Annotated in this window: 50 protein-coding genes and 1 pseudogene (2 of these 51 running past the window's edge); 22 read left to right on the top strand and 29 right to left on the bottom strand. The window is 60.9% G+C overall.

Features of this window, described 5'->3' with window-relative positions; all coding sequences use genetic code 11:
- The 3 genes from IE127_RS16055 to IE127_RS16045 all read left to right on the top strand — a co-directional run.
- Window positions 1-173, top strand: the 3' portion of a protein-coding gene (locus IE127_RS16055; protein ID WP_189426705.1) for a GlcG/HbpS family heme-binding protein. The gene continues 247 nt to the left of window position 1, outside the view; the window shows 173 of its 420 coding nt (coding positions 248-420); the start codon falls outside the window, past its left edge; the stop codon is at window positions 171-173.
- Between the two features lie 330 nt (window positions 174-503).
- Window positions 504-1,643, top strand: a complete 1,140-nt coding sequence (locus IE127_RS16050) for a glutathione-independent formaldehyde dehydrogenase (RefSeq protein WP_189426704.1) — start codon at window positions 504-506, stop codon at window positions 1,641-1,643.
- A 31-nt stretch (window positions 1,644-1,674) separates the two neighbouring features.
- On the top strand, window positions 1,675-2,244 hold the full coding sequence (locus tag IE127_RS16045) for a type 1 glutamine amidotransferase domain-containing protein (protein ID WP_189426703.1): 570 nt from the start codon (window positions 1,675-1,677) through the stop codon (window positions 2,242-2,244).
- 255 nt (window positions 2,245-2,499) lie between these two features.
- Here IE127_RS16045 and IE127_RS16040 read toward each other — a convergent pair whose 3' ends face one another.
- On the bottom strand, window positions 2,500-5,160 hold the full coding sequence (locus tag IE127_RS16040; RefSeq protein ID WP_444542493.1) for an excinuclease ABC subunit UvrA: 2,661 nt from the start codon (window positions 5,158-5,160) through the stop codon (window positions 2,500-2,502).
- 276 nt (window positions 5,161-5,436) lie between these two features.
- Here IE127_RS16040 and IE127_RS16035 point away from each other — a divergent pair.
- A pseudogene (locus tag IE127_RS16035) lies at window positions 5,437-5,534 on the top strand (IS3 family transposase); the annotation flags it as partial.
- Between the two features lie 199 nt (window positions 5,535-5,733).
- On the opposite strand, the gene IE127_RS16030 reads toward IE127_RS16035, so the two are convergent.
- Window positions 5,734-7,902, bottom strand: a complete 2,169-nt coding sequence (locus tag IE127_RS16030) for a heavy metal translocating P-type ATPase (RefSeq protein WP_444542492.1) — start codon at window positions 7,900-7,902, stop codon at window positions 5,734-5,736.
- A 44-nt stretch (window positions 7,903-7,946) separates the two neighbouring features.
- On the opposite strand from IE127_RS16030, the gene IE127_RS16025 reads away from it, so the two are divergent.
- Complete coding sequence (locus IE127_RS16025; protein WP_189426702.1) at window positions 7,947-8,363, top strand: MerR family transcriptional regulator; 417 nt, start codon at window positions 7,947-7,949, stop codon at window positions 8,361-8,363.
- Between the two features lie 548 nt (window positions 8,364-8,911).
- Here IE127_RS16025 and IE127_RS16020 read toward each other — a convergent pair.
- From IE127_RS16020 to IE127_RS16000, 5 genes are all read right to left on the bottom strand, one after another.
- Window positions 8,912-9,445 (bottom strand): DUF309 domain-containing protein, encoded by a 534-nt coding sequence (locus IE127_RS16020; protein ID WP_189426701.1) that lies wholly within the window; start codon window positions 9,443-9,445, stop codon window positions 8,912-8,914.
- Window positions 9,446-9,897: 452 nt separating this feature from the next.
- The gene (locus IE127_RS16015; protein WP_189426700.1) at window positions 9,898-10,446 is read right to left on the bottom strand and encodes a DUF488 domain-containing protein; all 549 of its coding nucleotides are present in this window, start codon (window positions 10,444-10,446) and stop codon (window positions 9,898-9,900) included.
- Complete coding sequence (locus IE127_RS16010; RefSeq protein WP_189426699.1) at window positions 10,443-10,649, bottom strand: hypervirulence associated TUDOR domain-containing protein; 207 nt, start codon at window positions 10,647-10,649, stop codon at window positions 10,443-10,445. Before IE127_RS16010 ends, IE127_RS16015 begins: the two co-directional genes overlap by 4 nt.
- Before the next feature lie 103 nt (window positions 10,650-10,752).
- The gene (gene copM / locus IE127_RS19730) at window positions 10,753-12,060 is read right to left on the bottom strand and encodes a CopM family metallochaperone (protein WP_189426698.1); all 1,308 of its coding nucleotides are present in this window, start codon (window positions 12,058-12,060) and stop codon (window positions 10,753-10,755) included.
- 117 nt (window positions 12,061-12,177) lie between these two features.
- On the bottom strand, window positions 12,178-12,579 hold the full coding sequence (locus IE127_RS16000; RefSeq protein ID WP_244640242.1) for a group III truncated hemoglobin: 402 nt from the start codon (window positions 12,577-12,579) through the stop codon (window positions 12,178-12,180).
- A gap of 106 nt (window positions 12,580-12,685) precedes the next feature.
- Here IE127_RS16000 and IE127_RS15995 point away from each other — a divergent pair, with 106 nt between their 5' ends.
- Window positions 12,686-13,129, top strand: a complete 444-nt coding sequence (locus IE127_RS15995) for an Rrf2 family transcriptional regulator (protein ID WP_189426696.1) — start codon at window positions 12,686-12,688, stop codon at window positions 13,127-13,129.
- Between the two features lie 27 nt (window positions 13,130-13,156).
- Here IE127_RS15995 and IE127_RS15990 read toward each other — a convergent pair whose 3' ends face one another.
- Window positions 13,157-13,534, bottom strand: coding sequence for a DUF983 domain-containing protein (locus IE127_RS15990; RefSeq protein ID WP_189426695.1), 378 nt, complete (start codon window positions 13,532-13,534; stop codon window positions 13,157-13,159).
- Between the two features lie 206 nt (window positions 13,535-13,740).
- Here IE127_RS15990 and IE127_RS15985 point away from each other — a divergent pair, with 206 nt between their 5' ends.
- The 4 genes from IE127_RS15985 to IE127_RS15970 all read left to right on the top strand — a co-directional run bounded on the left by IE127_RS15985 (window position 13,741) and on the right by IE127_RS15970 (window position 17,956).
- On the top strand, window positions 13,741-15,171 hold the full coding sequence (locus IE127_RS15985) for an NAD(P)H-dependent flavin oxidoreductase (RefSeq protein ID WP_189426694.1): 1,431 nt from the start codon (window positions 13,741-13,743) through the stop codon (window positions 15,169-15,171).
- Between the two features lie 208 nt (window positions 15,172-15,379).
- Window positions 15,380-16,723 carry an NADP-specific glutamate dehydrogenase gene (gene gdhA / locus IE127_RS15980; protein WP_210310520.1) on the top strand — a complete coding sequence of 448 codons (1,344 nt, stop codon included), beginning with the start codon at window positions 15,380-15,382 and terminating at the stop codon, window positions 16,721-16,723.
- Between the two features lie 303 nt (window positions 16,724-17,026).
- Window positions 17,027-17,428 (top strand): nucleoside diphosphate kinase regulator, encoded by a 402-nt coding sequence (gene rnk, locus IE127_RS15975; RefSeq protein ID WP_189426692.1) that lies wholly within the window; start codon window positions 17,027-17,029, stop codon window positions 17,426-17,428.
- 108 nt (window positions 17,429-17,536) lie between these two features.
- Window positions 17,537-17,956, top strand: a complete 420-nt coding sequence (locus IE127_RS15970) for a GreA/GreB family elongation factor (protein ID WP_189426691.1) — start codon at window positions 17,537-17,539, stop codon at window positions 17,954-17,956.
- 249 nt (window positions 17,957-18,205) lie between these two features.
- Here the strand turns inward: IE127_RS15970 and IE127_RS15965 are convergent, their stop codons facing one another.
- The 4 genes from IE127_RS15965 to IE127_RS15950 form a co-directional block, all read right to left on the bottom strand.
- Window positions 18,206-18,628, bottom strand: a complete 423-nt coding sequence (locus IE127_RS15965; RefSeq protein ID WP_189426690.1) for a GreA/GreB family elongation factor — start codon at window positions 18,626-18,628, stop codon at window positions 18,206-18,208.
- A 159-nt stretch (window positions 18,629-18,787) separates the two neighbouring features.
- Window positions 18,788-18,997, bottom strand: coding sequence for a hypothetical protein (locus tag IE127_RS15960; protein WP_189426689.1), 210 nt, complete (start codon window positions 18,995-18,997; stop codon window positions 18,788-18,790).
- Between the two features lie 584 nt (window positions 18,998-19,581).
- Entirely contained in the window at window positions 19,582-20,109 is a 528-nt protein-coding gene (locus IE127_RS15955; protein ID WP_373297330.1) for an IS110 family transposase, read from the bottom strand.
- 267 nt (window positions 20,110-20,376) lie between these two features.
- Window positions 20,377-21,399, bottom strand: a complete 1,023-nt coding sequence (locus tag IE127_RS15950; RefSeq protein WP_189426688.1) for a hypothetical protein — start codon at window positions 21,397-21,399, stop codon at window positions 20,377-20,379.
- 176 nt (window positions 21,400-21,575) lie between these two features.
- Here IE127_RS15950 and IE127_RS15945 point away from each other — a divergent pair, with 176 nt between their 5' ends.
- Window positions 21,576-22,091: a GNAT family N-acetyltransferase gene (locus IE127_RS15945; protein WP_244640241.1), complete on the top strand. Its 516-nt coding sequence runs from the start codon at window positions 21,576-21,578 to the stop codon at window positions 22,089-22,091.
- A gap of 112 nt (window positions 22,092-22,203) precedes the next feature.
- On the opposite strand, the gene IE127_RS15940 is transcribed toward IE127_RS15945, so the two are convergent.
- Genes IE127_RS15940 through IE127_RS15895 form a run of 10 tightly spaced genes read right to left on the bottom strand, consistent with a single transcriptional unit; the run spans window position 22,204 to window position 31,963 of the window.
- Window positions 22,204-22,800 (bottom strand): flavin reductase family protein, encoded by a 597-nt coding sequence (locus IE127_RS15940; RefSeq protein WP_189426687.1) that lies wholly within the window; start codon window positions 22,798-22,800, stop codon window positions 22,204-22,206.
- Entirely contained in the window at window positions 22,797-23,633 is an 837-nt protein-coding gene (locus tag IE127_RS15935; protein WP_189426686.1) for a carbohydrate ABC transporter permease, read from the bottom strand. The genes IE127_RS15940 and IE127_RS15935 overlap by 4 nt, the downstream gene beginning before the upstream one ends.
- On the bottom strand, window positions 23,630-24,514 hold the full coding sequence (locus IE127_RS15930) for a carbohydrate ABC transporter permease (protein ID WP_189426685.1): 885 nt from the start codon (window positions 24,512-24,514) through the stop codon (window positions 23,630-23,632). The genes IE127_RS15935 and IE127_RS15930 overlap by 4 nt, the downstream gene beginning before the upstream one ends.
- 5 nt (window positions 24,515-24,519) lie before the next feature.
- A complete protein-coding gene (locus IE127_RS15925) occupies window positions 24,520-25,776 on the bottom strand; it encodes an ABC transporter substrate-binding protein (RefSeq protein ID WP_189426684.1) in 1,257 nt (418 codons plus the stop codon).
- 7 nt (window positions 25,777-25,783) lie between these two features.
- Window positions 25,784-26,869: an amidohydrolase family protein gene (locus tag IE127_RS15920; RefSeq protein WP_189426683.1), complete on the bottom strand. Its 1,086-nt coding sequence runs from the start codon at window positions 26,867-26,869 to the stop codon at window positions 25,784-25,786.
- On the bottom strand, window positions 26,866-27,921 hold the full coding sequence (locus IE127_RS15915; protein WP_189426682.1) for an ABC transporter ATP-binding protein: 1,056 nt from the start codon (window positions 27,919-27,921) through the stop codon (window positions 26,866-26,868). Before IE127_RS15915 ends, IE127_RS15920 begins: the two co-directional genes overlap by 4 nt.
- Window positions 27,922-27,934: 13 nt before the next feature.
- On the bottom strand, window positions 27,935-29,254 hold the full coding sequence (locus IE127_RS15910; protein ID WP_189426681.1) for an alpha-glucosidase/alpha-galactosidase: 1,320 nt from the start codon (window positions 29,252-29,254) through the stop codon (window positions 27,935-27,937).
- Window positions 29,255-29,259: 5 nt separating this feature from the next.
- Window positions 29,260-30,261 carry an SIS domain-containing protein gene (locus IE127_RS15905; protein WP_244640240.1) on the bottom strand — a complete coding sequence of 334 codons (1,002 nt, stop codon included), beginning with the start codon at window positions 30,259-30,261 and terminating at the stop codon, window positions 29,260-29,262.
- Window positions 30,258-31,193, bottom strand: coding sequence for an N-acetylglucosamine kinase (locus tag IE127_RS15900; protein WP_189426680.1), 936 nt, complete (start codon window positions 31,191-31,193; stop codon window positions 30,258-30,260). Before IE127_RS15900 ends, IE127_RS15905 begins: the two co-directional genes overlap by 4 nt.
- The gene (locus IE127_RS15895) at window positions 31,190-31,963 is read right to left on the bottom strand and encodes a DeoR/GlpR family DNA-binding transcription regulator (protein WP_189426679.1); all 774 of its coding nucleotides are present in this window, start codon (window positions 31,961-31,963) and stop codon (window positions 31,190-31,192) included. Before IE127_RS15895 ends, IE127_RS15900 begins: the two co-directional genes overlap by 4 nt.
- A gap of 100 nt (window positions 31,964-32,063) precedes the next feature.
- Between IE127_RS15895 and IE127_RS15890 the strand changes: the two genes are divergently transcribed.
- On the top strand, window positions 32,064-33,326 hold the full coding sequence (locus tag IE127_RS15890; protein ID WP_189426678.1) for a D-tagatose-bisphosphate aldolase, class II, non-catalytic subunit: 1,263 nt from the start codon (window positions 32,064-32,066) through the stop codon (window positions 33,324-33,326).
- 240 nt (window positions 33,327-33,566) lie between these two features.
- Window positions 33,567-34,637, top strand: a complete 1,071-nt coding sequence (locus IE127_RS15885) for a LacI family DNA-binding transcriptional regulator (protein ID WP_189426677.1) — start codon at window positions 33,567-33,569, stop codon at window positions 34,635-34,637.
- Here IE127_RS15885 and IE127_RS15880 read toward each other — a convergent pair.
- A complete protein-coding gene (locus IE127_RS15880; protein WP_189426676.1) occupies window positions 34,579-35,604 on the bottom strand; it encodes a LacI family DNA-binding transcriptional regulator in 1,026 nt (341 codons plus the stop codon). The two genes, IE127_RS15885 and IE127_RS15880, sit on opposite strands and share 59 nt — an antisense overlap.
- A 151-nt stretch (window positions 35,605-35,755) precedes the next feature.
- Here IE127_RS15880 and IE127_RS15875 point away from each other — a divergent pair, with 151 nt between their 5' ends.
- The 5 genes from IE127_RS15875 (at window position 35,756) to IE127_RS15855 (ending at window position 42,884) form a co-directional block, all read left to right on the top strand.
- On the top strand, window positions 35,756-38,524 hold the full coding sequence (locus IE127_RS15875; protein WP_189426675.1) for a glycoside hydrolase family 2 protein: 2,769 nt from the start codon (window positions 35,756-35,758) through the stop codon (window positions 38,522-38,524).
- Window positions 38,525-38,617: 93 nt separating this feature from the next.
- On the top strand, window positions 38,618-39,700 hold the full coding sequence (locus tag IE127_RS15870) for an ABC transporter ATP-binding protein (RefSeq protein WP_189426674.1): 1,083 nt from the start codon (window positions 38,618-38,620) through the stop codon (window positions 39,698-39,700).
- Window positions 39,701-39,786: 86 nt separating this feature from the next.
- Window positions 39,787-41,064 (top strand): extracellular solute-binding protein, encoded by a 1,278-nt coding sequence (locus tag IE127_RS15865; RefSeq protein WP_189426673.1) that lies wholly within the window; start codon window positions 39,787-39,789, stop codon window positions 41,062-41,064.
- A 57-nt stretch (window positions 41,065-41,121) separates the two neighbouring features.
- The gene (locus IE127_RS15860) at window positions 41,122-42,003 is read left to right on the top strand and encodes a carbohydrate ABC transporter permease (RefSeq protein ID WP_189426672.1); all 882 of its coding nucleotides are present in this window, start codon (window positions 41,122-41,124) and stop codon (window positions 42,001-42,003) included.
- Between the two features lie 77 nt (window positions 42,004-42,080).
- A complete protein-coding gene (locus IE127_RS15855; protein ID WP_244640276.1) occupies window positions 42,081-42,884 on the top strand; it encodes a carbohydrate ABC transporter permease in 804 nt (267 codons plus the stop codon).
- Window positions 42,885-43,140: 256 nt separating this feature from the next.
- Here the strand turns inward: IE127_RS15855 and IE127_RS15850 are convergent, their stop codons facing one another.
- The 4 genes from IE127_RS15850 to IE127_RS15835 form a co-directional block, all read right to left on the bottom strand.
- Window positions 43,141-44,541, bottom strand: coding sequence for a beta-L-arabinofuranosidase domain-containing protein (locus IE127_RS15850; protein WP_189426670.1), 1,401 nt, complete (start codon window positions 44,539-44,541; stop codon window positions 43,141-43,143).
- Window positions 44,502-45,041, bottom strand: coding sequence for a glycoside hydrolase family 127 protein (locus tag IE127_RS15845; RefSeq protein ID WP_189426669.1), 540 nt, complete (start codon window positions 45,039-45,041; stop codon window positions 44,502-44,504). Before IE127_RS15845 ends, IE127_RS15850 begins: the two co-directional genes overlap by 40 nt.
- Before the next feature lie 263 nt (window positions 45,042-45,304).
- Window positions 45,305-46,168 (bottom strand): alpha/beta fold hydrolase, encoded by an 864-nt coding sequence (locus IE127_RS15840; RefSeq protein WP_189426668.1) that lies wholly within the window; start codon window positions 46,166-46,168, stop codon window positions 45,305-45,307.
- A 128-nt stretch (window positions 46,169-46,296) separates the two neighbouring features.
- Complete coding sequence (locus IE127_RS15835; protein ID WP_189426667.1) at window positions 46,297-47,169, bottom strand: LysR family transcriptional regulator; 873 nt, start codon at window positions 47,167-47,169, stop codon at window positions 46,297-46,299.
- Between the two features lie 105 nt (window positions 47,170-47,274).
- On the opposite strand from IE127_RS15835, the gene IE127_RS15830 reads away from it, so the two are divergent.
- Together IE127_RS15830 and IE127_RS15825 are read left to right on the top strand one after the other, a co-directional pair.
- A complete protein-coding gene (locus IE127_RS15830) occupies window positions 47,275-48,855 on the top strand; it encodes a proton-conducting transporter transmembrane domain-containing protein (RefSeq protein WP_189426666.1) in 1,581 nt (526 codons plus the stop codon).
- Window positions 48,852-51,263, top strand: coding sequence for a YbcC family protein (locus IE127_RS15825; protein WP_210310519.1), 2,412 nt, complete (start codon window positions 48,852-48,854; stop codon window positions 51,261-51,263). The genes IE127_RS15830 and IE127_RS15825 overlap by 4 nt, the downstream gene beginning before the upstream one ends.
- A gap of 96 nt (window positions 51,264-51,359) precedes the next feature.
- On the opposite strand, the gene IE127_RS15820 is transcribed toward IE127_RS15825, so the two are convergent.
- Together IE127_RS15820 and IE127_RS15815 are read right to left on the bottom strand one after the other, a co-directional pair.
- Window positions 51,360-53,429: a S9 family peptidase gene (locus IE127_RS15820; protein ID WP_189426665.1), complete on the bottom strand. Its 2,070-nt coding sequence runs from the start codon at window positions 53,427-53,429 to the stop codon at window positions 51,360-51,362.
- A gap of 43 nt (window positions 53,430-53,472) precedes the next feature.
- Window positions 53,473-54,717: a metal-dependent hydrolase family protein gene (locus IE127_RS15815; protein ID WP_189426664.1), complete on the bottom strand. Its 1,245-nt coding sequence runs from the start codon at window positions 54,715-54,717 to the stop codon at window positions 53,473-53,475.
- Window positions 54,718-55,002: 285 nt separating this feature from the next.
- On the opposite strand from IE127_RS15815, the gene IE127_RS15810 reads away from it, so the two are divergent.
- Together IE127_RS15810 and IE127_RS15805 are read left to right on the top strand one after the other, a co-directional pair.
- Window positions 55,003-56,739: an ABC transporter substrate-binding protein gene (locus tag IE127_RS15810; RefSeq protein ID WP_189426663.1), complete on the top strand. Its 1,737-nt coding sequence runs from the start codon at window positions 55,003-55,005 to the stop codon at window positions 56,737-56,739.
- 84 nt (window positions 56,740-56,823) lie between these two features.
- Window positions 56,824-57,671, top strand: partial view of an ABC transporter ATP-binding protein gene (locus tag IE127_RS15805; RefSeq protein WP_189426662.1) — the 5' portion only. 1,003 nt of this gene lie beyond the right edge of the window; the window shows 848 of its 1,851 coding nt (coding positions 1-848); the start codon lies at window positions 56,824-56,826; the stop codon falls past the right edge of the window.

Here is a 57,671-nt window from a genome sequence, read left to right as displayed (position 1 = left end):
CCGACTTCTACGGCATCCATGCCTCCAACGACGGCAAGGTGATGATCTTCGCCGGGGGCGTGCCGGTCAAGGAGGGCGAGACGGTGATCGGCTCGGTGGGCGTGTCGGGCGGCACCGGCAAGCAAGACCAGGGCGTGGCCGAGGCGGCGGCGCAGGCGTTCGCGCGCGGCTGAGCCTTGGAGCACGGTGCCGGGCGCGGCGGCGCCGGCTCAGTCGACGCGGTTCAGTCGACGGCGGCGGGCTCGGGCGCCGGGCGCGCCTCCCGCGCGGCGCGGGTCGCCTCCGCTTGGCGCGTTATTCGGCCGTTCTGGCCCAGTCATTCAGAAACCGCCGTGAATCGATCCTAGGATGGCCCTACGGGAAGGAACCTTTCAGGTAGTAGAAGGTTAAGGAAACTGAGATCTTGGAAGGGTGCGATTTCCTCCGCCGTTGCGATGGACCGGATCATCACCAAGCTTTTGATTTGATGACGCGTTGAGAAGAGCTGCGAAAGGAAAAGATCCGTGAAAGCTGTCGTGTACAACGGGCCTAAAGATGTTTCTGTCAATACCATCGACGATCCCAAGATCGAGAAACCGACCGATGTGATCATTCGGGTGACCACCACCAACATTTGCGGGTCTGACCTTCACATGTACGATGGCCGTACCAGCTTCGAGAAGGGCAGGGTCTTCGGTCACGAAAACCTTGGCGAAGTCATCGAGGTCGGCGCTGCCGTAGATCGGATCAAGAAAGGCGATCGCGTCTGTATGCCGTTCAACGTGGGTTGCGGGTTCTGCGAAAATTGCGAACGCGGTCTGACGGCGTTTTGCCTCACGACCAACCCCGGAACCGCCGGCGCAGCGTATGGCTTTGCCGAGATGGGGCCGTGGCAAGGCGGTCAGGCCGAGTTGATGCGCGTTCCTTATGCGGACTTCAATTGTCTGAAGCTGCCCGAGGACGCTGAGGAGAAGGAGGATGACTATGTCATGCTCTCCGACATCTTCCCGACGGGTTGGCACGGCGTCGAAATGTCCGGTTTCCTGCCCGGCGAAAGCATCGCGATCTACGGCGCTGGTCCGGTCGGTTTGATGGCCGCGCACTCAGCCCAAATTCGCGGTGCCTCTCAGATCTTCGTGGTCGATTCTCACGATGACCGCTTGAAACTGGCCGAGGCGATGGGCGCGATTCCGATCGACATGCGCAAGGGCGATCCCGCCCAGCAGATCCTTGACGCAACCGACGGCCGCGGGACCGACCGGGGGGTCGAGGCGGTCGGGTATCAGTGTTGCGATCGCCACGGCAAGGAGCGCAGCAATTACACGATGAACTGCCTCGTCAAAAGCACGAAGGCCACCGGCGGAATCGGCGTCGTCGGCGTGTTCGTTCCGGAAGACCCGAACGCGCCCGACGATCTTCAGAAGGAAGGCAAGATTGCGTTCGACTTCGGCAACTTCTGGTTCAAGGGGCAGAAGATCGGCACCGGACAATGTAATGTAAAGCATTATAACCGGCGGCTGATGAACCTTATCGAGCATGGCCGGGCCAATCCTGCCCAAATCATCTCGCACCGGCTGCCGCTTGATCAGGCACCAGACGCCTACAAGCATTTCGACGAGCGCGATGGTGGTTGGACGAAGGTCTTGCTCAAGCCCGGCACCTGACCTTAGTCTTCGACGGAATAGGAAATAAATTATGACTTTGGAAGGCAAATCAGTTGCCATTCTGATCGCACCCCGCGGGACGGAAGAACCAGAATTCTCGAAGCCCAAGCAAGCTGTCGAGGAGGCTGGCGGCAAAGTGACCGTGGTCAGTTTTGAAACGGGCGTGGCTCGTACAGTCAATAGCGACCTTGACGAGGGCGGCAGCTATACTATCGACAAGACGTTTTCCGAGGTCAAAGCCGACGATTTCGACGGACTTGTTGTGCCCGGAGGGACTGTTGGTGCCGACAAGCTGCGCGGCAGCGTCGAGGCAATTGGTTTCATCCGGGCTTTCTTCGATCAAAAAAAACCGGTTGCGGCTATATGCCATGCACCCTGGACATTGATCGAGGCGGGCGTGCTTAAGGGTCGCACCTTGACGTCCTACCCGACGCTGAAGGTCGATATCGAGAACGCCGGCGGTGCATGGACCAATGAGGAAGTCGTGGTCGACAACGGCCTTGTTACCAGCCGCGATCCCAATGATTTGCCCGCCTTCTGTGCCAAACTCGTTGAGGAAATCGCAGAAGGTGTGGGCGTAGCGCTCGAAGCAGGGAATTAAGACGGGGCTTTTCGACGAACCATGTGAGAGCCCTCTCCTGGAGAAGGTCCGCACAAAGCAAGTGTGGCGGATGGCCAGCGATTGGCCGTCCGCCACGCCGCATATCACACGAACATGGCGCACCTGACGGGCACTCAAACCCTAAGCCGCGTCAACCACGGTGACACATCGCTGGCTCCCGCTTCCAGATTCGACCCATTCCAACGTGTGGTTGAGATGCACCTGATCGAACGTGCGTTCGGCCAGATTTACGACCTACAGCGCCGCCTTGAGATAGCGGGCGGTAAGACTGCCTTCCGCTTCCGCAACGACGCCAGGGACGCCGCTGGCAACGATACGGCCCCCATCTTCCCCGGCCCCCGGTCCCAGGTCGATGATCCAGTCCGCCTGTGTGATGGCGCGCATGTCATGTTCGACGACTACGACGGTATTGCCGGCGTCTACGAGGCCCTGCAGGTGTTGCATCAGCCGGTCGCCATCGGAGGGGTGAAGCCCCGAAGTTGGCTCGTCGAGGATGTAGAGCGTGTTGCCGCGTTGAGCGCGTTGCAGTTCAGTCGCCAGCTTGATGCGCTGCGCCTCCCCGCCAGACAGCTCGGTCGCCGGCTGACCGAGCCTCAGATAGCCAAGACCGATCTCCCGCAACACGTCGAGGGAGCGCATCACAGATGCCTCGCCAGCGAAGAAATCGCACGCATCGTCGACCGTCAGATCGAGCACCTGGGCGATATTGCGCCCGTTCCATTCGACTTCGAGCGTTTGCGGGTTGTAGCGAGAGCCATGACAGGTCGAGCACGGGGCAAAAACACTCGGCAGGAACAGCAGCTCCACCATGACGTATCCCTCGCCCTCGCACACAGGGCAGCGGCCTTGCGCTACGTTGAACGAGAACCTTCCCGGGCTGTAGTGCCGCCGGCGGGCGAGCGGCGTATCAGCGAAGATCCGTCGCACATGGTCGAACATGCCGCTGTAGGTGGATAGGTTCGAGCGCGGCGTGCGGCCGATCGGTTTCTGATCGACCCGCACCAGCCTGCGAACATGCTCCATGCCTGCGACAATGCGTCCTTCAGTGTCGTTCTGCGCAACATCGAGCAGCGGATCGATATCCTCCTCCTCGGCCACGGGGGAGCCGCCGAGGTGTTCCGTGACGAGCTCGGGCAGCGCCTGACTGACAAGACTGGATTTGCCCGATCCCGAAACGCCGGTGACAGCGGTGAAGCAGCCGATGGGAAACTCGACGTCGAGACCCTGGAGATTGTTCCGCCTGATCCCTTCCAGGCGTAGCCATGCCTTGGGATCGCGCGGTGTGCGCTCACTGCGGAGCGGCTCTGCGAACAGGTAGCGGCGGGTGATCGAAGTCTCGACGTCGGCAAGCCCCTCTATCGGCCCGCTGTAGAGGACTTCACCGCCCTTTTCCCCGGCTCCTGGCCCGACATCGACGAGCCATTCCGCGCGGCGGATTACGTCGAGATCATGTTCGACGACGAACAGGGAGTTGCCCGCCGCCTTGAGACGCTCGAGGATGGTGAGCAAGGCTTCGCCATCTGCGGGGTGCAACCCTGCCGAAGGCTCGTCAAGCACATAGACCACGCCGAAAAGCTGTGACGACAATTGCGTGGCAAGCCGCAAGCGCTGCAGCTCTCCGGAGGAGAGCGACGGCGTGCTGCGGTCGAGCGAAATGTAGCCAAGGCCAAGATCGATCAGCGGCTCGAGCCGCTCGATCAATTCGCAGGCAAGGCGTTGGGCGGCGATCCGCTTCTCGTCGGAGAGATTTGGCGTGCGGCGTACGTCGGGCGCGCTCTTGTGCGCAGAGCCGCCCGCCGCAACCCGTTGTTCGACCGCTGCATCGCGGGCCGCTTTTTCCAGAACATGGCCCTTTGAGGGGGCGGAGACCGCCCCATATTCGCCTTGCGCGACGGGCATCAGCAAGTCCTTCAGCTTGAGCACCGTCAGGTCGCCGAACTCGGCAATGTCGAGTCCGGCGAATTTGACCGACAGGGCTTCGCGCTTCAGGCGCTTGCCGTCGCAGGTCGGGCAATCGCGGCCGATGATATATTGCGAGACGCGCTTCTTCATCAGCGCGCTCTTAGTGTTGGCGAAGGTTTCCAGCACATAGCGGCGCGCGCCGGTGAAGGTGCCGCGGTAGCTCGGCTCCATGCGGCGCTTGAGGGCCGTCCGGGTCTGTTCGGGCGTCAGGCCCGCATAGACCGGCACCGTCGGCGCCTCGTCAGTGAAGAGGATCCAGTCGCGATCCTTTTTCGGCAGGTCGCGCCATGGTGTATCGACGTCATAGCCGAGCGAAACGAGGATATCGCGCAGGTTCTGGCCATGCCAGGCGGTCGGCCAGGCGGCGATCGCCCGGTCGCGAATGGTGAGGCTGTCGTCAGGCACCATCGTCTCTTCGGCCGCGTCATATACGCGGCCGATGCCGTGGCAGGTCGCGCAGGCCCCCGCGACCGTGTTGGGGGAGAAATCCTCCGCATAGAGCATGGGTTGATGGCGCGGATATTCGCCGACGCGCGAATAGAGCATCCGCACCAGGCTGGAGAGCGTCGTCACGCTGCCGACCGAGGATCGCGCGTTGGCCGAGCCGCGCTGCTGCTGCAACGCGACCGCAGGCGGCAAACCGTCGATCGCGTCGACCTCCGGCACGCCGGCCTGGTCGATCAGGCGACGGGCATAGGGCGCAACCGATTCCAGATAACGCCGCTGGGCTTCGGCATAAAGGGTGCCGAACGCGAGCGATGACTTGCCCGAGCCCGATATGCCGGTGAACACCACGAAGGCGTCGCGCGGTACATCGACGTCAATATTTTTGAGGTTATTCTGGCGCGCGCCGCGAACCTGCACGCAAGCGGGCGGCCCCGTATGCCCATGATCGGTGGCCGGCGTCGTCGCGTGAATATCCTTGCTCTTCAATTCAGTCTTCCTGCCCTATACGCCCGTGCGGCCCGTGGTTCATCACAGTTGGGTAACAGATGAATGCATTTCCGACTCAAAGGTTACGACAAGACCTTTTTTCCCGTTGGGTCGCGCGACGAGGCCACACACACTCCGCTGGTAAGCGCCTGGGCCAGGCGGCCCTGGTCCGTGCCGCTATCGGCATTTAACGACCGGACTTCGGCGCTTGTTACCGCATCGCGATGCGTTGCCCATTTGCCAGAGCGCGCTTCATCATGGCCGGGGTCGGGCCATGATGTGTTCGACTATATCGAGCGCTTCTACAACCCGAGGCGCCGACACTGGGCTATCTGAGCCCCGTGGGATACGAAGAGAAAGCTAAACTAGCCTAACTTAGTGTCTACCGAACCGGCAGCAGTTCAGGGGTCGCTGGTCGAACGTCGGCTCTTTCCCGTGCTTAGCCAGAACCGGGCAGTCAGCGTACGGCCCCGATTGAGCCGTCGCTTCGGTGACGGGGATCCCGGCGGCATGACCGGCATGGGGTGGATTCCTGTCAGTTCGCTTGATAACAATAAGTGGTGAAGCGGACGGTCAAGCCGACTGCTTCGGTCTCCATCCGAGCAGCCGCATGGCGTTGGCCGTGACCATCACGGTAGCCCCAGTGTCTGCCAATATAGCAACCCAAAGACCGGTGATCCCGATGATGGTCGTCACCAGGAACACCGCCTTGAGCCCAAGGGCGATCATGATGTTCTGCCTGATGTTGCCCATGGTTGCCTTGGAGAGGTCTATCATGGCGGGGATATCGGACACCCGGCCGTGGAGGACGGCAGCGTCGGCGGTCTCCAGTGCCACGTCGGTGCCGCCGCCCATGGCAATCCCGATGTCGGCAGCGGCCAGGGCGGGCGCGTCATTGATCCCGTCGCCGACCTTGGCCACGACCTGACCAGCTGACCGCATCTCACGGACGATCCGCTGCTTGTCCTCCGGCATCAGCTCTGCCTTAACCGCGATGCCCAGCCCGGCGCCGATGACCGTTGCCGTGCGCCGGTTGTCTCCGGTCAGCATCACCGTTGCGATGCCGGAATCGCGCAGTGCCTTCAGGCTGGCGACTGCATCAAGGCGCGCCTCGTCCCGGATGGCGAACAGGCCGGCGACCTGGTTATTTGCCAGCAGGACGGAAACCGACTTGCCTTCGTCGTTGAAGGTTTCGATGCGGCTGGCCAGGTCATCAGAAATCGCGACCGTCTCGGCCACCGCCGAGGGGGATGCCAATAGCACCTCGACGCCGCCCACATTGCCGGACACGCCCTTGCCGGCCAACGCCTTGGCGCCGAAGGCAGGTGGTACCGGCGCGTTGGCTTCCTTCGCCTTGGCGAGAATTGCCATTGCCAGCGGGTGGGAAGAACCGCTCTGCAGCGCCGCTGCCATGGACAACAACTGGGTCTCGGTCCGACCGATTGCGACGATGTCTGTGACCACAGGCTTGCCGGCCGTCAATGTGCCGGTCTTGTCGAAGGCGACAGCAGTGATGGTCCGCAGTCCCTCCAGCACGGCACCGCCCTTGAGAAGCAGGCCACGCCGGGCACCCGCCGAGAGGCCTGCAGCGATGGCCGCGGGGGTGGATATCACCAGGGCACACGGACAGCCGATCAGAAGAACGGCCAGTCCCTTGTATATCCATTCGTTCCAGTCGCCGCCGAACAGCAGTGGAGGTGCCAAGGCCACCAGTGCACCAACAACCAGGACGCCGGGCGTGTACACTTTGGAGACGCGATCGATAAATCTCTCTGTCGGCGCCTTGCTCTCCTGCGCCTCCTCGACGAGCTTGACGACGCGGGCAATGGTGTTGTCCGCTGCAGCGGCAGTGACGTTCACACGCAGCACGGCATCAATGTTGATCGTTCCGGCGAACACCGCGTCGCCGAACCCCTTGGCATTGGGCACGCTCTCGCCGGTAACCGGCGCCTCGTCGATGGCGCTGCTGCCCTCCAGGATGTCGCCGTCCGCTGCAATGCGATCCCCGGGCCGGACTATCAACGTATCTCCGATGCGCAGAGCGTCTGCCTGGACGTCTTCGGTCTCCCCATTCCTCTCCACCAGCGCGATCTTGGGCACCAAGTCGGTCAGGCCTCGAATGCTCGCCCGGGCGCGGCCGGCGGCGAGACCCTCGAGGAGCTCACCGACCAAGAACAGAAGGACTACGGTAGCCGCTTCCTCGCTCGCGCCGATGAAAACGGCGCCGATGGCGGCGATGCTCATCAAGGTCTCGATCGAGAACGGCGTCCCGTGCATGGCACCGGAAACGGCACGGCGACCGATCGGCACCAGGCCGACCAGCAGCGCAATAAGAAACGCCCAATGTCCGATTTCGGGAAACACCTGTCCGACCAAGTACGCAACCGCCAGCGCCGACCCGCAGCTCAAGGTCAGCATGGCCTTACGCGTACGCCACCATGGCCCCTCATCGAATTCGAAATGATCATCGGCGTGACCGGCTCGAGTTTGCATCGGGTCATCGGCAGGCGCCGCCGCGTATCCGACTGCTTTCACCGCCTTGCGGATGGCGGCGACCGGGACACCGGTGTGGGTCACCGTCATCGACCGCGCGGTATAGGACGCCCCAACCTCGGTCACGCCGGGCAGACGCGAGACAGCATTCTCGACCTTGCTGGCGCAGTTGGCGCAGTCCATGCCGCCGACGCGGAACTTCGTGACGATGGCTTCGGTCATGGCGGGCCCTTTCTTATAACTCGGCATGATGCTAATCCCTCTAGCCGCTAGAGCATCAAGAGGTATTCTGAATGAATTTCCCGATCGGCGAATTGTCGAAGCGCACCGGGGTCAAGGTGCCGACGATCAGGTTCTATGAACAGATTGGTTTGATGCCGGAACCGTCACGAACGGAAAGCAATCAGCGCCGTTACGGGAAGGCGGAGGCCGATCGGCTGAACTTCATCCGGCATTCCCGCGAGCTGGGGTTCGAGGTCGAGGACATCCGGGCGCTACTCGCCATGACCGCCGCACCCCAGGCATCGTGCCATCAGGTCGACAGCATCGCGCGCAGCCACCTGTTGGAAATCGACCGACGCATCGCAAGCCTGACGGCGCTCAAGGGTGAACTGACCCGGATGGTCGATGAGTGCGGCCACGGCAGGATTTGCGACTGTCGGATCATCGAAGCACTGGCCGATCACAGCCACTGCAGCGCGGAACACTGATCATGCCGATCGTCCTCACCACTGGACTGATCTATGCCGGTGCCGCTTTGGCTGAGATCCTCGGCTGCTTCCTTCTGGGGCCTTGTTGCGCCAAAGGCAGTCGCCGGTATGGCTTCTGGCCGGCATCCCCGCGCTGATCGCCTTCGTCTGGTTGCTGACCCTGGCACCCACAGACCACGCTGGAAGGGCCTACGCGCCCATGGCGGCGTCTACATCGCGGCGTCGTTCTATGGCTCTGGCCGGCTGAGGGGCGTGTCCCAGATCGCTAGGACCTGGTTGGTGGTGGGCTTGCCATGGTTGCTGCGGGCGTCATCCTGTTTGCGCCAAGACGGTAGGCGGTCCGCGGCGCAGGAAACCGACGGCCGCTCCTGGTGACAACCGCCCGAAGTCGTACTGGCCGGCATGGGATCGGCAGTCGCTAATCGGCAGTGTGCGGAAGTTGGCGGCCCATGGGAGCATGCGAGTCACGAAAGCGCCGCATAGGGAAGTTCACGATCCGCGGACATACTCCTGCCTGCGGGGTGAGTGTTCTCATAGGTCATATGCTTCTAGGCAGGCCTTCGGGCGCTAGGAGACAGAATGAACGAGAATATTGGTTGCGGCTCATCCGAGGGAACCGCTGCCCCACCTTGACTGATCTGGCCAATTTCTGCCAACAGCTCAGTAACAGTAAGGGTCAGGCCCGTTTCGTAGTCATGCGCGCATCGTTCTTGTAGCGTCCGCAAATGGGCGGCTGCCCTCCGATAATGACGGGCTGCCGGAACAGGTTTACCTTCGCGTAACTTTACCCCAGCTGCAGCTAGCAGGATCAAGGCTTTGTAGAAGAGGCGCCCGGCTGTCGCCTTGCCCGCTTGCTGCCATAGAAGCTCCCAAGCCTCATGAGCCTCCCAGTAAAATCCCTGATTGAACAGGTCTGCTCCCCACACGAACTCCTCAGATGCCGAGGTGACTTCCGCACTATGCTCGCTGCCGAAGCTGTGTCCTGACGGGTCACGGACAGGGTGAGGGAAGCGCCCGGGCAAGTAGGCGTATGGTGGAAGTTCTCGTTCCGGCAACAACCGACTGGGCTTCGCGCTGTGCATCGACTGCTCCGCCGTAAGACTTCAAGATCTAATCGCCTCCGGTGCAACGTTATCCGCCGACGAACGCCTCGACAGTAGGCCATTTATCGATTGCCGTAGAGGGGTGGACTTCCACTCGACCGACCAAAACCTCCGTCCTCGGCCATGCTTCTGATCAATGGAAATCTTCATCCGAAACCTCTCGTTAAAAACGAGACAAGCGCGGCGATCGGAAGACCGGCCGGCTCCTCGGTGTTCTCGGCAATATCCCCCAACAAATGATGCAGGAGCGGATCGGGTCGCCGGCATCTTCTTCGGATTCGCGTTCGGTGCCGGCGGCAGCCGCGCTGGCGGACGTCACCAGCATTGAGCACGTGTTTGGCTACGCTCGTTCCTGCCATTGGTCGGATTGCTGACAGTGTTCCTTTCGGACATGGGGAAGGTTCGGTAGCTGCAGCAGACGATTACTGACGCTACTGATCGGGCTGCGGGTATCTGACCATCTTATCACTGCCTATCACGGCACCCTGCGTCAGCCTTGCCGCACTAGTTTTCGACACGCTCATGATGTGCAGGACCTCGATCTCGCGCGCAATGAGGTAGTCGGTGATTATGCGGCGGTGGCAGCGCCACCAGACGGCCTCCGAACACATCAGGGCCAGACGATGGTGGCAGGCCATGCCGACCACCCTATCGAGTGCAACCTGAAACTGCTCTGTCAGTGCGTAGTCGGCATAGTTTTGGAAGCTGCGATTGTGCCACAGGCCATTCATGCCGGAAGGCACTGTCCCCTGGGCTTTTCGGCGCCCGCCGAGGTCAGGCAAGTGCTCATAGGCGATCTGATCCGGTGCGAGCTCGGGTGGGAGTGTTTCGGTATTGAACTGCGGATTGGTGCGCGAACGTGGAAAGCTGCGAACGTCAATGATCATGCCGACACCTGCTGCACGCAGCATCTCGACAAAAGTTTCAAGCGCGTGGCTGGAATGCCCGATCGTGAAGATGGGAAAACGAGGCTGTCTCATGCCTTCTTGAGCGCGGCTTCCTTATCAGCCGCCACGTGGTCGGTGCGGTCGCTGGCAATCTCGTATTGCGGATCGTCCGGAGAGGCGCGACGTGTATTCCCCTTATAGGAGAAGTCTGTCGTGTGGACCTTGATGATCTTGCCGCTCGTCCACCCGGCCTCCGAGTTCCAGCGGACACGATCGCCGATAGTGAATTTGCCCATGACTCACCTCCCTTTGCGGCAGAACTCGCAACCTTGGCCGCTGTTCCAGAATCGTAGTGCGTGGATGTCCCAGGTGGGGGACGTCCACGCGCCTGCAACGTTTCTACCGCTCCATCTGACCGAGCCACGCCTGCATCTGTTCGATCTCGGCTTGCTGGTCGGCGATCACATGCTCGGCGAACGCCCGGAGCTGCGGATCGACACCGTAGTCGATTAGAACCCGCGACATGTCGATTGCGCCCTGATGATGTGGAATCATGCCCTCAAGGAAAGCAATGTCGGGATCCGGGTTCTGCATGCCCTCCATCATGGGTCCGTGCATCGTGTCCATGGTTTGCATGTAGGCGGCCGCCGCACCGGGGCTCGCGCCGACAGCATCCTCCGGCTGGCCATGTGGGTTCTCCGCGTTCGGGACATGCGTGCTCATCGCATCTGCGGTGGCAATCTCGGGCTGGTTGTCCGGCCCGTAGAATGCCAGGTGCAGGCCCCAATAGCTGCCCGCGACAATGACGAGGGCAACGGCGAGCGCTGCGGGAACCGCGCTGATTGCCCGCCGTACCGCAGGCAGGAAGTGCAACTCGCGGGTCTGGTCCGCGGCGATGGCTATAATGATGGCCATGATCAGGGCGTGGCCAACGAGATCGATACGCCCGAACGGATAAACGGCGGCGTTGAAGATGATGAACAGCGCCACGGCCGACAGCCGGCGCACCAGAGGGGTCCACAGCAGGCCGAAACCCATCGTGAACTCGGCGACACCGGCCATCGGTATGAAGACGTCCCGCGGCATTCCAAAGGTCAGGAACGGCTTTTCGTCAACCAGCGGATAGAACCACTCGGGATAGGCGAACTTTTCGAAGCTCGACCACATCAGTGCGATCGCGACGCCCCAGCGCAGGACCTCGAAGCGATGCCGGCGCCACTCTTCGTTGTTCGAAGCGGCCAGCACCAGATAGGCGGCGACCGCGACCCCGAGGGCGAGATAGTCGAGCAGGTGGAACAGATCGCAGTCGCGCAGCGCCAACACCCACAACAGGATGATGCCCGCCGCTGACAGCGGCATGGTGCGGCGTGAGAACACGCCGAATGCGATCAGCAATTGCAGCCACGATACCCATTCGGCGGGCGTCTGCAGATCGGGTGTCAGATAGACACCGCCGACCGCGAAGATCGCGACGAAAAAGCCGCCGATGACTGCGCGCATGAAGTCATCGAGCCGCGTCCAAAGCGGCTGCGTCGCCCGATCCATGGCGGCCAGCGTGGCAACGCCAAGCTTCTGCGTCTCGACAGCACGCGTTGCCATGAAAAAGACCATCACCAGCCCGATCGCGAGCCAGAACCATGCGTTGGCGAGCGTCTGCCCGATGGGGGCCGGCGATGCTTCGACGATATAGGGGGCGAACCACTTCACGTGCGCATATGCCGAACTCGGCCAAAGGCCAAGGCTTGCTCCCGCGAGGACTGCTGGTATCCAGCGGTGCGCTCTCGGCAGGATCGAAGCGCTGAGGGTGCGTTTGTTGTTTGGCCTTTATTGACCGGTTTGGGTGAGAGGTTCGACATGTTCCGAGGCGGCGTCGCAGCGGAACAGAAGTCCCGCCTCGAGGCTCGCTGCGATGCGTTGCGCCTTGAAATCCAGTTGCTCGGCAATCGCTGGGGGACAGACCGCTTTCGCTGTCTGCGACCAGAGATGAAGCCAATGCTGGAAGTGCTGTGGAGTCAGGCTGGATGCAAACGGCGTGTGGGCGGCGAAAGGATTGCCTTTGTAGCGCCCGCTTTTCAGCATGATGGACGACCAGAAGGCGACAAGCCGCTCGGTATGCGCGTCCCAGTCGGCGACTTCTTCCTCGAAGATCGGCCCGAGCAGCGCATCGGCCCGGACCGCCTCGTAGAAGCTCTCCAGCTGGATTTTCAGCAGCGTTTCGTCCAGCACAGCCATGGCGGCTCTCCAAACATGTACAGTTGATACATGAATTAGGCTTGCCATAGATGCAACGAGAAATACATGTATTATGGCTGCGACATTTTGGAGTGGCCTTATGCGCCTGACCTTGCAAACCGACTACGCGCTACGCGTCGCGATTTATCTCGCCGAGCATCCGGATCGCCTGTGCTCGATTTCCGAGATCGCTCGCGCATATGGCATTTCGCACAATCACCTGATGAAGGTGGCGCATGGACTGGGCAAGGCCGGCTTCGTGGCGAGCGTGAGAGGCCGCAATGGTGGCCTGCGGCTGGCGCGGCCGGCCTCCGAGATAACAGTCGGCGCAATCGTAAGAGAGATGGAAGACGGGTTCACACTGGTCGACTGTGCGTCGTGCATCATCTCACCGCTCTGCGGATTGCGGGGCTTGCTCGGCCAGGCGACCAGTGCATTTCTGGCTGTTCTCGATGCCTGCTCGCTCGCGGACTTGCACAATGATCGCACCAATGTCCTGGCGCTGCTCACAGGGGTTAGTTCGGCTCAAACCCAGCCACCTTGAGGTTCGCCTCAATTTGCGGGCGATCAGCTAGCGCTGTTCGTCGCTGAGGTCGCGTGACCAGAGCAGGCCTATAAGCAGGCCCTTGACTGGTGGAAGCAGAAGCAATGAGGCGATCAGTGTCACAGGCACGAGAATGATCAACGACATCAGCGGGTTGACCTCATGACGCGAGAGCTCAAGAAGCCCGAAGACCAGAATATGACCCACCACCGTGATGACGATGAGGGGCAGCAGCAAACCGACCTGGTATCGGCCGCCGAGTTGCTCACCGCAGACGTCGCAGGTTTCGACGGGATCGAGGTAGCGGCGATAGAGCTTGCCTTGGCCGCAATTGGGGCAGCGGCCAACGAGTCCGCGTTTGATGGCGGTGCCGCTGGATGGTGGGTGTGTGCCGAATGTTTTCATTGGCGTCTCGCAATCGCTTGATATCGGATGCGTTGGAACAGGAATCTCCAGATGTGGAAATACCTACACTTGGATCGGGCCTCACAGGCTATGGTCGAAGGTCGCAGAGAGTCGATTTTACTCGGTGCAGTGCTCTACGCTGCAGGTGAACCCAACGGATAACTGTGTCGGCGTAAGGCTGATTATCTGACAATGGAGAGATCCTGATGTCGCAACTTCCGCATACTGCCGCCTGCCATCTGCTTGGCTGTGAAACGCCGATCGTTCTTGCCGGAATGGGAGGCGTGTCCAGATCCCAGCTCGTCGGGGCGGTTTCCAGAGCCGGGGGCTTTGGCTTTCTCGGCATGGTGCGGGAATCGCCAGCCATAATGATCAGTGAAATCGAGCGGCTTCGTGCACTCGGCTGTGACAATTTCGGCGTCAATATCATTCCCGCAGCGACCGATGCCGACTTGCTCGAGCGCCAGATTGGCGTTTGTATCGACTGTTCAGTGCCGGTAGTCGGGCTGTTCTGGGATATCGACGAAAAGATCGTCGGGCGGCTCCGCGCCGCGGGTATCGTCGTGGTTCAGCAGGTGGGGTCGGCAGACGAAGCGCTGCTGGCTGAACGCGCGGGCGTCGATCTGGTCATCGCACAGGGCCGCGAGGCGGGTGGTCACGTTCGTGGCACTACCGCGCTGGCAAGGCTCCTTCCCGAAGTGACCAACGCTCTCAATATCCCAGTTCTGGCCGCAGGCGGCATGGGACGGGGCAGCGACCTGGTGACGGCGTTGGCGCTCGGCGCCGAGGGGATCGTGCTGGGTACGGCGTTTCTTGCGACAGAAGAATCATTTGCGCACGCCTTTCACAAGGAGCGGCTGCTGAATGCCGTTGCCGAGGACACGGTAGTGACCGACGTTTTTCACATAAACTGGCCCGCTGACGCCATGGTTAGAGTTCTCAAGTCGGATGTAACCAGCGGCGTCAGAGGTCTGCCGCACGGGAGGCCTCAGGAGGTGATCTGCGAAGAGGACGGTCGCCCGATCTACCTGTTCAGCACCGACTCGCCCTTGCGAACGACAACTGGCGATCTTGGTGCCATGGCTCTTTACGCAGGGACAGGTGTTGACGCCGTCGCCTTCATTCCACGAGCTGCCGATCGCTTGAAAACGATCCTTGCCGAAGCCGAGGCCCTGCTTCTGGTCGGCGGTGCCACTCCCGGAAAGACAGTCGTGAGTTCACCGGTGTGTTATGCGGACGAGATGGTGGGAGCGTATATGGGGCACCTCGAACCGGACGTGGTTAGGCGACAGCTGAAGCGCCTCAGCCTCGACATGGCCCAATTGCTGCGCGCCATCTTGCTGCAAGACCGGGCAGATAACAACCACCCGCCTTTCGTTCAGGCGGGGGTAGACTATGCGCGCTGGTCGCTCCTGTTGCGATCGCTTTCAGCGGGGGAGCGCCCACGACACGATCCTCCAGCCGCGCCGGTGCCGCCTCTCGAGCCGAACGTCGCAGAGGTTCCGCGATACCTGGATGAGATCCGCGATTGGCTCAGCCGGCTGATCCCTGCAATTGCCGACCCGCAGACGACGGAAACTTTGATCGACCTCTCCACATTTATCGAAGGTGAACGGCTGGCGTTGTTCAGAAACTAATCCCTCGTCATCGATATCGCGCCCGCGATCGCACCATTTGTGTCCGGGTCGCCCGTGAGACAGTGGTCCCTTCGTGCCAGACCGGCAAAGCTCGATGCGCTGTCAACAGGGGCTGCGGCGAATGCCGGTGGGCTCCCTACGTCTCGTCATGTTTGGCCCGCGCTGCTAAACAGCCCGAGCGAGTATGTATTGCATGGGAAGCCTACCAATGATTGACGAGAAACTTGAACCGATCCTGGCCGAACAGGAGCGTCGAAACGCCGGGGAGCCGGAGTTTCATCAGGCCGTGCGTGAAGTTCTGGAAAGCCTGGGCCGGGTCGTCGCCAAACATCCGGGCTACCTTGAGAATGCGCTCCTCGAGCGGATATGCGAACCCGAGCGCCAGATCATCTTCCGTATCCCGTGGGTCGACGATGGTGGCCAGGTGCGCATAAATCGCGGCTTCCGCGTGCAATTTAATTCCGCCCTCGGACCGTATAAAGGCGGCATCCGGTTTCACCCTTCGGTGAATCTCGGCATCATCAAGTTTCTCGGCTTCGAGCAGATCTTCAAGAACGCACTGACGGGCCTGCCGATCGGTGGCGGCAAGGGCGGCTCCGACTTCAATCCTCGCGGCCGATCCGACGGCGAGATCATGCGGTTTTGCCAATCCTTCATGACCGAATTGCATCGTCACATCGGAGAGTACACCGACGTGCCCGCCGGGGACATCGGCGTCGGAGGGCGTGAGATCGGCTACATGTTCGGCCAATACAAGCGCCTGACCAATCGCTACGAAGCAGGCATTCTGACCGGCAAGGGGCTAACCTACGGGGGGTCGCGGGCCCGCAAGGAGGCAACCGGCTTCGGTGCGGCCTATTTCGTTGATCGGATGCTTACGCATAGTGGGTCCGGCCTAGAAGGCAGACGGGTTGTCGTCTCCGGCTCGGGCAATGTGGCTCTCTATACGATCGAGAAGCTCACGGCATTTGGTGGCAAGGTCGTGGCGTGCTCAGACTCCGGCGGCTATATCGTGGACGAGGACGGGATCGATCTGCCGCTGTTGAAGGAAATCAAGGAAGTCCGTCGGGAGCGGATTTCGGAATACGCTCGGCGCAAGGGCAGCACCGTGCAGTACGTGGAAGGCGGTTCAATCTGGGATGTGCCATGCGAAATCGCGATGCCGAGTGCGACCCAGAACGAATTGACAGGCAGGGACGCACGTACCCTCGTGACGAATGGCGTGATTGCCGTGGGCGAGGGCGCCAATATGCCGTCCACCCCCGAAGCTGTGAGGGAGTTTCAGAAGGGCGGCGTCCTGTTCGCACCGGGAAAAGCGGCAAATGCAGGTGGCGTGGCGACATCGGCGCTGGAGATGCAGCAGAACGCGTCGCGTGACAGCTGGACGTTTGAAGAGACGGAAGACCGGCTTGCCGAGATCATGCGTCACATCCACGACACGTGTGCGGAAACGGCCGAAGAATATGGCGATCCCGGAAACTATGTTCTTGGTGCCAACATCGCCGGCTTCGTGCGCGTTGCCGAAGCCATGCGTGCTCTCGGCGTAATATAAACTGTCGCGAGATGCCCCTATGTGATCCGGCAGCGGCGGGTCAAGCAGGCGCTGCCCGGTTCGCTTGACTTCCCCAGCGAATGGCCTACGGTCCCGTCCATGAGCCCGAACAAGATCACCTTTGCATACGCGATGCGCCGGGAGAATCCGGTCGCAGGATAGATACCCTAAGCCTAACCGCCGTGAGCGGTGTCGGGCTTAGGGGAAGACAGCTCTTACCCAGATTCTTACTTATGTGCGTCTCATGTCCCATGCATCACCATGGGCTGGGGCGTCGCGATATGCACGATCGGAACTCAATCCATGTCCAGTCGCCCTTTGCGTCCACGCATCATCGTCGCCGCCAATGAGCACCAGAAGCTATTCGAGCTTGCTGCCGGTGCATCGCATGCGGCCGCGGAGAGTCTGCTCACCGAAATGGAACGTGCCCGCGTCGTTCCGGAGGGAAAACTGCCAAGCGACGTGGTTCGGATGGGCTCTCGTGTTCACTATCGAACCGATCGCGATACGAGTGTCGAAGTGACGCTCGTCTATCCACGCGATGCAGACATCTCCGGGGGCAGGGTGTCAGTTCTGACTCCAATCGGTGCGGCGCTCATTGGCTTGCGGGCCGGCCAGTCCATTACCTGGGAGGCTCGTGACGGGCGTCACCACGTGCTGACGGTCCTTTCGGTGAGTCAGCCTGCCGAACGGCTGGAGGCGTAGAATGGGTCGCCATGCATGGAGACATCAAGCGGGAGTGGCGCCCCTGGCCGGCTAGGTATGCGTTCGGCCAGGGGATTTGACTGCCCCCTTGATGCCGGAGCTTTATCCATGAACCAACCTGCCATTCTCACTTCGAACGACTACACACTCCTCGAGACCCTCATCCAGTGCTGGAGCGAACCGTTTCCTGGCGCGACCAGCTTTGTGCGAGCCAAACTACGAACCGCTGCGCTCATCTTTCCGTCGGATCTACCGCCGAACGTGGTGACGCTTCATAGCAGGGTGCGGTTCCTGCCGCCTGGTGGTGGCACAGAAGAGCGTACACTCGTCCGACGACCTGACGAACATATCAACGGTATGACTCTGCTATTGGAAACACCACGCGGACTGGCACTGATCGGTGCACAAGCCGGGCAGGTCGTCGATGTCTTGCAGCGAGACGGACGACTCGATCGGCTTTATGTGGAGGCAGTCCCGTATCAGCCCGTCCGCCGTACATCAGGCGCGAAACTCAAAATTGTGTGCTGAGGTGACGGTCGCATGCCGCATCGGAGCGTACTGCCACCTTCGTGACAGCCTACCTCGTGGTGGCACTCCTCCGGCACCTCGGTGCGATCAATGTGCTGGTCATCAATTCACCCCGGCTACAACTGCTGGTCGGACTGTGACGACGAAGACAGTCACGAACTTCCTGTTAGAACACTTGAACTGATTGTCAGAATTACTCGACGGGGCGATGGTCCCCGTCGAGCTTGTGGCAAGGCAGCTATTAAAACCTCACCTACCGATCACCGTATTGGCTACCGCAAGGACTTCAACCTGGTCTGCTGCCCCATCTGGGGTGATCCACGAAAGACTTTGACCAGGTCGTAGACCCAAGAGGGCTGCACCATGCAATGTGGTAACAGACAGTCGGTACTCGTAATTCTCCTCTCTTTCCTTGGGCAGCACCAGTTTGATCGTGCGCTGTGGTTCTGTGATGGATCTGTAACGCACTATACTGTTGAGGCGCACGATGTCGGTGGGCAACAAAGCGTTGCTCGTCACCTTGGCTCGATCAAGCTCGTAGAGAAGAAAATCGATCTCTTCAGCACTTTGGGTGCCATCAGTCAGCGCTGCGGTGGTCAGAACTCCATGCTCATTCTCTTCGACCAAGATGTCTGGTGACTGCACCCAATCCGCCAATGTAATGGTTGTCACCTCTTCGACCCTCTCACCCGCTCGGAATTCCACGCTACTTGCGCCTTCGCCGACTTGAGCCTCCTACAGTCATTAAAACACCATGGACATCGAAATGCTGAGCGAGGTCGTGGCCTCGTGCAAGAACGGCAGTACCTAAATACTCGCATTGTGAATTCCCTAGATTCTGGCAGATTTTGAAAATGCTTCAAGCAATTGCTTGCGGTCGACTAGAGACCTCAGCTCGATAGTCACGGCCTGAGTCTTGCCAACGGTCTGGACGGGAAGACTATAGCTCAGGGCAGGAACGTGTTCACCAGCCCACTCACGAAACCGGCGCAGCTTGTCGCCCCCGCTGACGGGCAGCGTCACAGAATACTTGAACGTCATAATGATTGCCTCGACGAGACGTGCACCACCCCGCACAGCGGGTGTGCGATGGTGGATCTGGAGCAGTTGTTGGGGTGAATCAGAGCATCCTGGTGCCGCTCTTGCCATTGGCAGGTAGCAGCACCAGGCGATCAGCGTGGCGGACGACGACCAGTATTCAACCGTTTGGGATAAACAGTGCTCATGTTAATGAGCATGGCTATTTTTGGTAATTTGTCAAACGGCAGTCAGGTGTGTTCAAACTGGATTCGGTGGATGGCAGAAATTGGGTCAGATGCCGAACGTCAGCTGTCCGTCCGTTTCCTTGCTGGAACCGGACGGACAGCTTCCGGCCCCATTTCAGTCATTGGTCAAGCTTGGCGGAAGGGCAGGGTAGGGGCTGAAACCGGACTGACCGGTTCTAGCCACGGGCGAAAGAAACCTGCCGTTCGGCATCCGACCCCCTTTCAGTCATTGGGCAGGCTCGATGAATGTGCGGCCGTCAGCGGCGGTGCTAGATTACCTAGTGATTTCAATGTAGTAGGTGTTCGCAGTTCTGCCGCGCGATCTCCTTGTCCAGTTCGCCGATTTTCCCGTTCAGCGCTTCAAGCAGATCGAGCATCGTGCAACATGGGTGTGGCCGCATCCGGAAGCGATGATCCCATCTCGCCATCGAGTAGGCCACTCAGCACAGCTATGTGCGACGGCCCCTTTGGCGCAACCCAGCCATACTCGGGGAGATGGCCACGAAGGTCGCGGGTTCTGAACACCAAGGCCGAGGCCTGCTGTTCCTCGCTCTTGATCGCTACGAACCGCATGTTCGTGCGCTGCGCCGCCTCGCAGATGGCCTCGGCATCGACCGCATCGTTCTTGTTCCGCTTCACGAAGGGCTTCACGTAAGCCGGAGGCATCAGCTTCACCTCGTGACCCAATAGCGTGAGTTCGCGAGCCCAGTGATGCGCACCGCCGCACGCCTCCAACGCCACCAGGCACTGTGGTTGCCGAGCGAAGAACTCCAGCAACTTCGTGCGGCTGATCTTCCGGCTGAACAGCGCTCGACCGCCCGCATCCGCACCGTGCGCGTGGAAAACGTTCTTCGCGATATCCAGACCGATTGTGGTAACTTCCGACATGGGCGCCTCCTCAAGTGGTGCTTCAACACCTCCACTTTGGCACATCGATGCCGCCGGGGGGCGTCCACCCCATCACCCCAGAGCGGACCGGCTGCTTTCGGGAACCCGAAATCGCAGGCTGAACGGTCGATAATGGGGCGCGAAGCGGATTTGACCTGAGACATTTGCTCCAAGCAGATAGGCGCCGGACCCGGGGAAAAATGATCGGCCGGATCGCCAAAGACGTGTCATGGAACAAAGTTGACGCGAGCAAGCGGCGTGCGTTCATCACAGCTTGGGCGTCGCAGCCTTGGCGCCTCTGAAGTCTTCGAACTTGTCCTGCCAGCCAGTCTTTCTCACCTTAGCGACCTCTGTCGGGTTCGCGTCGGGCACGTGAAATTTGTCTGGGTGCCCTCGGGACCTTCGGTTTCCTGCATAATGTCGGTATGCGGTGTCATCGACAGCATGCCCCATCAGGGCTGCGGCCACCTCCGGGTCACGTACGCTCTTCAATCGGGCGGAATATTCCTGACGCGCAGAATACGGCGCGATATGCTTCTTGCGGCGCGGCCACAACTTCTTGTTGGCACGATAGAGCTCTCGAGCAAGGCCCTTCATGGTCTCTTTCCAAACTGATGCGACGCTCGTGGCGCCCGAAACGGATTCCGCAACGTAGGCTAGCCACTGCCTAAGATCCTCGACCACGTCGTCTGGCAGTTCCTCCCAAATGATCGTGCGAAACTCCCCGTGTCCACGTCCATTTGTGTGTTTTGCGTTTTCTACGATAAGCACAGCCGCGTTGCCGCCGAGCCCGACGGAAAGACGCGCCGAAGGCCACTCACATGGCCGCAGGCCGGCCAAGTTGCTCACCCGAACCATCATGGGGACGAACGTAGCATATCTGGACCTGGACTTCGCGAAGAACGCCTCAAGCCTTATCAGGTCTTTGTCCTTGACCCGGCGTGCCTTTAGCCCAGACGTCCGGTCAGCATGCAAACTCAAACCACGTTGGCCTGTCGACCTCAGCATCTCAAGCGCAGTCTGAACATCGGAGCATGCTGCAGCCTTGAAAAAATTACTGGGGATCTCTTCCATCGCCCAGACGACTGATGCCTTGTAGTTGCGCCAACTCGCAGCACTGAGGCCGGACCGGCAGTTGATCAGCCAATTGACGAAGCTCACGACGTCTTCCTGCGCCTGATCCGGCGACCTCCTGCGCTGCCACCGCCGCACCAACTGTTGCATCCGCTCCCGGTACTGCTGTTCGCTTGAGGGAGATACTCCATTGTTATAGCTTATCTTTTCCTGCATCTGGGCACCTCGATTTCCCAGTGCCCATTTTCATCATGAGTGGCGCGCCATTCTCGTGCAAAACTGCGAACGTCTGCATTGCCCGCGATGACCTGTTCGAGCGTGCCTTGTCGCCGACGATCCGCACGATGTCGTCAGCGACCTCAATCTGGTCGATGACGGGGCGCAGGTAGGTCTTGGACGCCGCCTTCTGGCATGAGGAACTGTCCGAATTCGTGCTCCCCTATGAGGCCGTCCAGTCCTCCGCTAATCCCGATGCGGCCCTGATGAGCTTCCTCGTATCGAGCTACGAGGCCGCTGCCGACCTGGCCGGCTGGGACCGCGATCTGTTGGAATGTGCCCACGGCCAGCCGCAACAAGTGCGGGCCCCTGACGCCGCAGAGGTGAACTCCGCTCCCGCGCTGGATGCCGGGACGGTCGAGAGGGAAGATGGCACGCCGAAGGGGCGCTATCGCCTGGTCATTGATGATGTTGAGGCAGAGATGACCTATAGCCGAGCGGGCGAAAGCCTCATCATCATCGATCATACGGAAGTGCCGACCGCCTTGCGTGGACGCAAGGTCGGCGAGCGACTGGTGCGCCAGGCGATTGAGGATGCAAGGCGCGAAGGTGTCACTATTGTGCCGCTCTGCCCGTTCGCAAAAGCGCAGATAGAGCGCCATCCGGAATGGCAGGATGTGCTGCGCCGCTGATAGGCAGGTGACGGCTTCGACCACCTTCCTTTCCAGTCATCTTGCCCGAAGTCGGCCGTCCAACTAGGACCAGTACGCCTCGGCGCCGGCTCGGCAACAAGGAGGTTCTGGCCTAGTTGCCCGGACCCTCGTCCGGGCTGCGATCGACGTCGATCGTCTCGCCGATGGCGAAATAGCGTCCGCCGGACACGTGGTGAAGCGTGCGATAGTCCGGCGGCGCGTCGGTGACCCAGCGGCCGTCGCGGAACATGCGCGGGTCGGACCAGGCTGCCTCGACTTCTGCAAGGACCAAGTCGTAAGTTTCGGGCTTGCTTGGCTCGGTTAGAACACGGCACGCCATCCACCCTGCGCAATCGGCAACAAACGGCAGGTCGTGCCCGGGCATTCGAAATAGCGTGGCGCCGGCTCGGTCGAGCTTGTCCGGCTCATCTTGTGCAGAGTGCATGCCGAGGAAATCAACAAGCGCCAGCTGGGCGACAACCGGGACCTGCAGGACGAAACGGCCGCTTGCGTCGACCAGCTCACGCGTTTTCGTTGCGCGATCAATCACGACAACAACCTTGGCGGGCGCCATGTCGAGAACGGTGGCCCATGCTGCGGGCATGACGTTGTCGACGCCGGAATGAGTCGACGAGATCAGAACGGTCGGCCCGTGATTGATCAGGCGATGCGCCCTGGCTGGATCAACGGGCGCCAAGGTGCCGCTCATTTCAGCCCTGACATGGCGATGCCGCCCATGAAGTATTTCTGAGCAAAGAAGAACACCAGAATGATCGGCGCCACGGCGAGCAGCGACCCGGCCATCATCAACGGCCACTGTCCGGCATACTGCGTCTGGAACAGTGCGAGGCCGACCGTAACAGTCGTTTGCTCCATGTTAGATGGCAGATAGATCAGAGCCTGAAACAGGTCGTTCCACGAGAACATGAAGGCAAAGATCGCGAAGGCGGCGAGGGCAGGCTTGGCCAGCGGCAGATAGATGGTGAAGAAGATGCGCGCCAGCGATGCGCCATCAATGCGTGCGGCCTCGGCCAGCTCTGAGGGGATCGTCAGAAAATACTGGCGCATCAGGAAGGTGCCAAAAGCGCCACCCAGAAAAGCCGGAAGGTAAAGCGGTGCCTGTGTTCCATAGAGCCCCAAGAAGCGGAACACGATGAACTGCGGAATGACGGTGACCTGCGCCGGCACCATCAGCGTGATCAGCAGCAGCACGAACAGGACATTGCGGAACGGGAATCTGACGACGGCGAAGATGAAGCCGGCCATCGAGCATGTCAGCAGCTGTCCGAATGTCGAGATGCCTGCGATGATGAAACTGTTGAGCAGCTGCAGATGGATCGGCATGATGTCGACCAGCCGCGGGTAGTTCTCAAGTGTCATGGTCTGCGGGATCAGGCGCATGTCGTATTGTTCGGCAATCGGCTTGAGGCTGGTGGAGATCATCCACACAAAGGGGCCGACCATGCATAGAGCACCAAGCGTGAGCGCGGCGAAGGCTGCGATATCGCCCCAAAACCGGCGTTTATCGGCGGTTCTGTTCATGCGGTTGCCCCCCATTTTTTCTGCAGACGGAAATAGACGAAGGTCAGCACCAGGATGATTGCCGTCAGCACCACTGCTTGCGCCGCCGCATCACCCATCCGGAAGAACCGAAAGCCGCTGCGATAGATCGAAAACACCAGTGTCGGCATATTGGAATTGCCGTTCCCGGTGCGGGTCAGGATGTAGATATAGTCGAATGCCTGGAAGGCATTGATAGTGGTCAGAACGGTCTGGAAGAACATCGAGGGCGCCAGCGCCGGCAGGGTGATGAACCACAAACGCTGCCACGGCTTGGCCCCATCAAGATCTGCCACTTCGTAAAAATCGCGCGGGATGGACTGTAGCCCTGCCAGAAAGATGATCATGCCGCCGCCTATGGCGCCCCAGACATTCGCGATGACCACGGAATAGAGCGCCACGTCGCGGCTGAGCCAGCGCACCGGGTCACCGCCGAGCGCGGTGATCGCTTCGTTGAGAACGCCATTGTCCTGCGCATAAATCCAGGTCCACAGCAGACCCACTGCGGTGGGGCTGGACACTGTGGGCAGGAAAAAAGCGATCCGGAAAAACGTGGTACCGGGCAGCTTGCGATTGAGGCCCAGCGCCACGAACAGGCTGATGACGACCGTAAGCGGCACATAAAGACCCGCGAAGGCCAAGGTGTTCCAGAAGGCCTGATTAAACAGCCGGTCATCAGGCAGTCCGACGTAGTTGCTGAACCCCGCCGCAACCGGCGGGGTCAGCAAGTCCCAGTCCATGAAGCTGATACTCAGCGTGGCGAAGATGGAGCCGAAGGCTCCAAGAGCCAGCCCGAACAGGGTCGGCAGCAGAAAGATCAGCAGCCATGCCCGTTCGAGCCCCAGTGGACGGAGATTAGCCATCATGCCTACCTGTTGGCTGCCAGGGCGTCATTGCCGTAGTCGACCGCCTCGGCCAAGGCATCTTCGAGCGGTACGCCTTCGCTCCATGCGAGGCTGAGCGCATCACCGACGGCGCCGGACCACTCCTCGTAGCCTTTGAAGGATGGTTTGACGTTGGCGTACTCAAGCGCGTCGACGAAGACCTGATGGTCAATGTCGGCTTCCTGGCCGAGATAGGCGTCGCTGCTGGTGACGCTTTCCCGGATCGGGATCGCGAGACCGATCTTTGCCAGTTCGGTCTGTCCGGCTTCAGACGTCGCGTACTTGACGAATTCCCACGCTGCGTCAGGGTTCGGCGTACTGGCGGAAACCACGAAGCCTGCAGAGTTCACCATGGTTTTGCGGCCAGCAGGGCCTTCCGGCATCGGCACTACACCGAGATTGAGCCCGGCCTGGGAATATTCAGGCACCGACCAGTGGCCCGAAAACCCCATCGCGGCAACGCCAGACAAAAGTCCGTCCCAGCCATACTGGCTCAGCTGTTCGGATGTCGGCATGGATTTGTCATCGAGCCAGACCGATCGAATGAACTCGAAGCCTTCCATGGCCTCCGGGCTGTCGATCAGCGTTTCACCGGCTTCCGGATCAACGATCTCGCCGCCATGGGACCAGACAACGGGGCCCCAGAGCGGCTCCATGTCATAGACTTCGGCCCAGGCGCCCCACTGGTCGGTCGTGCCGTCGCCATCCTTGTCGATGGTCAACTCAGCGGCAGCATCGCGGAAATCCTGCCAGGTCCACTCGGAAGTTGGGTACTCGACCCCCGCAGCGTCGAACATGTCCTTGTTGTAGAACAGGACGATCGTCTGGAAGTCACGAGGAAGACCGAACATGCCCTCGTCGGTCTTGTAGGCTTCGAGCGTCGTTGGGTAGATGCCGTCGAGCATTTCCGGATCGGCATCGAGATAGGGTTGCAGGTTGAGCAGCACCCCGCGCGATTGCCAATCCGGATAAAGCGGTGCGTCCATTGCGAACACGTCGGGCGGTGTACCGCCAGCGACCTGAACGCGCAGCTTTTCCCAATAGCCGTCCCAGTCCGCAACTTCGACATTAACGGCGATATCGGGATGCTCGGCTTCGAAGGCGCTGGCGATTTCCTGCCAGACCTCGCCTTCCTGGGGGCTGCCCCAGAGCGAGAAGGTGATTTCGGTCTGGGCAAAGGCGGATCCGGCGGCCCCTACCGCCATCAGGAGCGCCAGCCCTGTGGTTGTTACAAGCTTCATAGTTCCCTCACTTGTGGTTGGAGTTAGTTTGCGGGTGGCGGCGATCCGTCTCTGCAGCTTCAAGGCCAAATAGCCGTGCCGCATTGTCATGGTAGATCGCCTTGAGAACGTCCTGCGGGAGGTGCAGGCCGTAGATCATCCAGCGCCCTTGCGGGGGCACCGATTCTGTTGAGTAGTTGAAGTACTCGTCACGCGTTTCGAGAAAGCGGGCATAGAGCGCCCATGCCTCGGCATCCGGGCCGGCATCGGTGCCGAACAGGACGCGCTGATGGTTACGCAGCAGGAATTCGCGCGCGCTATAGGGCACCCGGCCGAGCTCGGCGATGCGCGCCGAAAAATCGATCATCAGGTTTGGGCATTCGTCGAGCAGCGAGGAAACCCAGGCAAGGTTTTCGGCATAGCAGGCAACGTGCGCCCCAATGAACGTCGTGCCGCGATGCCTGCGGACGAGGTTGGCAAACCCTTCGAGGATTGACCCGAAAGTTGGAAAAGGCGGGGAGGGGAAAGCCCAGTCCGGATGCGTCTGCAACTCCTCGTATCGCTCGTTCGTGCCATCGATTGGAGAGAAGAACGCGACCGGGTCTGCAACATGAACAAGCGTTGGCAGGCCGAGCTCTCCGGCAGTGGCCCAGATCGGGTCCAGCCGTTCGTCATCCACCGCAACCAACGCGCCATGCTGATCGCGCACCGTGAGGCCGAATGGCTTCCAGATCTTGAGCCCCTCGGCGCCGCGTGCTGCCTGATCCCTCAGCCGTGCCGCAGCCTTTTGCGGGAATGCGTTGCCTTCGTCAGCCCAGAGCGCCCAATTGACGCCGCCGAAAACCCTGTAGCTCTCGGGCTCCAACTGCTTGTAGCGGCGCAGCCGGTCATCCAGAATATCTTCACCCCAGCCGCCATCGAGATCGACGTAGTGTACGCATCCATGCGCACGCAGGTGATCGAACAGCTCTTGGGGTGGGCGTTGGTCCCAGTCGCCGCCAAACGGCCCAAGATGATTGTGCGCATCGACAAACGGCATCGAGGGGCCGGCGAGGTGCGTTTCGGGACGCACCAGCGACGGCTTCGGCTGAAAGTCGTTGAGCGCGATACTCATGCCAGACGCACCGTGGTTTCAGCATCGAACAGATGAGCGAAGCCGGGGCGGGGGCGCAGGTGAACCGTGCTGCCCCGCTCGATAGAATGGCGCTCCTGGAAAACCGCCATGATCCGGCACCCGGAACAATCGGCAATCACGAGATCGGAAGAACCCGTGCGTTCGATGCCTGTCACCGTGCCGGAGATTACGCCACTGCCGGCCTCAGGCGTCCAGTCCAGATGCTCGGGCCTGATGCCCCAGATGACCGAGCCTGCAGCGCGGCTTTCGGCAGGAACGGTGAGCTTGTCATTGAGCCTGACCTCGCCCTCTACAATCTCCCCGGGCAGCAGGTTCATGGCTGGCGAGCCGATGAAGCCGGCAACGAATGCGTTGCCGGGCCGATCGTAAAGATCGAGCGGCGTGCCGGCCTGTTCCAGCTTCCCGTTGCGCAGCACAATGATGCGGTCCGACATGGTCATCGCCTCGATCTGATCGTGCGTGACGAAGATCGAGGTCGAGCCCAGCCGGTCGTGCAGATCGCGGATATCGGCGCGCATTTGCACGCGGAGTGCCGCATCGAGGTTGCTGAGAGGCTCGTCGAACAAGAATACCGATGGTTGGCGCACAATGGCGCGTCCCATGGCCACACGCTGGCGCTGACCTCCGGAAAGCTGTCCGGGAAGGCGATCAAGCAAATCGCTCAGCCCCAGCATGGCCGAGGTTTCCTGGACCCGCCGGGCGATTTCGTCCTTGGCGCCGCCGCGCAGATAGAGCGAGAAGCCCATATTCCGCGCGACAGTCATGTGTGGGTAGAGTGCATAGTTCTGAAACACCATGGCGATGTCCCGATCCTTGGGCGATACATCGTTCACGACCTTCTCGCCGATGCTGATCTTGCCGCCGGTGACGTCCTCAAGCCCCGCAATCATCCGCAACAGAGTGGATTTACCGCAGCCCGACGGGCCGACGAGGGCGACGAACTCGCCGTCAGCGACATCGAAGTCGATGCCGTGCAGCACATCGGTCTTGTGATAGGTCTTTTTCAGTTGCGCGACGGAGACCTGGGCCATGGTGCCTCACTCCTCAGTGGTAGCTAGGCAAGAAGTTGCCGTGAGCCTCGATCAGCTCGTCGCAGAGCTGGCGAATTTCATCGGGGGCCAGTTCGGCGGCAGTGTGCGGATCGAGCATGGCAGCGTGGTAGATGTGGTCACGCCGACCGGTGAGCGCCGCAGCGACGGTCAGTTCCTGCACATTGGTCTGCCAGCGCATGACGGCGGCCAGCTGCAGCGGGACTGCGCCGACGCGGATGGGCTGAATGCCGTTGCGGTCGACGTGGCACGGTACCTCCACAGCCGCATCGTTCGGCAGGTTGGAGATCAGCCCGTTATTGCGCAGATTGCCGTAGATCAGGTGATTGGTGCCGGTGACCATGCCGTGAATGATCGCGGCGGCGTACTCGTTGGATTTCTCCACTTCGAGCGGGCGGCTCTCGTCTTCCAGCTCGTCCTTGAGCACTTCCCACTCTGCAATCTGCTCTTCGCAGCGCCGGATATATTCGTCGAGCGGCACCTGGAAACGATCAACGAGGTCCGTGCGGCCGCGCTTGATAAACCAGGGTGTGTACTCGCTGAAGTGCTCCGAGCTTTCGGTGACGAAGTAGCCGAGCTGGCGCAAAACTTCGAAGCGCACCTTGTCGCCATCCGGAGCCTTGCCTGCCTCGGCGATGGCCTTGAGACGCGGATAGAGGTCTTCGCGCGTACCGTCAGCGAGCCGTTTTTCGAACTTCGAAAAGAACGCCACGTGGTTGATGCCTGCCGAAGTGTAGTCGATCGCCGAAATATCCTCGTTGAGAACTTCGGCGAGGTGGCCGGCTGTCTCCTGAACGGAATGGCACAGGCCCACATAGGCGAGGTTCGGGTACTTTTCCTGCACCGCCCACGAGATCATCGCCATCGGGTTGATGTAGTTCATCATCAACGCGTTGGGGCACAGCTCTTCCATGTCGCGTGCCACGTCGAGCACCACCGGAATGGTGCGCAAGGCGCGGAAGATGCCGCCAATGCCAAGCGTGTCGGCAATGGTCTGGCGCAGGCCGAATTTCTTCGGGATCTCGAAGTCGATGACGGTCGCCGGCTTGTAGCCACCGATCTGCATCATCAGGATGACGAAATCGGCGCCTTCCAGCGCCTCGCGGCGATTGGTCGTGGCGGTGATGCGCAACTTGTCGAGACCGAGCGTCGAGCCAATGCGTCTCGACATCACTTCGGAGGTCGAGAGCCGCTCTTCATCGATGTCGAACAGCGCAATCTCGCTGTCCGCAAGCTCGGGGTTGGAGAGAACATCGCCAAGGATGTTCTGGGCAAAAACTGTCGAGCCGGCGCCGACGAGGGTGATCTTTGTCATGCTATTCAAGCCTGCTGGTTCAGCACCACGACCTTGGTCAGGTGGCGCGGTGTTTCAGTATCGATGTTGCGGGCAACGGCGACTTTTTCGCCAAGAAGCTGGAGGGCCGGAAGAACGCGGAGGGCGCCGGCCGGCGTGTTTGTTGCGGTGCCGATGGACAGATCGCCCGGACCACCGAAGCCAATGACGCGGGCGCCCTTGGCCTGCAGTTCGCCTGCGAGTACGGCTTCGTCGTCTGCAGTGGCGCCGTTGTAGAGCAGCACCGCGAGTGACCCTTCGTCGATCAGCGACACGGGGCCATGGCGATATTCCATCGGGTGGAAGGGCTGCGCGGGATTGATGCTCATTTCCATGAGCTTGAGCGCGCCCTCGCTGGCGATGCCATAAAGGTGTCCGGCGCCGAGAAACACAAAGTGGTTGCGGCCTTCGATGATATCGGCTCCGGCGTCGAGGGCTTGAAGCGCCTCTTCAGCTGCCGCGATATCGGCCTCTCCGATCGTTGCTCCCGCAAGCCGCAAGCCGGCCAACAGCATCAGGCTGGCAGAGACACTCATGACGATGCCTTCGCGCGGATCGGTCGGCACGAATACGCTGTCGTCAGCGGCCAGGATGATCTCGGATTGGTCTTCGCAGGAGATGGCGAAGGTCTTCAAACCCCGTTCGCGCGAAACGCGGATCGCTTCGACTGTCTCGGTGGTGGTGCCTGAACGCGAGAGGCCGATAACGACTGCGTCCTGTTCTTCGGGAAGGTAGACGTCGTGATATCGCGTCCACTCGGCGCCAGGCACGGCGATGGCTCGATGTCCGAGCATATTGGACGCAGCGGCAAGGGTCTTGGCGAGATAAAAGGATGTTCCGCAACCCACGAAAACCCGTGTCGAGCCTTCGATAGATGGGACCGGCATATCGAGTGCCTGGCGCAAGTAGGGGAACTGGTCCCGGATAACCTTCTCGGTGACCGACGTCATATTGGCTTCCTTTAGGTGCTTGTGCAGGGAGAGCGTCATGCGTGTCCCCGTTTGTGAAGATTGTCCCGCAGTGCAGAAATCCAGGTGGCATCCACCGTCCAGCCGGCACGCCGAGCGGCATCGAACACGGCGCCGCCCACTGGTGGCAGTTCGCAGGCGGTAGGGGTGGCGCCGAACTTGCGACCGATTTCAGTACGCACGATCGGGTCGGCGAAAACGCTGCCAGCGCATGCGAGAGCCGCGCCGGCGGGTAAGCCCGCGATGGTCGCTGCAGCCCGTGCAACGTCGGCAAGCTTGCCGCCAGCCGACGACAAGATCTCTCTTGCCTCTGACTCGCCGGCTGCGGCGTGTTCAGAGACGTGCCGTGCAACGGTGGCAATCCCGGCGCGCGGATTGTCGTGGCTGTAGATCCATTCGAGCAGCTCAGCGGGCGTGATGCCCAGTGAGGCGAAAAGGCTTTCGCCGAACGATGAGCTGGGGCGCCGGCCATCGGCCTCGTGCGACAGCAGCGACAGGGCATGCTGACCGATCCAGTAGGCTGAGCCTTCATCGCCAATCAGATCGCCGAAGCCGCCGGCCCGTGATGTGCCCGAGGGGCCGAGCGCCCACGCCATCGAGCCGGTGCCCGCAAGGCAAAGCACGCCTTCGCCGCCGGAGAACGCTCCGATATGGGCAGCTTCCACGTCATTGCAGGCGCGGGCTGAAGGACCGAAGACGTCTTCGGTCACGCGATCCTCGAGCGTCGTGATTCGCGCGACTTCGCCATAATAGGGCAGGCCGGCCGTCGTTGCCTCAGGACGCTCCTGTGGCGTGAACTGGCTGAACAGCTCGCGGAGCCTGGCCGCCGGATCATCGTGCCGGGTGGGGTCGAAGCCGGGGCCAACGTAAAGCTCCAGCACCGCGCCGGTCTTGTCCGCAAGCGCGGCAAGGGTCTTTGATCCACCTGCGTCGATACCGAGAACCGTCTTCATGCCACGGGCTCCACGGTTTGCAGTGCGACCCCAAGTTGCTTGAGACGGCGTCCCCACTCAGCGTCGAGTCCTGCATCGGTAATGATCTCGATGCCGGGCCCAACCACGTGCACCCGATGGGTCAGATAGCTTCCGAATTTCGAGGAGTCGGTCAGGATAATGCCGCGCGCTGCGTGCGCGAGGGTCAGGGCGTTTAGGCGCGCCTCCTGCGGGTCGACCGTATAGATCGCGGCATCGTCGCCCATTGCGCCCATGCCGAGAAAGGCCTGGTCGAACCGAAGCTTTTCGAGCGTTTCCTCGGCCAGGGCGCCGACGACCGACGCGTTCTCGGCGCGCATTGCACCACCAAGGAGCGTGACCTTAACCTCGGCCACGCCAAGAAGCACCTGCGCCAGCGGCAGGCAGTTGGTGAAGACGTTGAGCGGTAAGGGCCGCAGGCGCAACAGCCGCGCCAGTTGCAGAACAGTGGTACCCGCATCGAAGAACACCGATGAGTTGGGGCGCAGCAAATTGTACGCGGCTTCACTGATCGCGCGCTTTTCCGGCAAGCGCAGGGATTCGCGCGTTTCGAAAGCGAGTTCCCCGCCGCCCTGTTCGGCAATGCGTGCGCCGCCATGTGTGCGCACAATCGCCCCGTCACCTTCAAGCAGCGTCAGGTCACGCCGCACAGTCGGCTCAGAGGCCTGAACCGCCGCTGCAATATCAGCGATGGACATCTGGCCCTTGGCAAAAAGCAACTGTCGGATGGCTGTGGGGCGGTCAGGCTTCATAGGTCTCTCTGATCGTGTTCGCTTAACAAGATGATCAATTTAGCGCCTTGTCAATCGTATTTTTGATCATTACTGATCATTTATCGAGAGGAAAATCACCATGCGCGATCCGTTCTTTGACACCCTCATCAGCGCTCATGACGCTGGCCAGCCACGTGGAATTGCCTCGGTCTGCTCGGCACATCCGCTGGTTCTAGAGGCCGCTTTGCTGCGCGCCGCACGGGTCGGCGGGCCGGTACTCATCGAGGCGACCTGCAACCAGGTGAACCAGGACGGTGGCTACACCGGCATGCGCCCTGCGGATTTCCACGCCCAGGTCCTGACCTTGGTTGACCGGGTCGGCCTTGCGCACGAGCAACTGATTTTTGGCGGCGACCACCTCGGGCCAAACCCGTGGAAGCAGCTTCCAGCTGACGCTGCGATGGAAAAGGCCGGGAGCATGGTTGCGGCCTATGTGGACGCAGGCTTCACAAAGATTCACCTCGATACCAGCATGAGCTGCGCCGATGATCCGACGCCGCTACCGACACAGACGATCGCCAAACGCGCCGCTTCCCTCGCGGCGGTGGCGGAGCGCCATAGCGGCGGGCGAACGCTTGCCTATGTGATCGGTACCGAAGTGCCGGTTCCGGGCGGGGCAACCGAACACGTGGACGAGCTTGTACCGACCACTCCCGCTGATGCCGAACAGACGGTCGAAGAACACCGCGAAGCGTTCGATGCCGCAGGCATTGCCGAAGCTTTCGGCAAGGTTGTGGGACTTGTGGTGCAGCCCGGCGTTGAATTCGGCCACGACAATGTTGTCCTGTACGAGCCAGGGCCGGCGAGGGGGCTCATTGCCGCCCGTCCGCAACTCGGCATCCTGTTCGAAGCGCATTCAACGGACTACCAAAGCGAAGATGCACTTCAAGCCCTGGTACGCGACGGATTCGGCATTCTCAAGGTCGGCCCGTGGCTCACCTTTGCTCTGCGCGAAGCCCTTTATTCGCTCGATCATATCTCCGAGGAGCTGACCGGCACATCCGGACTTCAAGCCGGCATGGAAGCGCTGATGCTGCGCGAGCCTGGCCATTGGGAACGTTATTATCCAGGCGACGACCTCACCCAGCGGCTGCTGCGGCACTACAGCTATTCGGACCGTATCCGGTACTATTGGACCACCCCGGAGGCGAAGCAGCTGGTCACCGATCTGATGGACCGGCTGGCAGATCGCGACATCCCGGAAACGCTGATATCGCAATACCTCCCGGAACTTTGGCCGGAGGTCGTTGCAGGCCATGTCGCTCCCCAGCCCAGAGCGCTACTGCTCGCCGCAGTCGACCGAGTGCTCGGCATCTACGCGGCTGCCATAGCGCCTGCCTGAATGCTCGTGGTGCTTGGGTGAGTGAAGGGCATAAGTGCTCGAATCCGGTCATGATCAGCTGCGGGATGCGGCGGGCACACAGCTGCATTGCCGGGATGCAAAGGCGAGACAACGCTAATATTAGCTGCTAAAGACTATTAGCAAACTTAACGCCGCAGTATCATGGTAAAATCCGCGACATCAGATGGCCGGCGCAAAAGCCGGCAAAGAAAGAATGATACGGGTGGACGCAGGGTCACGATGACAGATGTGGCGCGCGAAGCCGGATGCTCGCAGGCCACCGTCTCGTTCGTCCTTAATAATGCACCCGGGATCCGCCTCTCCGAAGATACGCGTCGGCGGGTGCTCGACACCGCGCGTAGGCTTGGATACAGGGCCGCGCAGCCACAGGCGGTGGCGGAACCTCGGCGCTACCAAGCTGGTCGCAAGATAGGCTTCATCGTTGATCAGCTCGCGACCAGCCCCGAAGCCGTTCAGGCGATAGAGGGCTTGAGCCAGGCAGCAGAAGCCTCGGGAGACCTCGTGTTTGTCGCGCAAAGCCGCAACAATGCCGAGCTCGAGGCCGAGCTGATTGAGACCTTTGTCGCGCAAGGGGCCTCGGCGCTGGTGTACATGACGATCTTCACCCGCGAAGTTGAACTGCCGCAATCTTTACTGGATCTCCAAATCCCGGTTTTGCTACTCAACTGCTATGCCGACAGCCAGCAGCATCCTGCCGTGGTGCCGAGCGAAATCGCCGGGGGACAGCGCGCAACGCACCACCTGATCTCCAACGGTCATCAGCGCATCGCAACGATTACCGGGGAAATCTGGATGGAGGCGGCGCAGGATCGCCTCAAGGGATATCGCCGGGCACTGGCGACGGCGGACATCCCCTTCGATGCGGATCTAGTGCTTTATGGAGACTGGTCCGCGAGTGCCGGCTTTGAGGCGACACGGCAGATCCTCGCCCTGGACGAGGTGCCGACCGCGATTTTCTGCCAGAACGACCGGATGGCCATCGGCTGCTATGAGGCATTGAAGGAAGCAGGGCTCGACATTCCCGTCGATATGTCGGTCGTCGGCTATGACGACGAGGAAATCGCCCGGCACCTCCATCCGCAGCTGACAACGTCGGTATTGCCGCACCGGGCGATGGGGCAGTGGATCGCCGAACAGCTCGCAGAAGACCGTTTGGATGCGCGACATCCGCTGACCAAGCTGGAGTGCCCGTTGGTTGTGCGCGCGTCAGTCGCGCAGCCGCGGCAAGACCTTACGATCTCGCCGCCGGGGCAATCGACTGGCGCTCCACAAACTCGCACTCAATCTTGAGTTTTTGCACGCGCTCGTCCGCATCGATGCCTTCTGAGCCATCAAGCAGCTGTTCGACCGCCCATCGCGCCATCTCGTCGTGTGGCAGCACCATCGTTGACAGGGGTGGGGCCATATTGGCCGCAATGTCCTCGTCATCGAAGCCGACGATGGACAGATCTTCGGGTATGGACAGGCCCAAACTGCGTGCTGCCTCGTAGCACCCAATCGCCATGCGGTCGTTGAAGCAGAATATCGCGGTCGGCGGATCGGCTTGTGAGAGCAGAGCCAGCGCGCGTTCCCGGCCTGCCCGAATTGTCCAGCCGCCGAGCGTTACCATCGTTTCATCGACTGGCACCTGCCACTTGCTCATGGCGCGGCGAAAGCCCTTTTCGCGCTCGATGGCGGCCTCGACAATGTGCTCTCCGGCAAGATGCGCGATGCGGCGATGGCCGGCCTTGAGCAACGCTTCGGTCGCCGTAAACCCACCGACAATGTCGCCAGGCACCACCGCGGGGTGATGCACGCGCTTCTCGTAGCAATTGAGCAAGACAAGCGGCAGCGAAGAAAACGCCTCGGGCACGACGACTTCGCGGGTAATTAGCGTGCAGTAGATCGCCCCTATCGCGTTTTGGCTGGCAAGCATCTCCATTCCGGCGCGCTCCAGCACCGGATTGTTGCCGGTACAGAACGTCGCCACGGTCACATCCTGCTGCGCCGCCTCGTCGCGCGCGCCTTCGATCAGGGGGGCGGCGAAGGGCGTTGTCGATACCTCATCGATGAACAGTCCCATCACGCGCTTGCGGTCGACGGGGACGACATGCGCGCGTCCGCGCCGATATCCGAGTTCGGCAACGGCGTCCTCGACCCTGCGGCGGGTCGCCCGCGAAATCCGGGCATTTGGTACCCCGTTCAGAACCAGCGAGACGGTAGCCTGCGAGACGCCGGCGCGCTCGGCCACATCGTGCATGGTCGCCCGCTTTTCCAACTGCCGTCCTTACCCTCAAAGCCACGCCGATTGCGCCGTTCGATCGCAAAACGGTGCGCCGCCTTTTTGCAGCCTTCAGTGCCTATTGCCAACAGCACCGTTTCAAACATATGCTGATAATAATATAACTAATAAAAGCGAGGGGGAGGTTATGGGTCTGGAGTGTGCCGTGGTTGCCGATGCCGAAGTGGCGCCACGCAAGAGCCTGTCGCTGGATGGTGTCTGGGAGTTCAGGCATGAAGACGGTCCGTGGCGGCAAGCCCACGTTCCGAGACCCTGGCAAGCCGAGTTTCCCGATCTCGTCGATACTTTCGGGCATGCTGTTTATCGGCGCAGCTTTTCGGTACCCAACGGCTGGGATGCCGACCTCGTGCTGCACTTTGGTGCTGTCAGCTACTATTGCGAGGTCCTGCTGAACGGCAATGTGATCGGCACCCGCGAAGGCGCGTTCCTGCCCTTCGAAATGCCGATCGATAAATCCAAGCTGCGCCCGAGTAACGAGCTGGAAGTTCGGGTGACCATGCCCTCGGCAAGTCACCGCGACTTCCCGGCATTCCCCTTCTCAGAGATCCCGCACGGCAAGATTTCCTGGTATGGCCGCATCGGTGGGCTGTGGCAGTCAGTAAGCCTTGAAGCGCGCGATCCAAAGCGGCTGCAGCGGGTGACGATAACCGCGGATATGCATGGCGCCCTGACGGCAGACATGCAGTTCACTACTGCGGCAGAAGGCCTGCGGGCTCTCGTGGAAGTCAGCGACAACAATGGCACTGTCGTCGCACAAGCCGACGTCACGGCGGCCGAGGCGGTCACCGCAAAGCTGGATGTGCCTGATGCGCGCTTATGGGATATTGGGCAGCCTAATCTCTACACCCTGACTGTCAGCCTGCCTGACACAGGCGATGTTGTTGAGCAGACATTCGGTTTTCGAAGCATCAGTACCGCCAACGGGCAGATCCTGCTCAACGGCAAGCCGATCTATATGCGCGGCGCTCTCGATCAGGACTACTACCCTGACGACATCTATACCCCGCCTTCGATCGAGTTCCTAGAGGATCAGGCCCGCAAGGCGATCGAACTGGGTCTCAACACCCTGCGCTGCCATATCAAGGTGCCCGATCCTCGCTATTATGACGTGGCGGACCGGTTCGGGCTGCTGGTTTGGACAGAGGTTCCGAACGTAGCCAACTTCACCACCGAGTCCGCGCGCCGCATGCGTGACACCATGGCTGGTATTCTCGAGCGGGACCGTAATCATCCCTCGATCATCGCCTGGACGCTGATCAACGAGGATTGGGGCACGCGGCTTGTCGAAAACGCCGAGCATCGTCAGTGGCTCAAGGATAGCTACGATTGGCTCAAGGCTGAAGACCCCACGCGGCTGGTGGTGGACAACTCGGCCTGCTTCCCGAATTTCCATCTCAAGACCGATCTCAACGACTACCACTACTATCGCTCCGTCCCGGAACGCCGGCAGGAGTGGGACGACATAACCGCCCAGTTTGCAGAAGGTGCCGACTGGACATTTTCGCCGCTAGGCGATGCCGAGCGAACGGGCGACGAACCGCTCATCGTTTCCGAGTTCGGCGTCTGGGGTTTGCCCGATCCCAAGAAGCTGCGCCGCGACGATGGCTCGGAGCCAGCCTGGTTTGAAACCGGAGCACTTTGGGGCGACGGCGTTGCCTTGCCGCACGGCATCGAAGAGCGCTTCGCCTCGCTCGATCTGGCGCGCAGCTTCGGCTCGTTCGATGCCTTCATCGAGAGCGTTCAGTGGTACCAGTTCATGAACCTGCGCTACCAGATCGAGGAGATGCGCCGCTATCCCTCGATCATGGGCTACGTCATCACCGAATTGACGGACGTCCACTGGGAAGCCAATGGCCTCATGGATATCGAGCGCAACCCGCGCGTCTTCCACGATGTCTTTGCCACCGTAAACACCGATATCGTCATTGTGCCGCGCCCACAGCGCTATGCAGCCTGGGCCGGTGATACCCTCGAGATCGAACTCAGCATCGCCACTGGCGGCGGCTCGGTTCCCTCGGGAGCGACATTGTCGTGGAGCGGCGCAGTATCAGGCAGCGTCGATGTGCCCGCAACCGGACCGGTGTCCGTGTGTGATCTCGGTACGCAGTCGCTTGCCCTGCCGAGCCGCGATGACAATGCCATGGCGCGGCTCGAGTTCGTTCTTGAAGCCGGTGGCGAAGTGCTATCGCGCAATAGCTGCGATATCGCGCTGTTTGCCCCGCGCAAATCCTCTGATCTCGCAACCATTGCGGTCTCCGATCCCAAACTCGCCCACTACGTCCGCGCCCTCGGCTACGCCGTGGTGCCAGCCGGCGAGGCCGATATCGTTCTTGTGCATGCCGTTAATGGCGAGGACGTCGAGGCGATCAAGGCCGGCGCTCGCTACCTGATCCTTGCGGATGGAAGCGTCGAAACCAACAGCAATCTGCGCACCGACATGCCGGAAGGCGAGCTGCCGCACCGCTCGATCGTCGCGGATGGAAAGACCTTCCATCCCAGCCTCGATCAGCACCTGCCGGGCATCAGTCTCGTCGAGCGCGATGGCACGATCTGGCGCGGCGATTGGATTGCCGGGTTCTCCTGGCTGCGCCGTGAAGGTCATTTCGCCGACATTCCGGGCGGCCCGATTTTCGATCTGAGCTTTTCCGAAGTGGTGCCGCACCACCTGCTGACCGGTTTCCGGCCGTGGGAGTTCGGCAGCAACGTGCACGCTGGCATGGTCTGCGGCTGGGTCCACAAGCCTGCAGCGATCATCGGAGAAAAACGTGTCGGACGCGGCGGCGTCCTGGCCACCACCTTCCGGCTGACACGCTCGGCACCAGGCGCCGATCCGCTGGCGGCAGTTCTATTCGATGCACTGATTTCGACTGCGGCGGAGTTGCCGGTGGAGCACTAGGCGCGCCTGCGCCAACACAACTGAGGCCGGCAACCAACCGGCTTCATTGATCGGAAGACAGGGAACCTGCGCCGGTCGAAGGAGGAGAACGAAATGGCTGACATCGTCCTCAAGGACGTTTCCAAGTCCTATGGACAGGTCGAGGTGCTCGACCGCGTCAACATGCATATCAAGTCCGGCGAGTTCATCGTCTTTCTCGGCCCGTCGGGCTGTGGCAAGTCGACCTTGCTGCGGATGATCGCGGGGCTGGAAGCGGTAAACGACGGCGAGATCCATATCGGTGAGCGCCGTGTGGATCAGCTTCCGCCGAACCAGCGCGGCGTCGCCATGGTCTTCCAGAACTATGCGCTGTACCCGCACATGACGGTGCGCCAGAACATGAGCTTCGGGCTTGAGAATATCGGCACAGACAAGGCTGAAGTCTCAAGGCGTGTCGAAGCGGCAGCCGGAACGCTCGAGATCGAACAATTGCTCGACCGGCGCCCCGCCCAGCTTTCGGGTGGCCAACGCCAGCGTGTTGCCATCGGCCGCGCGATCGTTCGCGAACCGCAGGCGTTTCTTCTCGATGAACCGCTGTCCAATCTGGATGCCGGGTTGCGCGTGCGCACCCGCGTCGAGCTTGCGCAGCTTCACCAGCGCATTGCGACAACGATGATTTTCGTCACACACGACCAGACCGAGGCGATGACCCTCGCCAGTCGTATCGTCGTGATGAACAATCGCAAGATTGAGCAGATCGGCACGCCGATGGAGGTCTATTCGCGCCCGGCAAGCCGGTTCGTGGCGGCGTTTGTCGGCTCGCCTTCGATGAATTTCCTGCCGGTCCAGGCGCTTGAGGACGCAGCTGGGCGCGTCATCGTCAAGGCTGGCGGGGTGTCGATTCCGACGACGCTGGCGATGTCGGCCGCGCCCAAATCTTCTGGCGACCTTACCCTCGGCGTACGTCCCGAGGCCCTGCGCGTTGCAGAGGATGGCGAGGTAAACGGCCGCGTTTCACTGGTCGAGCGGCTGGGAGACCGCACGCTGGTTCACGTCACCCTGCCGGACGGCACCGAGGTCGTGGGAGAGGATATCGGCAAGAGTACGCTTGAAGCCGGCCGCGACGTCTCGCTCAAGGTCGAGGGTTCCGAGATTCACCTCTTCGACGCTGATGGCGTCGCCTATCACGCCGACTGAGGACACCGCTTTCGTCCGGGTGGCCATACGCTCAATGCACCACCCGGTCGTCAACAACCCGCATTGGGCATTTAGGGAGGAACGACATGAGGATGTCACTGAAACGCCTGGGGCTGATCTCTGTGGCCGCGCTGGCCATGACGAGCGCCGCACAGGCACAACAAACCGTGGTCTGGTGGGATTTTCTCGCTGGCGGCGACGGTGTGCGCATGAAAGCGCTGATCGATGCCTTCAACGAAGAACACCAGGGCGACATTCAGATCGACGGAACGACGCTTGAGTGGGGCACGCCGTTCTATACCAAGCTGCAGACGTCGTCGGCGATCGGCGAAGGCCCGGATATCGCGACCTACCACCTCAGCCGCATTCCGCTGGCTGTCGATAGTGGCACGCTGAGCGAGATCACCGACGAAGATATGGAAGCTGCCGGGCTTTCGGATTCCGACTTCACCAACGCGGCTGTCGAGGCTGCCAAGGTGGACGGCACACGCTACGCCGTACCGTTCGATCAGCACGGGCTGATCCTTTACTACAACAAAGAGATGCTCGACGAAGCCGGCATGCTCGATGAGAACGGTCTGCCGACCGGGCTCGACGGCATGGACAATTTCGAGGCAGCGCTCGACGAGTTCACCACCGAGGACGGCCAGTACGGCCTGTCGATGCCTACGGGTGACCGCTATCGTGCCGTCTATTCATTCTTCGGCCAGCAGGGCGGCACCATGTTTGATGCCGAAGCCGGCGGGTTCTTCCCGACGGACGAAGATGTCGAAAAGCTCGCCACCGCCACCGAGACGATGAAGCGCTGGGTCGACAATGGCTGGACGCCGTCCCAGATCGAGTCTCCCGCATCGCTGGCGCTGTTTACGTCCGGACAGGCCGCGTTCTTCATCATGGGCAACTGGGAAGTGCCGACCTTCACCGATCTCGCCGCCAAGGGTGAGATGTTCGATTGGGGCGCCGTGGAACTGCCTGTCCTGTTCGATCAGAAGGCCGCATGGTCCGACTCGCATGCCTTCGTCATTCCCGCCAATGCCGGCCAGGGCATGGATGCTGAAAAGCGTGAAGCGGTAATGGAAGTCATCGGCTGGATGGACCGGCATTCACTCGATTGGGCAGGTGCCGGCCATATCCCTGCCCTTAAGGCCGTCCGCGAAGGCGATGAGTTCAACGCCCTTAAGCCGCAGTCGGATTACGCAGGCTTTGCCGATACCGCCGTGTTCGATCCGCGCACGGTTCTGGCTGGTCCTGCCGCGCCACTTGGCGATGCATGGGGCAACTTCATCAATCCAGCGACCACCGGCGAGCTGGACCCGGCCGACGCCGCCGCAGAGATGCGCGACGACCTCAACAGCCAGCTTTAAGGCTGAAGACCGGCTGGCGCCTTTGGGCGCCAGCCGAACCGAAGTGGGAGGACTCGCATGATCCGCGACAAGCGCTCGGAATACCTCGCCGCCCTGGTGCTGGTGGGCCCGTTCATCGTCATCTACGGCCTATTGTTCGTCTGGCCGACCATTCAGATGATTGCGCTGAGTTTCACCGATGCGCCGCTGATCGGACCGGGGGAGTGGGTCGGGTTCGAGAACTATATCGACATTCTCAACCACCGCCTGTTCCGCAACGCGGCATGGAACACCGTTTACTTCGTTGTTCTGACTGTCGTTCCCAATACGCTGATCTCGCTTGCCATCGCCATGGCCGTGAACCGTCTTAAGGGCTGGCAGCAGGGCTTCGTAATGGCCTGCTTCTTCCTGCCCTACATTCTCCCGGTCTCCGTCGTCTATCTGATCTGGAACTGGATCATCGATGTGCAGTACGGGCTCATTCAATACGTGGTGCGTCCCTTCAATGGCGGCGAACCGATGTCGCTCACTCGCACCATTCCGTTCTTCATGCCGACTGTCGCGGCCGTCACCATCTGGTGGACGCTCGGGTTCAACGTGCTGTTGTTCATTGCCGGGCTGCGCAACATTTCACCCGAAATCTATGAAGCGGCGTCTCTCGACAGTGCAGGGCGCTGGCGCCAGTTCCGGCGGATCACCTGGCCATTGGTCTGGCCAGTGACGGCGCTGGTTCTCACCATTCAGCTCATCGCCCAGCTCAAGATCTTCGATCAGATCTATCTGTTCTCGATTGGCGGACGGCAGGACCCCACCATCGTCATGGTCCAGTATATCTACAAGCTAGCCTTTCAGCAGAACAAGGGCGGTGAGGGCGCCGCCGCTGCCACCATCCTGTTCGCCATCATCATCATTCTGTCGGTCCTGCAGTTTCAGGCGCTACGCGCCAGGGGGCAAAAATGAGCGCCGAAACCCTTTCAGGCGCAGCGCGCGCCCATGCCGAGCGTCTGCGTGGCGACCGCCTGGTCGATTGGGGGGGCATGATCCTCACCATCATCACCTTCGGCTTCGCGCTGATGGCGGTGTTCCCGCTCTATTGGGCAGTGGTAACCTCGTTCAAGTCGGAAACAGCTGTCATCGCCAGCGGCATTTCGCTATGGCCGGAGAGCTTCAACACCGAGGCATATGAGCACATCTGGAACAACACCAATATCGGCCAGTGGTATATTAACTCGCTGGTGACCTCGGTGGTGATCACCGCGGGCGTTATTATCAGTTCGGCGGGCTGCGCCTATGCTCTCAGCCAGCTCGACTTCCCCGGTCGCCGGTTGATCTATGTGCTGATCCTGGCCTGCTTCATGGTTCCGATGCAGGCGCTGATTATCAACCACTTCGTGTTGATGGCGCAGTTCCGGCTGCTCAACACCTGGGCCGGCATCATCCTGCCGCAGTTGATCGTGCCGGTGACGATCATCGTCTACAAGCAATTCTTCGACAACGTGCCGCGTGAGTTCCGCGAGGCTGCGCAGATGGATTCCGCCGGCCATTTCAGGACCTTGTTCCGCATTTACATGCCCATGAATTGGGGTGTCACGGCGGCGTTGTCGATCATCACCTTTATCGGCGCCTGGAACAGCTTTTTGTGGCCATTCCTTGCCGCGACGGGCGAGGCGACGATGACCGTTCCCGTCGGTATTACCCAGGTCAAGGACGCCTACGGTATCGTCTACGCCAAGCTGATGGCCTCGGCGGTCATGGCGGGCCTGCCCGTAGCGTTGCTGTTCCTTATCTTCCAGCGCCGCGTCACCCAGGCAGTCATGCTCTCGGCCGGCGTCAAGGGATGATGCCCTCCTCCCGTGCGGCCAGCCTCGATCTCTTCAGTCGAGGCTGGCCGTCGGGATGGCGATCAGTCACGGGTACAACTGCTGGCAGATCACGACATCCCGGCAACGCTGATCTCGCAATACCTCCCGAAACTTTGGCCGCAGGTCGTTGCGGGCCACGTCGCACCCAAGCCCAGAGCGCTGCTGCTGCGGGACCGGGTCCTCGGCATCTACGCAACTGCGATAGAACCGCACTGAACGCGGACTCAACTGCAGCCTACTCAGCTTCAAGCACGGGAAACGCGGTAAGGCGCAGCGTCTGGGTTCCGCATGGCACGAGAAGCAAGTCCTCAAGGTCGCTTCGTTCGTCTTTGAATTTTGATGGCGCGGGGGTTTCCATCCGCACATGGCCTTCTGCCATGCGCCATCCCTCCAGCCGCTGCCCTTTCGCCCTGATTACAAGCGGTGTCGTTTCGGGCCTCCATGGGTTCGCCGGCATCTCGCGGCGCTCGAGCGAGAGATCTGCGACAGACTTGCCCGTGACGATCGCGTAATTCCATGGCGAGCCAGCGTCCAGGCCGAACTCCTCGAAGCCGGGCGGCTGCGGCGTGACGATCCGCCTGTTCTGTTCGATCCTTAAGGAGAACGCCAGGGGGCCGCGCCAGACGGTGACAGATCCCGAAGCATTCTTTTTGAGTGCTGGCTCACATTCGAAATTCGCGACGACTTCGTCGCCATGCGACCACAACCGTTCGATGCGCAAGAACCCCGGGCCATCAACGGCGACGGGCACGCCATTCACGGACACCCGCGGGCGGGAACACCATGCGGGTACGCGAACAAGGAACGGAAACTCGGCCGGCTGGTCGGATTCGAAGCGATATCGAATGTCGTCCTCGAACGGATATTCGGTCAGTGCGGTGATCGTGAACGATGCTTCGCCGGCGCTGAAGCTAACCGTGCTGGGACCGTGCGCAACGGCCGCCAGGCCACCGTCGGCCGTCAGCATCCAGCAATACTGGACATATTTCGGCCAGCCCATGTGCAGGTTGTAGCAGCAGCAGTGAAAACCGGCATGCGGGCTGACCAGCAGATCATCGCCATGGTCGTCGGCAAACTGCAGATCCCCAACACGGTTTTGACCGGCGCTGATGGCGTTGGGTAGCGTATAATATTGATGCTGATGCAGGTCCGCAGTCATGCTCGCACTGAGGAGGCTGAAGGCTATGCGCTCCTGCTCGTCACCGAGCGCGGCATCTGCCGAAACCTTGAGAATCGAAGCGTTGCTGAGCAATTGTTCAACGATTGAACACAGTTCAACCCCTTGGGTATCCGACTGGTCGGCCAGGGTTTCGGTTCCGCTCCACATGCCCAGGGCGAGCCCATGCTTCTCGCGCAAAAGCTGAATTGCGTTGAGGGCCCCAACGCGGTCTGCCTCCTGCCCTGTGCGCTGGAAACGCACCGGATGATATTTCATCGCCTGCGAAACATTGACCGCGTGCGTCGGCCTGAAATCGGTTTCGTCCGGATCAAGGCTCGAAAAGAACCGTGGCCAGTCGTTGGCCTGACTGACAAGCGTGTCCTCGAGATCGAGCAGGAACTGTTCGTCCGTCAGATTGTAGAGCCAATGCAGAATCTCTATCTGGTCCGCCACCCTGGCGCGTGCCCATTCGAACAAGGGTGCGCCTCGATATTGGCCGCAAGATAGCGCGCGTACCGCATCAGGGCAGGAATGATGCGCGGATCGCCCGAGGCTTCGAAATAATCGCGCATCGTCCAGCAAATGACCATGCGCGGCCACCAGTCGGGATTTGAGTCCGGCCCGATCTGACCGTCCTCGCGTTGCGCAACGAGGATCGCATCGATCCACTGCCGGGCCCGTGCCTTGAGTTCAGGATCATCGAGGACGAAGGCGAGGCTGACGAGACCGCGCAGGTAGTAAGGACCTTTCTCCCAGTTTTCGCCGTCTCCGCCTCGCCATCCATTGTCAGGGCCGATCTCCGGCAGCACAGCCTCGGCATGGCCGGTCAGCCCTTCCGCCTGCCGACGCAACTGCCCCTCGAGCCAGCCTGTCGCGCGAACTCTCCCCATGCCGATCGGAATGAGGGGAGTTGGAGTTAGCGGGGACCGATTGACGTGGCCATTCTCAACGCCATCGGCGTCAAAAGACGAGTTCATGGATGTACCAACAGCGTTTCGGGTTATTGAACCAGGCGAGCGATGGCGTGATTTTCAGATCACCCTTTGAAGGCATTTGACCGCGCCAGCAGCCAGCCCGCAAGCGTGAACGTTGCTTCAGGAGAAACAGCCTACGACGCGTGGCGCGTGAAGATGCCACGAACGGCAAATCGCCGCACATATCTGAGATGGCCAACTCGGACGCCTTGGTCGACACGGCTCCTCCCGTGACCCCCGGGGAAGTGCGCACCAGGGAGAGCGCACTACGGGTAGGTGTCCAGCCTCTGAAGCTGAAGGTTCGGCCGCTCCAAGTGATCTTTCAGCGCAGTCCGAAACGCATCCGGCATGTCGAGATTGAGGCAGTGCCCGCCAAGCGGAAAATCGATGCATTGAACGTTTTCGTGGCTATCGAAGCGCCCGATGTCATGGCGCAACCGAAGATTGACCGCATGATCCTTGCCACCGCGAAGGATCAGGATCGGCTGCTCAAAGGCGAGGGCGTTTGCGACAAAATCATAGGATCGCACATTGGCAACGATGGCGGCGCCGGCAGCGACGTTGAACCGGCTCATAGCGTTTTCGATCGCCTTGCGGCCCTCAGCGCTCTTTGTTGTCAGGCGCGCGGTGATCCAGGCCGTTATCGCCTGTCCAGGCAGAAATGCGGCACGAAACAAATGGCCGGCTGGTTTGGCGAGGCTCATGGAAAAACACGTGCCGAAGAGCGCTAAGCTGGAAAGCCGCTGGCGATGCTGCGTGCCGAGGAGATGCAGTGCCAGAATGCCGCCGAGAGAATTGCCTACCCAGTGCACTTTTTGCGCATGAGCATGATCCAGAATATCGATGAGGTCCTGCGCCATGGTGCCAATTTCGAATTGCGGCAGCGTCACCGCATCAGGGACCTCCGAGGCACCATGGCCTCGCAGGTCCGGCACAAGCACGCGATACCCGCGTGCGGCGAGATATTCGGCGTCACCCGAAAACTGTAGACCGCAGGAGGCGAGGCCATGCACCAGAAAAACACTCGCCTGAGCAGACCCTTCGCTGGCGCAATATTCCGTGTAGGCGAGCGCAAATCCCGCTGAGGCTGGCAGCTGATGATGCCTCACGTTCACTTGCGGCTTGATCACAGACTTCCCCTGCAAAGACTCTCAGTGGCTGGAACCCGGTAGAACATCACGCCAGCCCTTCAGGCGGCAGCTTAGACCGCAACTGGTCAAATGAACCACCTCCAAACGGCCAATTGTCTGATCGAGGTCTACTCCAACAGCGTTCGCAGGAGCGGGTTCGGAAAGCGGCGCTTCAGCGTCACTGCGTAAAATGTTTCCGTGATGGCGGGCAGATCTGATGCATTGATGAGGACGCCCGCCGCCAACTCGTCCTTGACGACAATCGGAGGTAATACCGCAAGCCCCAGATCTTCGCGCGCCAGCAAACGCATCAGCGCCATGTCGTCGACTTCCGCCGCGATCTGCGGTCGTATGCCAAGCCGGCCCACATAGGCATCGAAGCCGATCCGGATTCCGCTATACGGCACAGGCAGGATGACCGGGTGCTCGGTAAGCAACACGGCGGCGTCGCTGTTGTTTGAATTGCCGAGGCGGGCAGGGGTACCGAAGAGGCTCACCTGCTGTTCAGCCAGGCGGTGAGCCACATAGGCAATCATCGAATCTGATTGTGGTGCCTGGTTCATCAGCACAACGTCGAGGCTGAGATCCTGAAGCGACGTCAATAGCTCTGCTGCACCGCCGGAGCGCAGAACGATCTCCACATCGCCGCGTCGCAAGAGAGGCCCAAGGAACTCGATCTGGAAATTGCGCGACAAAGTGGCCAGGGCGCCCACGCGAAGCACATTTCGCGTTCGGCTGGCGTCGCGCAGCGTGCCAAGCATTTCATCGCCGGTCGCAAAAATCTGGTCGGCGTGGTCGAGCGCGATCCGCCCGGCCTCGGTCAGATGCAACTGGCGGCCGCGCCGTTCGAAGAGCGCGTGTCCCAGGCGTTCCTCGAGTTTCTTGATCTGAACCGACAGAGCCGATTGCGTGATGTTCAGCCGCGAAGCGGTGCGGGTGAGGTTTCCCTCGTGCGCGACGGCCCAGAAATAGCGCAGATGGTTGTAGTTCAGCTCACTCATTTCGTTCGATTATAGAGAACGTTAGCGATCAAACAATGAATTTTATTGCTGGCAAAGGTGATCGTAGAACCTGGCTTGACGTCAATATCAAAGAAAGCCGCTATCGTGAGTATCTATGTCCTACCCTTGTTAGCGCCGGCGCTGTTCGCTCTCGCCGCTCTCTATTGCGGCCTAATCGGCTCTCGCCAGCAGCATTTGGTCGGAGCGGTGGCAGAAGCGGCCGGTCTTGCCGCTTTCGCCGCGTCATGCGTCGCCGCAGCCCTGCTGGCATCCGCAGGACCGGGAACCAGTTCTGTTCTCGGCCTTGCCGGCTTCGGGTTCTCCTCGAGGCTTGACGTCCTGAGTGCGGTAATGCTTGGCCTCGTCTCGTTTGTCGGTTGGATCGTCTTGCGCTTCGCCGGCACTTATCTCTCCGGCGAGCCGGGGCGTCCGGTGTTCTTGGGCTGGATGTGCGCAACGCTCGCATCAGTCGTGCTCTTGGTCCAGGCCGGCAATCTTGTGCACCTGGTCGTGGCATGGGTCGGCACCAGCCTCGCCCTTCATCAGCTCCTGCTGTTCTATCGGGACCGGCCCGGCGCACGGCGCGCGGCGCGCAAAAAGTTTCTGACGGCGCGGCTCGGCGATGCTGCGCTGGTCGGTGCGGTTGTTGCGCTGGCGGTCGGCTACGGCACTGCCGATATTGCCGCCATCAATGACGCCGCACGGTCAGGCATTGCGCCAGGTGGTGCGAGTATCGCCGCTGCTCTGATGGCAATTGCGGCCATTCTCAAATCGGCACAGTTCCCGACCCATGGCTGGCTGACAGAGGTGATGGAAACACCGACGCCGGTCTCGGCGCTGCTCCATGCAGGCGTGATCAATGCCGGGGGCTTCCTGCTCATACGCTTTGCAGATCTGATGCTGCTCGCGCCAGGCATTCTTGCGGGTTTGGTCATGATCGGCGGATTTTCGGCGCTTTTTGCCAGCCTCGCCATGCTCAGCCAATCGTCGGTCAAGACCTCCCTTGCCTGGTCAACGATTGCACAGATGGGCTTCATGATCATGCAATGCGGCCTGGCCCTCTTCCCTCTGGCCCTACTGCACATCGTGGCACATTCACTCTACAAGGCGCACGCGTTTCTCGCCTCCGGAAGTACCGTCAATCTGGTGGCGGCGATCCGCCGGCCCGGCCCGATCGCTGTGCCAAGCGTTGGCGCTGTTGCGCGCGCTTTCGTGCTTGCGCTGATCATCTACGGCGTGATCGCACTGGTCTTCGGGTTCGCAAGCACCAGCGTTCAATCGGCCGCGTTAGGGACGATCCTCATTTTCGGTGTTGCCTATCTCCTCGCGCAAGGGCTGGCTGATGCGGCGCCGCGAGCCCTTACCCTGCGCACAAGCCTTTATGCGCTTGCCGTGTCAGTGAGCTATTTCATGCTTCACAAAGGTGCGGAATGGCTCACCGGCACGATGCTTCCCGATACGCCTTCGCCTGGCGCTCTGGAGTGGGTTCTTCTGGTGCTCACCGTGCTCAGCTTTGGCCTTGTCTCGTTTGCACAAGCACTGTTCCCGCACTGGTCCGCGCACCCGGCAGCAACCGGGCTGCGTGTTCATCTCCAGAACGGGCTCTACGCGAACGCTCTTTTCGATCGGCTGGTCGGCAACTGGTCGCTCGGCTCCACCCCGCACGCATCGACGAAAGCCCAATGACCATGACGAAGACACACACCATTTCCCGGCACGTCCTGCAGCAGGCGGTTGATGAAGCCGTGCAGCGGATCGCGCCTCTTTGGCCTCTCTCCTCGTTCGTTGCGGTCAATCCGTTTCTCGGTCACACCAGGCAAAGCCTGAGCGAGACCAACGCGGTCTTGTCCCGGATCAGCGGCTCCAGCGTCTTCATGGATCGCCAGTTTTATCTCGATCACCTCAAGAGGGGAGAGATCACACCGAAGGATCTTGCTGCGGCTTTGCAAGACTGCCGGGATCGGCGAAAGCCAGATACGCCTGATGCGCTTCTCGCCGAAGCTGCCAAGCCTGCACAGCATCCGGACGCGCTGCCCACTATCGCCGAATTGGCCGCAGAGGTCAGCGCTTCGGATTGGCCCGGTCTGATGGCTGAGCGGTTCGGAGTTTGGGCCGGTGGCTATTTCGATGAAGGCCAGGCGCTCTGGGCCGCTCCAAAAAACAAAAGCGCATTTGCAGCGTATTGCGCCTATGCATCTCATGATCTGACGCCGGAGCTTTTGGGCCTCAAGGGCTTCGGGTCCTTCATCGCCGGTGCTCCATCCACCGCTGCCGAATCCATTGCTGCCTCGTGCGCGCGCCTCGGGCTAAGTGAAGAGGCGTTACCGAGTTATTTTCACCAGCTTCTATTCTCGCTGGCGGGCTGGGGTCAGTATGCCCGCTTCAAGCTTTGGCGGGCAGAGCTTGGCGGCACCGAGGACAGCACGATTGTGGATCTCCTGGCTATCAGGCTGCTGTGGGAAGAAGCGCCATACCGGCAATTCGAGGACGAAATCACCACACGGTGGGCGGCCACCTGCGCAGCGCATGAGGCACCTGTCTCAATTAGTCGGTCCGCTCTTATCGATTCCATTCTGCATGATGCTTTCGAGATTGCGCGTCAGCACAAGCTTGCGGCTGTGCTCGCCGCTCCTGCGCCAACCGACTCAAACGATCGGCCTGCGCTACACGCCGCCTTTTGCATCGACGTGCGCTCCGAGGTGTTCCGGCGGTCGCTCGAATCGGTCGCCCCCAACATCAGTACGCTCGGCTTTGCTGGCTTTTTCGGCATGGCGACAAACCATCGCCGCTACGCATCGGATGTCGATGAGCACCGGCTTCCGGTCCTGCTGAATCCAGCCTACTCGTCCAAGACCAGCGGAGCCCCCACTGATCTCGCTGCTCGATATAGCGCGAGGGCAAAAAGGGCTTGGGGCCGGTTCAAGCTCGCTGCAGTCTCGTCGTTCGCCTTCGTCGAGTCGATGGGGCCGGTCTACGCCGGCAAGCTGGTGCGCGATGCGCTCGGGTTTACACATTCTGCTCAAAGCCAGGATCCGATGCCGGTGTTCGACCCACCGCTTGCACCAGAAGCCAAGATCAGCGCTGCGGAAAATGTCCTGCGTGCCATGTCCCTCATGTCCGGTTTTGCGCCGGTGGTTCTTCTTGCCGGGCACGGCGCCACCGTCGTCAACAACCCGTATGAAAGCGGCCTGCATTGCGGCGCCTGCGGTGGCTATGCGGGCGACGTGAACGTGCGCTTGCTGGCAAGTCTGCTGAACGAGCCGGCGGTCCGCAAAGGGCTTGGCGAGCGTGGCATCACGATCGATACCGACACGGTGTTTGTGGCTGCTCTACACAATACCACGACCGACGCCATCACACTGTTTGAAGATGATATCCCAGGCGATATCGCAAAGCCCGATCTATCAAGAATCAAGAGCTGGCTCGGCACCGCAGGCGCTCTCGCGAGGGCCGAAAGGGCCTTGCGTTTGCCGGGTGCAAAGCGGGCAGATGACGTGGCCCCGCGCTCTCGGAACTGGGCGGAAGTGCGCCCTGAGTGGGCTTTGGCCGGCTGCAGGGCATTCATCGCGGCGCCAAGAAGCCGCACTGCAGGCCGCTCACTCGATGGTACCGCGTTCCTCCACGACTACGATTTCAGGCAGGACGAAGAGAACGACTATCGCGTCCTCGAACTCATCATGACCGCTCCGGTGGTCGTCGCGAGCTGGATTAGCCTGCAATATTATGGGTCCACAGTGATGCCGACAGTGTTCGGTGCCGGCAACAAGCTCTTGCACAATGTGACCGGCGGCATTGGGGTGCTGGAAGGCAATGGTGGCCTGCTCAGATCGGGATTGCCTTGGCAATCCGTTCATGACGGGGCCAAGACCACGCATGAGCCCGTTCGCCTGTCGGTCTGCATTGAGGCGCCATGTTCTGCAATGAGCGCAATTCTCGAGCGGCACGAGGCAGTGCGTGCGCTGTTCGACAATCGCTGGTTGCACTTGTTTGCTCTCGATGAGACTGGCGCGCTAACCCGGCGATATGCCGGCAATCTCACCTGGGCATCCGTTGAGTTCGGCGACCGCACAGACGCCGTGGAGAAGGCAGCATGAGGACAAGTTAGCGTTGAGTGCCAGGTGGCGGCAGCCCGAAAAAAACCTCGTTTGAACTGCGGTTAGCGGCAGGCACCGCCGCTAACCGCCATGGCTCTAGGCTTTCAGTTCTCTCTCAAAAAACGCGGCCAGCTTGCCGTAGGCGAAGCGCGTAAGGGTGCGGTCCTGCTTGGCCCAAGCGTGGCCTGTCCCGGGCAAGGAGACAAGTTCGAAGGTCTTGCCTTGCGCGATCAGCTTTTCCACCAGAGCCATGGTGTCGGCGTAAAGCACGACTTCGTCCTTGGTGCCGTGAAGGATGGTCAGGGCGTCTGAGAGGCCCTCAGAGTGAAACAGTGCGGACTGGGCGGTGTAGCGCTCTATGAAATCCTCGCCTTCGGTCAGGCCCATGATCCAACCCTGTTCCGGGTAGGCGTGCCAGACATTGGTGGCGGGCGCCCCGGCAAAGCCTGCAGCATAAAAGCCGGGCTTCTTGAACAGCGACATCAAGGTCATCAGTCCGCCATAGCTTGATCCCCAAAGGCCCACGCGCGCCGGATCAGCATAGCCAAGATCGGTCAGCGTTTTGACGCAGTCAGCGATATCCTCGATGTCCTGCGTGCCGTAGCTGTTGAGCATTGGCCGGTTCCACTCGCGCCCGCGCCCGAAGCTGCCGCGGATTTCAGGGCTGACGACAACGAAGCCGCGCGAGGCAAGATACTGGTCGATCCCCCAGCTCGGATGCGCGGCGCGGCCGCCCCACTGGTTCAACAGACCATCGGAATATACAGACCCGACCACCATCGGGTAGGTGCCGTTGGTCTCGAACCCGTGCGGCAGCATCACGCGGGCCATCAGTTCGGCGCCGTCGACATGGCTCTTGAATGGGATGTAGCGCACCTCGGCCCAATGCCTTTCGGCAAAAGCCGGCAGCGGCGAGTGCGTTATCTGCGTCGCGCCCTCATCGCCCGCAGTTGGATGGATGAACAGTTCAGGCGGCGTCATGTCATCGCTGAACAGATCGATAAACGCACTGAAATCAGGCGCGTAGGTCGGCACATGAATGCCGGCAGGACCGGTCAGCCGCGAGACGTCGCCGCCCGTGAGAGGCACTGTGTAGACATGGCGCTCGGCGGGATGCGCCTCGTTGGCAATGAAATAGATGCGGCCATTTTCGGCATCCAGAGTGAACTCAGCGATCTCCCAGGGACCGGACGTCAGCGGCTCGAGGGGAGCGCCCTCGCCAGCGAGACGATGCAGATGATTGAAGCCATCAGGATCGGAAAGAACGATCAGGCCACGCCCGTCGGGGGCGAACCGAACCTGCCAGTCGGGGCGGATCTTGATCGGATCATGTGCGGTGTAGAACACGGTACGAGCACCAGTCAGCGCATCGTACATGAAGATCGTATGAGTCTTGATCGACAGATCGCTGCTGCTGATGAACAGCGCCTTGCCATCGGCTGAGAGCCCGTAATCCCAGATGGCGTCTTCTGCGTCCGGACGCTCGAACCAGCGTACCGAACCACCGTCGACGCCGACGATGCCCACCCGGCGGCGCGTCAGCAGATCGCCCGGAAACGCGCGGGTGAAGCGGTCTCTGCGGGCCTCGCCATGCGCATCGTAGGCGATCTCGATCTTGCGGGTATTGGTGTCGTCGGCCTCGACGAAGACGATTTCGTCCCCGGTTTTTGACCATTGAAAGGATTCGACACCGACAAACCCCGCACTGGCGACAAGCCGGTTCGGCAGCGCCGAGATCGACGCTTGGGTCACGATCAGCGACGTGCCGCTAAGAAAGGCCAGGCGATCGCCGGTCGGAGATGCCGCAAGCCCGTGAACACCGCTGATCCCCATTGCCAACGGCTCGATCGTGCCATCGGCGTGGCTCAAATAGAGCTGGCCTGCAAGTACGAACGCAATGTCGCCGGACGACAACACGGCCAGCTCGCTGATGCCGGCCAGTTCGCCACTGGTCCTGCCCTCACCGAGTGTGGTGCGCCGCGTCGGCTTGGCAGTGTCGCGCGCCCAGACCCAGATATCGCGGAAGGTGTGGCCTTCATCGTTCCACAGGAACGCGAGCGATTTGCTGTCGGCAGACCAGCGCGCACCGATCGGCAGGGTGCCGATAATGCTGGGCTCGCTATACAGCGTTTCGAAGGTCAGGCTATCGGATGAACTGGACGACATGATCGGCTCGGCTGAAGGCTGATGGAACGGGAGGCGCGACGGTTCAGCGTGGGCTGAGGTCGGTCTTGTAGATTTCGCCTGCTTTCATGATCATGCGCAGGTTCTTGTCGGGATCGGTCAGCACCGAGATGTCCTTGAGTGGATCCCCATCGACGATGAGAATGTCGGCGATGGCACCCTCGGCGATCACGCCAAGCTCACCGGAACACTGCACGATTTCTGCATTGACCGATGTCGCCGATTTCAGAACGTCGACCGGACGCTGCACCCGGGCGCGAATAGTCAGTTCCTGCAACTGGGCATATTCCATGTCGCCCATCAGGTCGGTGCCAAAGCCGAGTTGAACGCCGGCCTCTTCGCACAGGCCCAGCATGACAATGCCGGAATCGTTGACCATGTTGAGCTTTTGCATGACATACGGCGACAACCCGAGGCGTTCGCCGTGCTGTGCCGTGACCTCGTAGGCGACGAGAGTCGGCACCACGAAAGCATTCGCCGCGGCGACCATGGCGGCGGTTTCGCTGTTGATCAGGTTGGCGTGCTCGATGGTGCGAACGCCGGCACGGATGGAATGGGCGATCGCTGCGCTTTCATAGGCGTGCGCACAGACATACTTGCCGCGAACTGCCGCTTCCTCGACCACTGTGCGGATCTCTTCTTCCGAGAACTGTGGCACTTCGATCGCGTCATTGGGCGAACCGACGCCGCCAGAGGCCAGAACCTTGATGTGGTCGACGCCCTTGCGCAGCTCGTTACGCACGACGCTGCGAATGGTCTCGACGCCGTCAACGATGCGGCAGGTGAAGTTGAAGGCGCTTGCGTTGAGATCGATATCGAGCCGTTCGTCGGTCGTGCTGCGGTGGTCGCCATGCCCGCCGATCTGGCTCAGCGCCGGACCGCCGACAAACAGCCTGGGCCCCGGGATATAGCCTTGCTCAATGGCATTACGGATCCCCACATCGCCGCCGGCCACATCGCGCACGCTGGTGAAGCCGCGATCGAGCATCTTGCGGATGCGCGGCACGGCCCGCGCCGTCATCTCGGTCAGCGCAATGTTGCGGTTGTGCTCTTCAACAAGGTTGATAGCGAAAACATGCGCATGAGCATCGATCAGACCCGGCATCAGGGTGCGGCCACCAACGTCGTATTCGGTGATGGAATCCCCGGTGATTGGTTGGTCGGTAACGGCCTCGATACGACCGTCGACAACCAGCACATTCATGCCCGGAACGGCCTCGTCCTGCTTGCCGTCAAAGACACTCGCATTGGTGAAAGCAATCGCTGCCATTGGGTTTTCCTCCAGCCGTGCAGGCATATAGGGGCCGCGGGCGGCCTAACAATTTTCGGTACTGTGTAGGCATCGGACATGCCTGTAAAGTCCGTTTGATCAAAAAATCACAAACTACCCTATGCTGCTGAATCTGTGGGCAATGGCGTTGACATTGCGCGTTAGCCACTTCTAGTATCCGAGCGGTTTGATCAAATGCTCAGGCCTTCGGCGAGCGGGTGCAGCGAGGGGATATTCGGGCATCACCGTCTGGAGAGAACTGCCGATCCGGCAGAAAGGGACACAATGAGAAATCGTATAGCCACCCTGGCGTTCGGGGGATTGACGCTTGCCTTGATGAGTTCGACCGGCACATTTGCGCAAGACGCGCAGACCGGCGGCACACTGCGTGTCTTGGGCACTGCGGAAGTCGATCGGTTCGACACCGTGCCGCCAGCCACGGCAGATACCGGAAGCTTTTTCCGCGCAACGACGCGCCAGCTCATCAACTTTGCCGCCTCCGAGGACCCGCAGGAGCAGATCGCCCCACAGGCTGACCTTGCCGAGACGGTCCCGACAGCTACCGATGATGGCCTGACCTATACCTTCACCCTGCGTGAAGGGGCGAACTGGGACGCGCCAGACGGGCCGCGCCAGATTGTCGCCGACGATGTCGAGCGCGGCTTCAAGCGGCTGTGCAACCCGTTCATCGCGGCACCGGCCGTTGCCTATTTCGAGGATCTGATTGTCGGCTTCGCTGATTACTGCGCTGGTTTCGCCGAGGTCGAGCCGACCGTCGAGGCGATGAAGAGCTACATCGAAGACACCGACATCGAAGGTATCGAGACGCCGTCCGACGACACTGTTGTTTTCCGCCTCAACTATGCTGCAAACGACTTTATCTACCTGTTGACGCTGCCGGTCACGACACCGGCGCCGGTCGAGGTGCTCGACTACCTCCCGGATAGTCCGGAATACCGCGACAACTACATCTCGAATGGCCCTTACACCATCGAGTCCTATGTTCCGGACACGCAGGTCACCTTGACGCGCAACCCCGCATGGGAGGCCGAGAGCGACCCGCTGCGCAACGCCTATGTCGACAGCATTGAAATCATCGCCGGCGTTCAGCCCGATGCTGCAATGCAGCAGCTGCAGTCGGGTGACGGCGATATGCTCTATGACATCAACGTGCCGCCTGTGACTGTGCAGATGCTCAGCATGCAGGGCGACGAGAAGATCTCGACGCTCGCGGAAGGCGCATCGCGCATGATCTGGATCAACACCGTTTCCGAGAACAACGACGGCGCTCTACGCGACCCGCTGGTGCGCCAGGCGCTGAACTATGCCGTTGATAAGGCAGCTGTCGTCCAACAGGTTGGTGGGCCGGAATTCGCAACGCCGCTAAACGGCATCTTCCCGCTCGGTATTCTTGGCCATCACGAGTTCGATCCCTACCCGACCCCTGACAATCAGGGCGACCCGGAGCGTGCCCGCGAACTTCTGGCAGAGGCAGGTTATCCGGACGGTCTCTCCCTCAAGATGCCATTCCGCAATGCCGGCAATGGTGCGGCCGAAGCCCAGGTGCTGCAGGCGAGTCTTGAAGAAGCCGGCTTCGATATCGAGCTCGTTCCAACCCCGGCTTCCGACTTCTACCCGCGCCTGATCACCAATTTCGACAACGCCCTCAATGGCGTGTGGGATCTGGTGCCATCAGGTTGGTCGCCGGATTGGCCGGGTGGTGCTGCGCGCTCGATCTTCCAGCCGCAATATACCTATGACGGCACGCACGGCACCTTCAATTTCTCGGATTACAACAACGAGGAAGCCAACGAGATCGCCGACCAGGCGCTGAGCACCACCGACCTCGCCGAGGCCGAAAAGCTCTGGAACCAGGTGGACGAGATCGTGATGGCCGATCCGCCGACCGTCCCGCTGATTTCGCAGACCACGGTCCTCTACCACGGTGATCGCGTGGAGAACTTCCTGCCATATGCCGCCGGCGGCAATGGCGACTGGACCAACGTTTGGCTGAACCGCTGATCGCTGCGGCATCAGCTCTTTAAAGCGGAGGTTGGGCCCCCTCGAAAGGGTCCAGCCTCCCCGATTTATGATGCGGCTTCACCCATGACCGTCTTGTCCGTCCGCAATCTCAACATCGACATCCCAACCGGTGATGGCGATGTGCATGCAGCCCGCGACGTTTCGTTCGAGGTCGGCGCCCAAGAGCTTTTCGGCATCGCCGGCGAGTCCGGCTCCGGCAAGAGCGTCTTGTCGCAAGCCATCATGGGCCTGTTGCCCAGCGCTCGGATCAGGGGCGAAATTCTGTTCGAAGGCCGGGATCTGCTGAAGCTGTCGCCACGGCAGATGCAGCATTTGCGCGGCGATCGCATCGCTATGATCTCGCAGGATCCGCTGTCGAGCCTGCATCCGTTCTATACGATCGGTCAGCAGATCATCGAAGCGATCAGGACTCACCGCAAGGTCTCATCGCGCGACGCTCTTGCAGAAGCCATAGACGTGCTCGGCCGCGTCGGTATCTATGAGCCTGACAAGCGCGTTCACGACTACCCACACCAGTTTTCCGGCGGCCAGCGCCAGCGTGTGATGATCGCCATGGCGATCGCCCTGCGCCCCGCCCTTCTTATCGCAGATGAGCCAACGACGGCTCTCGACGTGACCGTTCAGGCCCAGATCATCGCCCTTCTAAACGAGATGCGCCGCGAACTCGGCACCGCGATCATCATGGTCACGCACGATCTCGAATTGCTGTCCTCGGTCGCTGACCACGCAATGGTCATGTATGCCGGCAATCGCATGGAATTTGGCCCGGGCGACGCAGTGCTGAAGGCGCCGTCGCACCCATATACGCTCGGGCTCTTGCAATCGTCTCCCAACCAGGAGACCAAGGGCGCGCTTCACTCAATCGCCGGTCAGCCGCCAAGCCTTCTCATCGAGCAGAAGGGCTGCGCGTT

It is taken from the genome of Devosia pacifica (assembly GCF_014652635.1).
Taxonomy (GTDB): Bacteria; Pseudomonadota; Alphaproteobacteria; order Rhizobiales; family Devosiaceae; genus Devosia; species Devosia pacifica.
Note: the sequence above shows the minus strand (reverse complement) of the source record. Positions and strands in the feature narration are given on the sequence as shown.

Coding starts and splice junctions, on each gene's coding strand:
- IE127_RS16045 (WP_189426703.1), top strand. CDS start 1,675: ATGACTTTGGAAGGCAAATCAGTTGCCATTCTGATCGCACCCCGCGGG.
- IE127_RS16030 (WP_444542492.1), bottom strand. CDS start 7,902: ATGCCGAGTTATAAGAAAGGGCCCGCCATGACCGAAGCCATCGTCACG.
- IE127_RS16025 (WP_189426702.1), top strand. CDS start 7,947: ATGAATTTCCCGATCGGCGAATTGTCGAAGCGCACCGGGGTCAAGGTG.
- IE127_RS16020 (WP_189426701.1), bottom strand. CDS start 9,445: ATGCACAGCGCGAAGCCCAGTCGGTTGTTGCCGGAACGAGAACTTCCA.
- IE127_RS16015 (WP_189426700.1), bottom strand. CDS start 10,446: ATGAGACAGCCTCGTTTTCCCATCTTCACGATCGGGCATTCCAGCCAC.
- IE127_RS16010 (WP_189426699.1), bottom strand. CDS start 10,649: ATGGGCAAATTCACTATCGGCGATCGTGTCCGCTGGAACTCGGAGGCC.
- IE127_RS15995 (WP_189426696.1), top strand. CDS start 12,686: ATGCGCCTGACCTTGCAAACCGACTACGCGCTACGCGTCGCGATTTAT.
- IE127_RS15990 (WP_189426695.1), bottom strand. CDS start 13,534: ATGAAAACATTCGGCACACACCCACCATCCAGCGGCACCGCCATCAAA.
- IE127_RS15985 (WP_189426694.1), top strand. CDS start 13,741: ATGTCGCAACTTCCGCATACTGCCGCCTGCCATCTGCTTGGCTGTGAA.
- gdhA (WP_210310520.1), top strand. CDS start 15,380: ATGATTGACGAGAAACTTGAACCGATCCTGGCCGAACAGGAGCGTCGA.
- rnk (WP_189426692.1), top strand. CDS start 17,027: ATGTCCAGTCGCCCTTTGCGTCCACGCATCATCGTCGCCGCCAATGAG.
- IE127_RS15970 (WP_189426691.1), top strand. CDS start 17,537: ATGAACCAACCTGCCATTCTCACTTCGAACGACTACACACTCCTCGAG.
- IE127_RS15960 (WP_189426689.1), bottom strand. CDS start 18,997: ATGACGTTCAAGTATTCTGTGACGCTGCCCGTCAGCGGGGGCGACAAG.
- IE127_RS15955 (WP_373297330.1), bottom strand. CDS start 20,109: ATGTCGGAAGTTACCACAATCGGTCTGGATATCGCGAAGAACGTTTTC.
- IE127_RS15950 (WP_189426688.1), bottom strand. CDS start 21,399: ATGCAGGAAAAGATAAGCTATAACAATGGAGTATCTCCCTCAAGCGAA.
- IE127_RS15940 (WP_189426687.1), bottom strand. CDS start 22,800: ATGAGCGGCACCTTGGCGCCCGTTGATCCAGCCAGGGCGCATCGCCTG.
- IE127_RS15935 (WP_189426686.1), bottom strand. CDS start 23,633: ATGAACAGAACCGCCGATAAACGCCGGTTTTGGGGCGATATCGCAGCC.
- IE127_RS15930 (WP_189426685.1), bottom strand. CDS start 24,514: ATGGCTAATCTCCGTCCACTGGGGCTCGAACGGGCATGGCTGCTGATC.
- IE127_RS15925 (WP_189426684.1), bottom strand. CDS start 25,776: ATGAAGCTTGTAACAACCACAGGGCTGGCGCTCCTGATGGCGGTAGGG.
- IE127_RS15920 (WP_189426683.1), bottom strand. CDS start 26,869: ATGAGTATCGCGCTCAACGACTTTCAGCCGAAGCCGTCGCTGGTGCGT.
- IE127_RS15915 (WP_189426682.1), bottom strand. CDS start 27,921: ATGGCCCAGGTCTCCGTCGCGCAACTGAAAAAGACCTATCACAAGACC.
- IE127_RS15910 (WP_189426681.1), bottom strand. CDS start 29,254: ATGACAAAGATCACCCTCGTCGGCGCCGGCTCGACAGTTTTTGCCCAG.
- IE127_RS15905 (WP_244640240.1), bottom strand. CDS start 30,261: ATGACGCTCTCCCTGCACAAGCACCTAAAGGAAGCCAATATGACGTCG.
- IE127_RS15900 (WP_189426680.1), bottom strand. CDS start 31,193: ATGAAGACGGTTCTCGGTATCGACGCAGGTGGATCAAAGACCCTTGCC.
- IE127_RS15895 (WP_189426679.1), bottom strand. CDS start 31,963: ATGAAGCCTGACCGCCCCACAGCCATCCGACAGTTGCTTTTTGCCAAG.
- IE127_RS15890 (WP_189426678.1), top strand. CDS start 32,064: ATGCGCGATCCGTTCTTTGACACCCTCATCAGCGCTCATGACGCTGGC.
- IE127_RS15885 (WP_189426677.1), top strand. CDS start 33,567: ATGACAGATGTGGCGCGCGAAGCCGGATGCTCGCAGGCCACCGTCTCG.
- IE127_RS15875 (WP_189426675.1), top strand. CDS start 35,756: ATGGGTCTGGAGTGTGCCGTGGTTGCCGATGCCGAAGTGGCGCCACGC.
- IE127_RS15870 (WP_189426674.1), top strand. CDS start 38,618: ATGGCTGACATCGTCCTCAAGGACGTTTCCAAGTCCTATGGACAGGTC.
- IE127_RS15865 (WP_189426673.1), top strand. CDS start 39,787: ATGAGGATGTCACTGAAACGCCTGGGGCTGATCTCTGTGGCCGCGCTG.
- IE127_RS15860 (WP_189426672.1), top strand. CDS start 41,122: ATGATCCGCGACAAGCGCTCGGAATACCTCGCCGCCCTGGTGCTGGTG.
- IE127_RS15855 (WP_244640276.1), top strand. CDS start 42,081: ATGATCCTCACCATCATCACCTTCGGCTTCGCGCTGATGGCGGTGTTC.
- IE127_RS15845 (WP_189426669.1), bottom strand. CDS start 45,041: ATGAACTCGTCTTTTGACGCCGATGGCGTTGAGAATGGCCACGTCAAT.
- IE127_RS15835 (WP_189426667.1), bottom strand. CDS start 47,169: ATGAGTGAGCTGAACTACAACCATCTGCGCTATTTCTGGGCCGTCGCG.
- IE127_RS15825 (WP_210310519.1), top strand. CDS start 48,852: ATGACCATGACGAAGACACACACCATTTCCCGGCACGTCCTGCAGCAG.
- IE127_RS15820 (WP_189426665.1), bottom strand. CDS start 53,429: ATGTCGTCCAGTTCATCCGATAGCCTGACCTTCGAAACGCTGTATAGC.
- IE127_RS15815 (WP_189426664.1), bottom strand. CDS start 54,717: ATGGCAGCGATTGCTTTCACCAATGCGAGTGTCTTTGACGGCAAGCAG.
- IE127_RS15810 (WP_189426663.1), top strand. CDS start 55,003: ATGAGAAATCGTATAGCCACCCTGGCGTTCGGGGGATTGACGCTTGCC.